The following is a 56,620-nucleotide window of genomic DNA, read 5'->3' as shown; positions in this document are numbered from 1 at the left end:
AGAATGACGGCGGCGGCAACCACATCGCCGATCAACGGCCCCCTGCCAACCTCATCCACCCCAATCACGTAGCCTGACAGCATTGCGGGATTGTCATCCGGTGTATCGGTAAAAAGCAGGCTGGTTTGTTGGCTGGCGTCCATGGGTTATGACTCTCCTGGCGATGGCAAAGCGGCCCATTCAACAATGGCGTCGCTGGCAAGTTCAGAAGCGTTCTGTTTCAGCGCGGTGTGCTGTTTTTCAAAGGCGCTTAATTGGCGCTGGCGAAGTTCCGGGTTATCGATGAGCTGATTGATTTCGCCGGCAATGTTCTTTGCGGTGGCATCGTGTTGAATCAACTCCGTAACCAGACTTTCCCCCGCTAAAATATTGGGTAAACCGATCCACGGGGTCGTAGCCAGACGCTTCATAATCCAATAAGAGATGGGATGGATTTTGATCGCCAACACCATGGGGCGTTTTAATAAAGCGCATTCCAGGGTGGCGGTGCCCGACGTTACGATGGCTTGGTCGCAGGCTTCCAGAACGGTCTGTGACTGTTGATCATAGAGGTGAATCTTAAGCGTTTTTCCGAAAGAGTGAATCGCCTCTTGAATACGCAGGCGGGCTTTCTGATGAATGCAGGGAACGATGAAAAGCATGTCGGGATGTTTTTGCTGAACCAATACCGCAGCCTGAATATAGACATCTGCCATGCGCTCAATTTCGCTCATGCGCGATCCAGGAAGGATGGCGGTGATGTTGGCATCATTCGACAACCCGAGCTGCTGGCGGGCAGCCTGTTGATCCGGATGCATGGGAAATCGGTGTGCCAGAGGATGACCGACGAATTTAACCGGAATGCCATAGCGATCATAATAAGGCGGTTCAAACGGAAAGAGCACCAAGACGCCATCTACGCTGCGTTTGATCTTCAACAGACGTTTCTCTCGCCATGCCCAAACGGAAGGACCGACGTAATGGATCGCCGTAATGCCGTGCTCTTTTAAGCGGGATTCAATTCTGAAATTAAAGTCGGGGGCATCGATCCCAATAAAGACATCGGGTTTCAGCTCAAGCAGATGTTGTATTGTTTGCTTACGCAGCTGCAACAGCTCCGGCAGATGTTTGAGCACTTCGAAAAACCCCATGACCGAGAGCTTTTCCATCGGCGCCCAGGTTTCAAAACCCTGTGCGATCATTTTAGGGCCACCGATGCCGATAAAACGTGCCTGAGGATAACGTTGTTTCAGAGCGGCCATTAAATCGGCGCCTAGAGTGTCGCCCGAGGCCTCACCAGCCACCATGGCAATAACAGGCGTAGCAGCGCGCTCTTTTGCAGACAGGGTAGAACTAGCGAACAATGCCACGCTCGGAATGCTTAAGGAAAGTAATTAAATCAGTCAGAGTGTCACTGCTGTCGTTCAGGGTTTCAAGTTGCACAATGGCATCCTGTAGTTTGAAACCGCTGCGATACAGCGTACGGTAGGCTTTTTTGACCAGAGCCATCTGATCGGAAGTGAATCCGCGGCGTTTTAAGCCCTCGAGGTTGATGCCGCGCGGTTGTGCCAAATTACCGGAAACCACCACAAAATTGGGAATGTCCTGATTGATGACACTTCCCATGCCGCAAAAACTATGAGCGCCGATTTTACAGAACTGGTGTACCAAGGTGTAGCCACCCAGAATCGCCCAGTCCGATACGGTAACATGGCCCGCCAGTGCAACCGCATTGGCAAAAATACATTGGTTGCCGATAACGCAATCATGAGCAATATGCACACCCGCCATCACCCAGTTATTGTTACCAATACGGGTTTCGCCGCGATCCTGCACAGTACCGCGATTGATGGTGACGTTCTCACGAAAGGTGTTATTGTCACCGATCACCAGAGTGGTGGCTTCACCGGCATACTTTTTGTCTTGTGGCGCGCCGCCAATACTGCCAAAAGAATAGAAATGGTTGTTTTTACCGATTTGGGTTGGTCCGCTAATGACGACATGCGCCTCCAGGATAGTACCTTCAGCAATAGATACCTCCCCTTCAATCACACAATAAGGGCCAATCTTGACGCCTTCGGCAATCCGTGCCTTGGGGTCAATAAGAGCGGTAGCGTGGATCAATTTTTATACCTTTCTTTCAGCACACAATAAATCAGCAGAGGCAATCACTTTGCCATCCACTTTCGTCACACATTCAAATTTCCAGATACCGCGTTTATTACCCAGCGCTTTAACTTCAAAGTCCAGGCGGTCACCCGGTACAGCCGGCTGTCTGAAACGGCAGTTGTCTACTGCGGCAAGATAATACATGGAAGTACCGTCCGGTTTTACGCCCTGACTGCGGAAGGCAAGGATTCCCGTACATTGCGCCATTGCCTCGATAATCATAACGCCCGGCATGATCGGATTATTAGGGAAATGTCCGGTAAATTGCGGTTCGTTAAAGGTTACGTTTTTGTAAGCTTTAAGCGATTCACCTTCCACATAATCCGTGACGCGATCCACGAGTAGAAATGGGTAGCGGTGCGGTAAATATTCAAAAATGTCTTTGACTTCCATCATGTCTTTTTTATCCAAATTATCAATGCAAGATTAGAGATTTGAGTTCGTTTCAGTTGATTGTTGCTGTTTAATCCGTTCAATCTCTTGTTCGAGAGCCTTTAACTGTCGCGCCATTTTCTCCAACTGGCGGGAACGGACATTGTTTTTCTGCCATTCTGAAACCGGTATCGCCGGGAAGCCACCATAGACCCCGGGTTCCTTGAGGTTATGGGTGACGCCGCCCTTGGCTAGAATATGCGAGTTGTCGGCGATATGGATGTGTCCGGCGAATCCGGCCTGTCCAGCTACGGTGCAATGTTTTCCTAGGGTTGTACTGCCTGCAAACCCTACCTGACCAGCTATCGCACACCCCTCACCGAGTTGCACGTTATGTGCAATATGCACCAAGTTGTCGATTATACAGCCATCTGCAATAATCGTGTTTTCTATTGCACCGCGGTCAATCGTACAATTATTGCCGATTGAGACCCCTTCTCCGATGATGACTTTACCAATTTGGGGCACCTTGATCCACTGGCCGCGATGGTTAGCCCAGCCAAAACCATCACCGCCAATCACGGTCCCGGCCTCAATGGTAGAATGGTTGCCTATTTCGCAATGATGCATCACAACTACGTTGTGACCAATCCTGCAGCCGGCGCCAACCACGACTTTATCTTCAAGAACGCAGCCCGCCATGATGATCGAATCGTCGCCGATAACGACATTCTCACCAATCGTGGCGTGCGCCATAATCGTCACATTATTGCCTATCTGTGCACTTAAAGCGACTACTGCCGTATGGTGAATGCCGGGAGAAGGTTGTGGCGCCGGATTCAATAGCTGCGCAACAACCGCGTAAGCATAATAAGGATTATCCACCACCAAAACAGCGCAAGGGCACTGTTCGCGGTGTTCGGCTCTCAATATGATGGCGGAAGCAGCACTGCCTTTCAATTGGGGGAGACGTTTTTTGTCAGACAAAAAGCTGATTTGCCCGGCCTGGGCTCGATCTAAACCTGCAATTTGATTGATCTCGATATCTGGATCGCCCTCCAATACGGCGACAATCCCATTCTCTGTTAGATGATTGACTATATCTTTTAAACGCATCGCAGATCTTGAATGTAATTAAGGCAGACGCTGTCTACTTATTAAAATTGGCTCGTTGTTTTTGACTGACTTCTTGCAGATGCTTAAGTACATCCTGAGTGACATCCAAACGGTTGTTGGTATAAGCAATGCCTTCATAAAGAATCAGATCGAATTCTTTTTCCTTGCCGATCGCTTTAATGGCGTCGTTTACCAGGGTTTGCAATTTTGCCAACTCTTCGTTGCGACGCAGATTCAACAATTCCTGAATATCATTGCGACGACGTTGAATTTCACGCGTCATCATCGAGATTTCGCGCTCTTTCGTCATTTGCTGACTTTCACTCATGACGGCCTTATCTTTTTGATAATCGCTCTGCTTCTTTTCTAACTTAGTTGCAAGCGCTTTGAGCTCTGCTTGCTGAGGCGCAAACTCCTTCTCAAGATTAGCCGTAGCGTCTTTGGCTTGTGGGGCTTGCTCAAGTAACAAGGCCACGTTAACAACACCAAGTTTAACAGGGGCATCCGCCATGGCTGCAAGTGGCATGCTGGCAAAAAAAACGGCTAAGACCCATTTACGAATATTAAGCATTTATTCTTCCTGATTTTTTTAAAAATTTAAGGCTATATAAAATTGCAATTACAGCGGCACGCCCAAATTGAATTGGAATGCCTGCAGTTTATCGTCTTTGGTATAACTTAAAGGTAGCGCATAACTAAACGAGAGTGGACCTACCGGCGTTATCCACGAGAATCCGATCCCCGTAGAGGTTCTGAGCTCACCTGCTTCGATGGACGAAAAATCATTAAAGACATTCCCCGCGTCAAAGAAAAGGCTGACACGCATATTACTGGAGTCTTCAACAAACGGCATCGGGAAGACAAGCTCGGCATTGGTGACTAACCGTGTATTGCCACCAATAGGACGGTCACTGCCTTGCGTGGCGAAGTCATAAGCCGGACCAAGGGTATTAGGCTCATAACCGCGTACCGAACCGATACCACCCGCATAGAAGTTTTCATAGAATGGCAGGCTTCGAGTGCCGCCCAATCCATCACCGTAGGCCAGGCCTAATTTTAATTTCATCGTAAAATTATCCGTCAAAGGATAATACCACTTTTCATCCATAAATAGCTTGTAAAAAGCGGTATCGGATGACAATGGCGCATTTACCTCCGCCGAGAGACTGAACGCCTGTCCGCTGCTTGGGAAATAAAAGGCATTCTTGGTATCGTAACTCCAGCCTGCACTCAAAATCGCCGCTGTTTCGTTTTCACCGTTATCCGCGATGTAGCCGTTACACACCGTAAAGCTATCCGCGCACACCAACGTTTGATGGTTCAATTTAACACCATAACTGATGCGGCTGTATTCGCTCAATGGATAGCCAAGGGACATACGTAAACCGTAGTTATTAGTCGTATAGTCGGAAATCCCCAATTCATTCGCATCGATTTCACTCAGATAGAAACCGGCGCCAAGACTGACCCCGTCTGCGGTGAAATAAGGATTGGTCATCCCGATATCTGCGGATTTGCGCGCACTTGAAGTGTTCACTTTAAAATCAAGCTGATTGCCGCTACCGATGAAGTTCCTCTCGGAAACGCCGACGTTAAAACTCACGCCATCTATCTGCGAATAGCCGATACCCGCGGTAAAGGAGCCGGTTGACTGCTCTTCCACTTTGACTATCAGATCGACCTGGTCGGCCGCCACGCGCTTGGTTTCAATATCTGCCTTGGTGAAATAGCCGAGGCGATTCAAGCGGGTGGTAGAACGTCTCACCTGTTTAAGGGAGTAAGGTGCGCTTTCCAGTTGACGCATTTCGCGGCGGATAACATAATCGCGCGTTCTGGTATTGCCTTCGATTTCAATGCGTCTGACATAGACACGGTCTTTGGGATCCACGTCAAATTTTAAGGCGACGGTTCGGGCCTCCTTATTGAGCACGGTGTCAGGCTTGACCTCTGCGTAAGCATAACCCTCTTCGCTTAAACGATCGCGAATGGCGTTCATTGTATTGATTACTTCGCTGCGAGAGAAAAGATCATTCGGCTTAATGGATTCAAGACCGCTCAACTCTTCCGATGACAGGCGCGTATCCCCCGTATAATCGATGCTGGCAATCGAGTATTGAGGCCCTTCGCTCATATTGATGGTAATGAACACCTTGGTTTTATCTACCGACAAACTCACTTGCGAAGAGCGAATTTCGAACTCAGCAAAACCTCTATCCATGTAATAGGATTTTATGGTTTCAATATCCGCTTGCAGCTTTGGTTTGGAGTATTTATCACCACCACCCAGCAACGTGCTGTCGGAAAGCGAAAGCAACCCCTTTAGGCGTTTATCGGAATAGGTGGTGTTACCTACCAGATGAATGCCGCCAATCGTTGCCGCTTCACCTTCCTCTACTTCAATTTTAAGGCTCACGCGGTTACGCGGCAGTTCTTCGCTGATGAATTTAACCTCGGCGGCATAATACCCTTGGTTCTGGTAACGACGTTTTAGATCAAGAATGACACGATCCAACTCTGTTTGATTGAAAATGCGACCCTGTTTGATCCCTAATGAATTCAAGGCCTGCATAAAGTCGTCAGTGGAGATCAGCGAGTTACCCTCAATCTTGATGTCGGTAATGGACGGGCGCTCAACCACTTTGACTACAAGGGTTCCCGTATCGCGCAAATAGAGAGACACATCTTTAAAGAAACCGGTTTTGTAAAGTTTCTGGATGCTTTCCTGAATCAGAGACTGATCAACCTCTTGACCGATTGAAATGGGTAAATAGGTGTTGATGGTTTCAAAACCAATGCGCTGAGAGCCTTCTACTTCGATCTTATCGACTGTAAAACCGTAACTGACCGTTGCATTTGCCATTAATCCCAAGAACAGACCGTAGGCGACATTATGTTTAGAGCGTTTCTGTTTCATATTAACCATTTGTTATGCGCAAAATATCATTTGTGAGAGCAAGAATTGTCAAACCGAGTATCAGAACCAACCCAATCTGCTGGCCAATTGCCATTGCCCGCTCATCCAGTGGAGAACCTTTAACCATTTCGATGACATAATAAAGTAAATGGCCACCGTCCAATACAGGTATCGGCAAAAGATTGAGTATACCTAAACTTAGACTCAAAAGCCCAAGCAACCCCAAAAAAGAGATTAAACCGGTCTGTAGGGCCTGGCCGGAGAATTGTGCGATACTAACCGGACCGGATAAATGTTCAAGGCCTACATCGCCCATTATCATCTTTTTGAGCATTTGCACCGTCATGTTTGTCAGATCGATACACTTGTCAAAACCTAATCGCATAGCAGACAGCAATGGGTAACGTACCTGAGCAATGAAAGGTGCCATCGCATCCTCATCTACTTTGACCCCTACCCCTAAGTAACCGACAGAGTCGTTGCCGTTTTTTTGTCCGGCAAGATTAACCTGCGTGGTCTGGGTTTGGCCATGGCGTGCTACCACTAACTCGACACTTTTATTGGCACGGCTGCGTACGGTGTTAACCACATCCTGCCACGTTGCAGTGGATACGCCGTCTATGGATAGGATCAGGTCGCCACTTTGTAGATCCGCTTGCGCCGCAGGCCCCTCCTCAGCAATATGGCCGATCACCGGCGCCACATCAATTTCGACAGGTTTAAATCCGAGAATGCTGAGCCAATTCTGCTTGTTATTGTTCATATCCAAGGAGGATAACGGCACGTCAATCTGTACCAACTCGGCGGTTTGCAAATCTTCAAGTTGCAAGCGCAAGTGCGTGGTGTCATCCACCAAAGCCGCCAGAACCGCCTGATTAAGTTCATGCCAAGTATGTACCGGCTGCTGGTTAGCCTGCAGCACCAACCAGGACTGTTGATTGTCGGGAAGCGCCTCGGACAAGACGGTATTGGCAATCGGCTGGTTAAAGATGGGCTTAAGCCCGGACACGCCGATTATGTAGACTGCCGTGAAGACCAACCACGCAAAAATGAGATTAATCAAAGGGCCGGCAGCGACTACGACAAAGCGTTTATAGACACTTTGGCGGTTAAAGGCTCTAGCTAAATCCGCCTGCTCGACAGGTCCTTCGGCTTCATCTACAAACTTAACGTAGCCCCCCAGCGGAATCAGTGCAATACGGTATTCGGTTTCCACGCCCTGTTTTCTCCACAGCGCAGGGCCGAATCCGATGGAAAAGCGCACTACCTTGATGTTGAAAAAACGCGCTGCCTGGAAGTGTCCCCATTCGTGAATGGTGACCAAGATACCTATGACAATGACAAAGCCTAGCAATGACCACAAAACCGTCATTGTAAGAGGACTCCAAGCGACCAAAGCAAATAAAACATCGGCATGGCGATTAACAGGCTGTCGATTCGATCCAGTATGCCGCCATGTCCGGGAAGCAGCTGTCCGCTATCTTTTAGATCCACCTGACGTTTGAGTACGCTTTCAAACAGATCGCCAAACACGGAAAACATCGCGATAAACGCACTTAACAGTACAAACGGCAATAGTGAAATCGGAGTGGGTTCAGAGATCAAAAACGTGCCTATAAGTGCAACTAGGCCAGCCAAAACTGCGCCACCCCAAACCCCTTCCCAGGTCTTTCCGGGGCTGACATGGGGTGCCAGTTTGTGCTTGCCAAAGCGGCGCCCGGTAAAATAAGCGCCAGTATCCATCGCCCAGATGGTGAATAAACTCAACAACAAGGCTGCCGGGCCGGCCGCAGCGCGAAACTGAATCATTGCAAACGCAAACAGCGCCAGGCCCAAAATGCCCGCCAGGAGAATGAATATGGGGGAATCGAGCCCCTGCTTGCCGGAACTTTTCTGGTAGCGTGTAACCACTAACATAAGTAGCAGCATTTCCATCACCAACCAACCGAGAGAGACCGGTAACGTCAATCCTTGAAGGGCAAGCAGTGTGATGCCAGCGGGGAGGACTGCATACAAGACTCGTTGCCAAGTCTTGGTAATACGAGCAAATCCGCCCCATTCCCAGGCACCGATTGTGGCGATGAGCAGGATAAGTCCGGACCACAACCAGTCCGGTGCGATAAACAAGGCCGCAATGGCCAGCAATGCCAACAAGCTAGCCGTCAAAATACGTTGCTTTAACATGCGGTAATCTGTTCCCCGGTTTTTCCAAATCGTCTCTGGCGCATAGAAAAAGATTGAATGGCTTTATCCAGTGCGGCTTCATCAAAGTCAGGCCACAAGACGTCGCTGAAATAGAATTCTGTGTAGGCCATTTGCCAGATCAAGAAATTGCTGATACGTTGCTCCCCGCCGGTGCGAATCAGTAAATCGGGTTCAGGCAGGCCGGCTAGGCAAAGGTAGTCATTCAGGGCGTATTCGTCCAGCTGTTCGATGCTGTTTTCCGGATGTGCTTTTTGCCACTTCTTGACCGCTTCTACAATATCCCAGCGTCCGCCGTAGTTGGCGGCAATGTTTAAAACCAAACCGCTGTTGCTCGATGTTTTGCTTTCGGCCAATGCGATGTTGGATTGAATCTCTTCACTGAACGCTGAACGGTCGCCGATAATCTGCAGGCGCACATTGTTTTCGTCCAGCTTACTGACCTCACGCTGCAGAGCCTTTAAAAACAAGCTCATGAGCTTGCTCACCTCTTCTTCGGGTCTGCGCCAGTTTTCGGTGCTAAACGCGAACAATGTCAGTGACTCCACGCCAATGGATGCGCAATGGGATACGACGCGCTTGACGGCATTAAGCCCTTTTTGGTGCCCAATAAAACGCGGCAAAAGACGTTTTTTTGCCCAGCGGCCATTGCCGTCCATAATAATGGCGATGTGTCTGGGTGCCTTAAGCTGTTGATATTGTTGTTTTTGCAAACCAAACCCCGAAATGCAGATAGAAAAAACGGCCAAAAACAATAGAAAGCTCTACTGTTTTACAGGCCGTTCTATAAGAAAAACGATTAAATTATGCCGTAAAACGGCGTAAATATCGACTTAAATTTCCAATAAGCTACTCTCTTTTTCCGCCAGGATTTTATCGACTTTTGCGATAAATTCATCTGTCAGTTTTTGAACCTGGTCCTCGCCTTGGCGCGATTCGTCCTCGGTGATCTCCTTGTCCTTCAACAAAGCCTTAATATCGCTGTTGGCATCACGGCGGATATTACGGATGGCCACGCGGGCCTGCTCGGCTTCGTTGCGCGCAACGCGGGTAAAGTCACGACGACGTTCCTCGGTTAGCGGAGGCATCGGAATACGCATCATATTGCCGGTTGTAACCGGGTTGATTCCCAGGTCAGACATCATAATCGCCTTTTCAACCACAGAAACCATGTTCTGCTCCCAAGGCTGTACGGTTAAGGTACGTGCGTCTTCGATATTGATATTGGCCACCTGACTAATCGGCACTTCAGAACCGTAATAGTTAACGCTGATCGCATCCAAAATACTTGGATGAGCCCGGCCTGTTCGGATTTTTGCAAAGTTCGCTTCTAGATTTTCGAACGATTTTTGCATTCTCTGTTTGGCATCTTCACGAATTTCTTTAATCATCTCTTCTCTCCTTAACTGACCAAGGTACCTTCGTCTTCACCTTGAACAATTCGAATTACCGCATTGTCTTTAAACATGTCAAAAACGCGAATGGGCATATTATGGTCACGGCACAGCACAAAAGCCGTCTGATCCATCACCTGCAGATTTTTCTGAATGACCTCTTCGTAACTCAAGCTTGAATAACGGGTCGCAGCCGGGTCTTTCTTGGGGTCGGCCGTATAGATACCGTCCACCTTGGTGGCTTTCAGCACGATGTCCGCATCGATTTCGATGCCGCGCAAGGCTGCGGCCGTGTCCGTTGTAAAGAAAGGACTTCCAGTCCCCGCTGCAAAAATCAGCACTTCGCCGTCACTCAACTGTTTTTTGACCTGATTGGCATTGAAACCGGAAGAAATCCCTTCAATCGTCATCGCGGACAAAACTTGCGCGCGAATCCCGACGCTTTCAATCACGTCGCGCAAAGCCAACGCATTGATGACCGTTGCCATCATGCCCATATGATCGCCAGTGGTACGTTGAATACCTGAACCCTGGATTTGTGCGCCGCGGAAGATATTACCGCCACCCACAACAATGCCGACCTCGACCCCAAGTTCGCGCAATGCGCTGACTTGTGCCACCACTTTTTTTAGCGTTGCCGCGTCAAGGCCGAAATCATTATCGCCCATCAGGGCTTCGCCGCTAAATTTTAATAGAATACGTTTGTATCGCAGAGCCATTGGCCACTCCATCTTAATTTTACAGACTGCTATTCCAGTCTTTTAAATTGCGCATACAAAAAAGCCACAGTCGCTCAAACCTTGGCTAAGCGACTGTGGCTCATACAGGCAGAAAGGTTAATTAGCCGCCCAACGCCGCTTTAGCTGCAGCCGCTACTTCATCAGCAAAGTTGGTTTCTTCGATTTCGATACCTTCGCCAACTTCCAGACGAATGAACTGAGCAACGCTGGCATTGTTGTCTTTCAACAACTTGTCAATGGTCACATCAGGGTTCTTAACGAATGACTGGCCAACCAGTGTGATGTCTTGCAGGAATTTACGCATACGCCCTTCAATCATCTTCTCAATGATTTCCATTGGCTTGCCGCTTTCTTGCGCCTGTTCAATCTGGAAACGACGCTCTTTTTCGATCACTTCCTGATCAACATTGTCAGCCGATACCGCAGTTGGTTTCAACGCAGCGATGTGCATTGCAACATCGCGTGAAAGCGCTTCGTCACCACCAGTCATATCAACCACAACACCGATCTTCTCACCGTGCTGATACTGACCAATCTGACCATTGGTTTCGATCAATTCCAAACGGCGTACCGCCATGTTCTCACCGATTTTAGCGATCAGTTCACGACGACGCTCATCGATTGTCTTGCCGTTCGCCATGGTTTCGCCGTAAAGCGCTTCAATGTCTGTAGAACCAGTTTTCAGTGCGATTTGTGCGATTTCGTTAGCGAAATCTTTGAATTCGTCGCCTTTGGCAACAAAGTCAGTTTCACAGTTTACTTCAGCAATCGCCGCTTTTTTCTTGTCGTCAGACACAGCAATCGCAATAACGCCTTCCGCTGCTACACGACCAGCTTTCTTGTCTGCACCAGCCATCCCTTTCTTACGCAGGAATTCAACCGCTGCATCCATGTCACCATTGGTTTCTGCAAGCGCTTTTTTGCAATCCATCATACCTGCGCCAGTCGTTTCACGCAGCTGTTTTACCATACCAGCAGTAATAGACATCTTTAATCCTTTTTCTGTTAATTCAATTCGTTGCAATGAAAAAGGCCCGGTTTTACCAGGCCTGTTTTATTATTCAGCTGCTTTTTCTTCAGCTTCTACGAAATCATCGCCTTCAACAGCGGTCGTGATGGTTGCTTTACCTTCATTGATCGCGTCAGCAACGGCAGACAGGTACAATTTGATTGCACGGATTGCATCGTCGTTACCAGGAATAACATAATCCACACCACGAGGATCGTTGTTGGTATCTACAACACCTACAACTGGGATACCCAGGTTTTGAGCTTCCTGGATAGCGATGTCTTCATTACCGGTATCGATAATGAAAATAGCGTCTGGCATGGCGCGCATATCTTTGATCCCGCCAAGAGACAGTTCCAACTTCTCTTTTTGGCGAGTCATGTTCAGGGCTTCTTTTTTGGTCATTTTCTCAAATGTACCGTCCTGTTCCATCGCTTCCAGTTCTTTCAAACGCTTGATAGATTGTTTGATGGTTTTGAAGTTAGTCAACATACCACCCAACCAGCGGTAGTTAACGTATGGCATACCACAACGTTTCGCTTCTTCTGCAACGATGTCACGCGCAGCGCGTTTGGTGCCAACGAAAAGTACTTTACCTTTGTTTGCAGCAACACCACCCAGCATGTTCAAAGCGTCGTTGAACATTGGTACAGTTTTCTCTAGGTTGATGATATGAATCTTGTTGCGTGCACCAAAGATGTATTGACCCATTTTAGGGTTCCAGTAACGTGTTTGGTGACCGAAATGAACGCCTGCTTCAAGCATTTGGCGCATGGTAACTTTTGCCATTTTATATACTCCATTTTGGGTTAAGCCTCCGTTCACCCATAAAACGAACCGAAATAACGATTTCGGCACCCCGTTTCATGTGTCGGTAAACGTGCGGATTTTCTGTTAAAATTGCCTCTCATTTCTGAGGCGCGGCATTTATATCATATTTGGCTAAAGGATACAAACTTAATCTCTTTAAATGAAAGATTTTGTGTCATTCAGCCCATGCAAGCCTTACAATTCGTACACTATTTAAAATGCAAGCAAATATAAAGAATCAAGATGGCCATTAAAATCAAAACTGCGGAAGAAATCGAAAAAATGCGCATCGCCGGACAACTGGCGGCAAATGTCCTCGACATGATTGCGCCCCATGTACAAGCCGGTGTTTCCACGGGTGAACTCAATCGTATCATGCACGATTACATGGTCAATGTACAAGGCACGGTTCCCGCAACCCTTAATTATCATGGCTTCCCTGCTTCAAGCTGTATTTCAATCAACCACGTGGTGTGCCACGGCATTCCCGACGATAACAAGAAACTGAAAAAAGGCGACATCGTCAATATCGATGTGACCGTCATTAAAGACGGCTACCACGGCGATACCAGTATGATGTTTGAGGTGGGCGAGGTGAAACCGTTTGCGCATCGCCTGTGCGATGTGGCCCGCGAATGTCTGTGGCTGGGTATCGAGCAGGTAAAACCGCAAGCCACCTTGTTTGATGTTGCCAGCGCCATTCAGAAACATGCCGAAGCCAACGGCTTTTCGGTTGTGCGCGAGTATTGCGGGCACGGCATCGGTGCCGATTTCCACGAGGAACCTCAGGTGCTGCATTATGCCGCGCAGGAATTGAAGAACATAGTGTTAAAACCCGGTATGGTGTTTACCGTTGAGCCCATGATCAATCTGGGCAAAGCGGATGTCAAACTGCTCGGTGATAACTGGACGGTCATCACCAAAGACCGCAAATTATCGGCACAATGGGAACACACTCTGGCTGTGACCGAAACGGGATATGAAATTTTCACCTTGCGCCAGGGTGAAATGCCTTTCCTTCCACGTTAAAGAAGTTTTGAATCCATCGCCAATGACCTGATATGACAGCCGAATCGCCTTCCGTTCCCAGTTTTGTTAAAGCGCTCGAAAACCGTGACCAGCCGTTACAGGCCATCAAAGCGGGACGGGAAGCCTTAAAACAGTTTATCGAGTATCAGTTCAAGCAATTTGACGAAGGTGCCGCCGTAGCGGAACTGGTCAAAGAGCGCGCCACCTACATCGACCAGATTCTCAAGCGCATCTGGCAGCATTTCATGCCCGAACCCAATACGGCCGCGCTGTTGGCCGTTGGCGGTTATGGGCGCGGCGAACTGCATCCCTACTCTGATATTGACCTGCTGATTCTAACCGCGCCAGACCAAGCCAATTCGGAAGTGTTTTCGCAATTTATCACTTTCTTATGGGATTTGGGCTTTGATGTCGGCCATGCCATCCGCACGGTGGAGGAATGCGTCATTGCCGGCCAGGAAGACCTTTCAACCGCCACCAACCTATTGGAGGCGCGTTGGATCACCGGCGACTATGAACTCTATCAAGCGCTTAAAAAAATATGGAACCGTCCCGACTTCTGGCCTAGCCAGGCATTTTTTCAGGCCAAATTCGAAGAGCAGGTCACACGCCATCGTCGCTTTCACGACACCACCTATCAGCTTGAACCCAACGTCAAGGAAAGCCCCGGCGGCCTGCGCGACCTGCAGACAATCTACTGGGTGGCCAAGCGCCATTTCAAAGCCTCCTCGATCAACCAGCTGGTACAACATCACTTTCTGACGATTGAAGAGTACAGGGAGCTGGAAGCTGCCTACAAGTATCTGAACCGCGTGCGTTTCTCGCTGCATCGCATGAAGCGCCGCCGCGAGGACCGCCTGCTGTTCGATCACCAGCAGCATCTGGCGGAAAGTTTCGGCTATCGTGATACGCCGGAGAAAATGGCGGTTGAGCAGTTTATGAACAGCTACTACCGCAATGTGCAAAATGTCGTGAAACTTAACGAGATTTTGCTGCAGCATTTCCGTGAAGAGATTTTTTGCACGAATACGCCGATTATTGAACAGCTTAATAGCCGCTTCAAACTGGTCGATCATTATCTCGATATTCAGCATCCGCAGGTGTTTGCGCAGTTTCCCACCGCCTTATTGGAAGTTTTTTTGATACTGCAACACCACCCTGAAATTCAGGGCATCCGCTCCAATACCATACGTTCAATCCGTGACAACCTGCATCTGATCGACAATGATTTCCGCAAGGACTCGATCAACAAGGCGTTGTTTATCGAAATTTTCCGCCAGCCCAACGGCGTCAACGCGGCGTTGCGACGTATGCACAGCTACGGTATTCTGGCGGCCTATCTGCCGGTATTCAAACAGATCACCGGCTTAATGCAGTTTAATATCTTTCATGCCTATACGGTTGATGAACATACCATTTTTGTCATCCGCAACCTCCGCCGATTTTTTGTTGAGGAGTTTGCGTACGAATTCCCCACCGCCCATCAGATTGCTAAAAACATCTGCAAACCCGAAGTGCTTTTTCTCGCCGGACTGTTTCACGATATTGCCAAGGGACGCGGCGGCGAACATGAAATCCTGGGTGCGGACGATGCACTGGCATTCGCGCAATCGCACAATTTGCCGCAGCAAGACTGCGCCCTGCTGAGCTGGCTGGTGCGTCATCATCTCGATTTCTCCGGGATTGCGCAGAAAAAGGATCTCAGCGATCCGGCCGTGATTCAGGCCTTTGCCGAACTGGTCAAGGATCACCAGCATCTGGATTATCTCTACCTGCTGACGGTCGCGGATGTCTGCGCCACGTCGGATGAAGTCTGGAATGAATGGAAAAACGCCCTGTTCCTCGAGCTTTATAACGAAACCTCCAATATGCTCGAAGCGCGCTCAAGCACACCGAAGAACCGGGCGAAGAAGGCGCTGCAAACCCAGGAACGCGCCAAAGACATCCTGCTTAAACGCGACCTTAAATCGACAGATTATCAGCCGCTATGGGACAGTTTGAGCAAAACGGAATTCTTCAGCCGTCAGAATCCAAATGATATTGCACGCATTACCCAGCTCATTTACCAGGCAGATTTGAGTTCCACCCATATTTACCTGCAAAATCAAGCACAACGCGGCGCAACCGAACTGCTGATTTACATGCCCGACCGCGATTTCCTGTTTGCGCATATCACCCATGCGCTGGACAAGCTGCATCTCAATATTATGGAAGCGCGCATCTATTCAACCGCGCTGAACATGACGCTGGTGATTTTATATATCCTCGATAACGATTTGCACCATGTCAGCGATCAGGCCATTCTGGATGCGATTATCGACAAGATCAAACACCAGCTGGCATTGCCGGAAATGGAACCGCAGGAACTCAAACCGATGGTGCACTCGCGCAGGATGAAATGCTTTAGCACGCCGACGGAAATTGTCTTCAACCAGATCAACCAGAAATTCACCGAACTGGTCATCATCACCAAAGACACCCCGGGACTGCTTTCGCGCATCGGTTATGCACTCAAGAGTTTCAATATCCGTCTGCACGATGCGAAAATCAACACGGTGGGTGAAAAAGCGGAAGATGTATTTTTGATCAGCAATACCGATAATCAAGCCATTACCGATAAAGCCGAACAGGAAAAACTCAGCGAAGCCCTGCTCTCACTGATTGAAAAAGCGACTCAGACTTAACAGACCCGGCCTGTTGAGTTTTTTGGAGCGCAAATTTTGCAAGTTCCTTGCAAAGTCTATTGCCGGTATTCAAACAACTCAAAGGCATTATTGTCCGGATCCTTGGCAAATAAGGCCTTTCTGCCGGAACGGCTGCGGGTAAAAGGCAACTGCCACTGCTGCAGTTTCTCCGCAAAGGTTTCGATCGAATCCACCCGTAATGCAAAATGGTAATCTCGCCCGCCATGTTCGGGACGCTGCGTATCGCTATTGGGATCGGGCAATTGCATGATATGCAGACTTTGACCATGATACAAATCCAGCCAATAACCGGGAAATCCCAACTCCGGCCTATCCAGTTTTTCCAACCCTAACAGCGTCTGGTAAAACTCTAGCGCCGCGTCAGCGTCCTTAACGATAATACTCACGTGATCCAAGCCAAGTACCTTAGCCATAAGACAGTCCCTCTAAAATGTTCTAAACAGATAAATCGGACAATTTTGAAAGTGCAGGATTGCAGAAGGGATAAGCGCCCCGGTCAGACAGGCCGGAGCGTAAAAATTCAGTCACGGCTGACCGCACGGCCAGCCTAATGTTCAAGCCGTCGGCTCAATTAGTCGTTGCTGTGCAGTACGCTGTTCAAGCCGCCCCACACCGAACCATCGGTCACGATCGCCTGAACCTGGCCGGTTTGGCTGTGGCGTCTAAACAAAAGTTTTGACTGACCGGATAGCTCGCGCGCAGAAACCACGGAACCGTCAGGCATCTGCACTTTAGTGCCCGCTGTCAGATACAGCCCCGATTCGACGATACAGTCGTCACCCAGAGAGATACCCAGGCCGGCATTGGCGCCCAACAGGTTGCGCTGCCCCATGGAGATAACTTGCTTGCCGCCGCCGGAAAGCGTACCCATAATCGACGCACCGCCACCGATATCGCTGTTTTCACCGACCACAACACCCGCGCTGATACGCCCTTCCACCATGGAGTTGCCCAGGGTGCCGGCATTAAAGTTTACAAAACCTTCGTGCATGATGGTCGTGCCCGGCGCCAAATGCGCACCCAGACGCACGCGGTCGGCATCGGCAATGCGCACGCCTTCGGGAATCACGTAATCGACCATACGCGGGAACTTATCGATGGCCGTCACCGTGAACTGAATCTGTTCACCGGCAATGACTTCACGCAAGGTTTCAACCTCTGAGGGCAAAACCGGGCCGGCATTGGTCCATGCCACATTCGTCAACAGGCCGAAAATGCCGTCCAGATTGATTTCATGCGGTTTGTAGGCGCATTCTGACAATAGATGCAGGCGAAGGTAAGCGTCTTCCGTCGATGTCGGCGCATCGTCAACAGAGGCGATTTCCACCGTCACAAAATCGCTTTTAATCACGCCGGCTTTCAACGCCAGACAGTTGCGGGCAATTTCTTTATTAGAACGCGGAAACCACACATCGAGGGTTACGCCGGTTTTAGCGTCGGTATAACGGTGTCCAATTCGCTTGATCGTCATAATTCCATTCTCTTTAAAAATTGTTAAGAATAAATAAACCGTGAAGTATACCCGCTTGGCAACGGAGATACAAAATTAGTGGCATGCAAATAAGCCGTTTGCGCCCTGTTCGCGGCAAACATCGGGTATTTATGCCATTTTAACTATATAATTAGCACACCTTGAATCAGCAGGAAAAGAACGATGAAAATGTACGGCATTCCCAATTGCGACACGGTTAAAAAGGCCCGGAAGTATTTAGAAACGCATCAGCTGGCATACGATTTTCACGATTTCAAAAAGCAAGGGCTGGATATTGCCCTGCTGGAATCCTGGCTACAGTTCCAGCCGCTGGAAAAACTCGTCAACAAGCGCAGCACCAGTTGGAAACAGCTTGACGATGCACAGAAAACAGCCCTGTTGAACGGCGACTTAAACGTACTGCTGACGACGCCTACCTTGATCAAACGCCCGGTTTTGGTGAGCGCAAATGATGTTATCATCGGTTTTGACGAAAAAGCCTATGAAGCCCTGCCTGGCTGAACGCACGGATGTTTTGATTAACATTTGCCCCGGCAAAGCCGTACAATAATTTGTTGGTGATTTTTAAATAACAGGAATTCCGCGTCCATGAGTGAAACCATTCAACTAGCCCAGCAACTGCTGCGGATCGACTCCGTCACGCCAAACGACAAGGGCTGCCAGCAGCTCATTGCCGATTATCTTGCACCGCTTGGCTTCCATATCGAGCCTATGCCGTTTGGCGAAGTCTCCAATCTCTGGGCCAGACGCGGCACCGACGGCCCGCTTTACGTGTTTGCCGGCCATACCGATGTGGTACCGACCGGTCCCGAAACCGCGTGGACCTACCCGCCGTTTTCGGCACAGATTGACGGCGACATGCTGTATGCACGCGGTGCCGCAGATATGAAAAGCAGCATCGCCTGTTTTATGGTGGCGACAAAGCGCTTTGTGGAGAAGCATCCGGCACACCAAGGCTCCATCGGTTTTTTAATTACCAGCGACGAAGAAGGCCCGGCGGTGGACGGCACCGTCAAGGTGATTGAAACCCTGGAAGCGCGCAATGAAAAAATCGATTACTGTCTGGTGGGCGAACCCTCCAGCGACAAACAACTGGGCGATTCGATTAAAAATGGACGCCGCGGCTCTTTGAGCGGCACGCTGACCGTTCATGGCGTGCAAGGCCACATCGCCTACCCCGAGCTGGCCGAAAACCCGATTCATGCGTTGGCGCCGGCGCTCGAGCAACTGGTGCATGTGCAATGGGACCACGGCAACGAATATTTCCCGCCGACCTCTTTTCAGGTCTCCAATATCAACGGCGGTACGGGGGCAACCAATGTGATTCCCGGCAATGTGGTGGTGCAGTTCAATTTCCGTTTCTCAACCGAACACACCCCTGAGACCTTGAAAGAAGGCGTGCATGCCATTCTCGATCACCACAACCTCAACTACAGCCTCGACTGGAACCTGTCCGGCTTGCCGTTTATCACCCCCGCGCAGGGCGAATTGATTCAGGCGGTTAAACAGGCGTGCCAAGAGGTGGTAGGCTATGAACCCAAATTATCCACCGGCGGCGGCACATCCGACGGGCGATTCATCGCGCCGACCGGCGCACAGGTGATCGAAATGGGGCCGCTTAACGCGACCATTCACAAGGTCAACGAATGTGTCAGCGTGTCCGATCTCGAGCAGTTGACGGAGATTTATTATCGGACCTTAGTCCATCTGCTGTCACACTAAAGTGGTGTTTGTATGATCGAAAAAGAGCTGCCATTTGCCATCCAATTCATGCTGATTGCCCTGCAGTTACTGGCGTTGGTGGTCTTTCTTTACTTTATCTGGCCGTTGCTCAGAAGCGAGCGCTGGAAAGAGAAATTCATCCACAATAAGCAGGCGCTTTCGTTGCTGATTGTGATGGGGCTGATACTGCTTTTCGTGCTGGGCATGAGCAGTTTTTTCGACGCGTTCTTTCCGGTTGAACGTCTTGATCTGCCTAAAGCGCCATCCGCGCCCTGAGACTCAAGCGCCATGCAAACTACCGCAATTGATGCCAGGACTGGTAATGAAGGCGCGAGCCCCATAGAATGATGATGTTATTAACCACTTACCAATAAGGGAATGCTATGACCGTTGCCAAAAAAATCGCCAATTCCGTTCTCGGCCAGGATGTCACCGCGCAGGGGTGCGAAATTCTCGGCCAAGTCGTCGAAAACCGCAAACTTGCTAAGGGTGAAGTTCTGTTTGAGGAAGGCTCCAAGGACGACATGCTCTATCTGTTGATCAGCGGAAAACTGGAAGTGCTGAAGATGATCAGCGGCGAGACCTCGGTTTCGATTGAAGTGTTAAAAGAAGGCTCGATGATCGGCGAATTGAGCTTCCTGGATGGCGTGCCCCACTCGCTTCGCGTTGTGGCCAAGCAGGATTCGGAGGTGTTGATGCTGCACCGCGACAAGTTTGAAGCGCTGGTCGAATCCCATCCGTTGGTGACCTTTCATGTAATGCGTTCGATTCTGCGTTACTCTCACACGCTGCAGCGCAAAATGACCGCCAAATATCTGGAAATGCAGCGCATGATCCAAAATCAATACACGGCGCAATATTGAATCGTTTTGTGCCACAGCAAAACGCTAATAAAAAAGGAGGCATTCGCCTCCTTTTTTTGTGTTGATTTTTTTGTGTTGATTTTTTTGTGTTGATTTTTTTGTGTTGATTTCAACCGGCTTTGCGCATCGCATTGAGCACATAGGCGGCATAGGCTGTCAAAGCAATCGCAACCATAAACCAGACACTCTCCGCCGCCACCAGATTCGTCGCAAAAACAATCAGAATCGCCACCGGTGCCAGCCAGCGCAAATCCAACAGATACCATTTCATCATACGGGGCGACAAACCGATCTGCTCGGCGCGCGTTGCATCATCAAACACCCAGGCCACAAAAATGGACATTAACAGACCGCCCAACGGCAACATGATATTGGCGGTAATGAAATCGACACTTTCAAAGAAATTGCGTTCGCCGAGGAAGTGAACGCCAGACCAATCGTTAAACGACAACACCGATCCTATGCCGATCAACCAGATCAGCCCCCCCAGAATCCAGGCGGCTTTCAAGCGTTGAATTCCCCAGTTCTGCTCAAACCAGCTTACAGCCGGTTCGATCAGCGAAATCGCCGAACTCAGCGCCGCCATGACCACCAGTGCGAAAAACAGCGAGCCGAAAAACCAGCCGCCGCCCATCTGCCCAAAGGCGATCGGCAGCGTCTGAAACAGCAGCCCCGGCCCAGCCCCCGGCTCCAAACCGTTGGCAAAAACGATCGAAAAAATCACCAACCCGGCCATCAACGCGACCAGCGTATCGGCAAAGGCAATCCACATGCCCGCTCTGACTATCGAATATTTTTGAGAAATGTATGAGCCGTAGACCATCATGGTTCCCAGACCGATGCTCAGCGTAAAGAACGCATGGCCCATCGCCGTCAAAACCGCCTGCCAGCTTAACTTGGAGAAATCGGGTGAAAACAGAAAGCTGAAACTTTGTGCAAAATAACCGGTGGTTGCCGCATAGCCCAATAAGACCAATAAAATTAAAAACAGTCCCGGCATCATCCAGCTGATGGCACGCTCGATGCCGCTTTTGACGCCCTTGGCCACTACCAGCACTGTGAAGATGCTGACCACGGTATGCCAGAAGAGCAGTTCGTACGGATTGGCCAGAAACGTCTTGAAGTGCGCCCCGACTTCATCCGGCGTCAGCGCCTGAAAAACCCCCTTAACACTTTCATAAAAGTAAGCCACGCCCCAGCCGGCAATCACCGTATAGAAAGAGAGAATCAAGGCACCGGCCAGCACGCCGTTCAAACCCAGCAAAAACCACAACGGATTGGCACGGTGTTCATGCGCCAGATTGGCCATGCCCTGCACGGGGTTGGCGCCGCCGGCGCGCCCCAAGGCAATTTCGGAAAGCAGGACGGGAATGCCGATCAACAGCACACAGGCCAAATACACCAGAACAAAGGCACCGCCGCCGTTTTCGCCGGTGATATAAGGAAATTTCCAGATATTACCCAAGCCGACCGCAGAACCCACCGCGGCAAGAATAAACACTGTCTGGTTAGACCATCCCTGTTTGGAAAGTTTTAATTGACTCATGAATCTTCCTTCTCTTGGCGCATGGCACGTGCAAAGTGCTCCGCTTCCTTTATAATGTTGTTTTTTCGTCATTATAACAAAGACCAAAATGCACATTCAGGCCAACTATTCGCTCAAAAAACACAATACGTTCAAGATCGATGTCAAAACGCAGTACTACGTTGAAATCAACCGCCAAAGCGATATCACCACGCTGCGTTCGGATTTGACGTTGGCTTCTCTTCCGTGGCGTATTATCGGCGGCGGCAGCAACATCCTCTTCACCCACGACATCGAAGGCGTCATGGTGCATTGCGGATACAAGCAGCTTAAAATCGTCAAGCAGGACGAAGACAGTGTCTGGCTGTCGGTCGGCGCCGGCATGAACTGGCACGACCTGGTCACCTATACCGTGGAACACAACTGGTGGGGCCTGGAAAACCTTGCGCTGATTCCCGGAACGGTCGGCGCGGCACCGGTACAGAATGTGGGCGCCTATGGCGCGGAAGCGCGTGATGCGATTACCCGGGTGCAAACCCTCAATCTCTACTCCGGCCATCGCCAGGAGTTCCGCAATTCGGAATGCAATTTCGGCTACCGCACCAGCATCTTCAAGCAGGAATATGCCGACAAAATCCTGGTGCACCGCGTCACCTTCCGTTTGCGTAAATTACACGCAGGCCACCCTAATCTGGTTTACGAGCCGCTTAAAGAGGCACTCAGCGAGATTCCCAAAACGGAACTGACGCCTAAAATCATTTACGACACCGTCATCAAATTGCGCAAAGAGCGCATTCCCGATCCAAACGTCTTCGGCAATGCCGGCAGTTTTTTCAAAAATCCGGTGGTGGGGCAATCCTATTTTGAGGAACTTCTGACGCGCTATCCCGATGTGCCGCATCATAAGACGCTGGAAGGCTTCTATAAAATCCCGGCGGCCTGGTTGATTGAGCAGGTGAACTGGAAAGGGCAACGCTGCGGAGCGGCCGGCGTTTCGGACAAACACGCGCTGGTTTTGGAAAACCGCGGTGGCGCCAAAGGTCAGGATATCGTCGAACTATCACAGATGGTTCAGGAGGCCGTTGACCATAAATTCGGCATTCACTTGGAACCGGAAGTCATTATTATCTAAGCATTTTTTGAATGTTATCAAAACTCAACAGGCCGGGTATGCACCATGACATACCCGGCCTGTTCGGTTTTAAAATGGCTGTTATTTAGCGCTGTTATTTAGCGTTAGGCGATAAAGACTGCTGCTCGGTTTCATTAAACAGATGCAATGTGCGCGTCGGGAAAGCGATTTCGGCGCCCTCTGCTTCGATGATCTCGGCGACTTTCAGCAACACATCCTCTTTGATCTCGTGAAAACGGATCCACTCGGTGGTCTTGGTAAAGGTATAGATAAAGAAATCCAGCGATGACGGCCCGAACTGGTTGAAATTGACGATCATGGTCTGGTTCACATCAATCTCCGGGTGCGCGCGCAGCATCTCCTTGACCGCCGTGGTAATGGCGTGCATCTTATGCACGTCGGCATAGCGGATGCCGATGGTCTCCTTGATGCGGCGATTGGTCATGCGTGACGGGTTCTCGATGGCAATATTCGAGAAGATACCGTTGGGAATGTAGAGCGGCCGCTTGTCGAAGGTTCTCACGGTGGTCATACGCCAGCCGATATGCTCCACCGTACCTTCGATCTCCTTGTCGGGCGAACGGATCCAGTCGCCGACCGTAAAAGGTTTATCCATATACAGCATCAGGCCGCCAAACAGATTGCCCAGCAAATCTTTGGCCGCAAAACCGACGGCAATGCCGCCTACCCCGCCAAATGCCAGCAAGCCGGTGAGGCTCACGCCAAACGCATTCAGGAAAAACAGAATGGTGACCACAAACGCCACCAGCTTGATGATTTTGGCAAAGGCTTCCACGGTCACCTGGTCGAGCCGCTCCGTTTCACGCGCATACTCCTTCAGATGCAACTCCAAACGCTGTACCAGACGGATTACAAACCAGCCGAACGATAACGTCAGAACCGTCGATTTGAGCGACTGAATCCAGGCAAGACTGTCCACAAAAAGCTGAAACTGCAGAATCACAGTCGTCAGCGCCAGGAAACTGCCGTTGAGCCAGATAAAAAACGAAAACGGCGCCCGTGCGGCATCCACAAAACTGTCAATCCAGACTTTATGCGCTTTGAGCAGATGGTAGTGCAAACGGCGCAGCACACTGCGTTGAACCACGTCGATTAACAGTGTCACCAACAAGATGCCGCAGACCATCAATATCCACGCCTGACTGCCAAACAGGCCGACCAGTTGCGCCCAGCTTTGCTCCATCCACGCCATCAAATCAGCTCCTGCTGTTCGTTGTGGCGATTGAGTTCATGCAATGCCGTCACCGCCGCCTGCCACAGCGGATGGTAAGGCAACTTGCGGAACTCGACGCGTTCATGCGCATGCAGGCGGATCAGGCGCGCGTGCGACAAAGCCCCGGCATGCCAATTCACGTGCGCCAGCACCTCGTCTGCGGCGATGGGATCGTTACACACCAGCACCAGATCGCAACCCGCCTCTAAGGCTTTAAGCACACGTTCCGAAGCCGAGCCGTAGGCCACGGCGGCGCGCATACTCATATCGTCGCTGATAATCGCCCCTTCAAAATGGCACTGCTTGCGCAGTACGGTCTGCAGCCAATAGTGCGAAAAACCGGCCGGCAGCGGATCGACTTTCGAATAGATGACATGCGCCGGCATAATCGCATCCACGCCGTTTTCGATCAGGCTCAGAAACGGCTGCATGTCCTTCTGCTGAATTTCCGCAAAAGGTCGTTCGTCCACGGCGACTTCGGTATGCGTATCGGCTTCGATATAGCCGTGACCCGGAAAATGTTTGGCCACCGAAGCCATGCCCGCCTTGCGCATCCCCGTCATCAAATGGAACGCCAACTTGGCCACCGTTTGCGGTTGCATCGCAAAGGCGCGGTCGCCAATCACCTTGCTGCCGCCATAATCCAAGTCGAGCACCGGCGCAAAACTGAAATCCACGCCCACCGCCAGCAATTCGGTCGCCAACAGCCAGCCGATTTTTTCGGCCGCATCGCAGGCAAACTGCGGATTCTGCGCATAGGCCTGCCCCAGGGTGCGCATCGGCGGGATGCGGCTGAAACCGTCACGGAAACGCTGCACGCGCCCGCCCTCGTGATCCACGCCGATCAGCAGGCGCGGATGGCGCAAGGCGTGAATCGACGCCGTCAGTTTTTGCAGCTGCTCGACCGATTCAAAATTGCGACTGAACAAAATCACACCGGCCACCAACGGATCCATCAGACGCTCGATTTCGTGCGGCTGCAAAACGGTGCCCTCAATATCAACCATGACCGAGCCTAACGACATGGCTTTACCGGCGCTTAAATTCATAGCGTTTCCTTATTGCTGTAGGATGGGATTGGCGTGATTCGCAGTGCGAAACGGACAAAATTTCCGCTATGATAACCAAAAAAAGCGGCGGGCTGAACCGCCGTTGTGTACGATCTTCAATTAAATGTCATATAACGGCTTTATAGTACGCCTGCAAAAACAAGGTATCAAAGGAATTGACGATGGCCAAACTCATCGGTATTGCCACCCATCAGGCATCCAAAGGACCGATTCAGACGCACGAACGCATTCATGTTTCTGTTGAATCGGGTCTGGAAAACGACTATCAAGGCGCCAAAAACCCGATTAAACAGGTGACCCTTCTCTCGCTGAAAAGCTGGCAGGCGGCCTGCGAAGAGGCCGGAAAAACCCTGCCCTGGACCGAAAGACGCGCCAATTTGCTCGTGGATGAGATGGATTTCGACGCATCCATGATCGGCATGCAGGTGCAGGTAGGTCAGGTATTGTTGGAAATCGTCTGCGAAACCGATCCTTGCTCGCGCATGGAGGCCTTGCAGCCGGGGTTGAAACAGGCGATGATGCCCGATTGGCGCGGCGGCGCTCGTTGTAAGGTGCTACGCGCCGGCGACATTCAACTGGGCGATCAGGTTCATCTGCTCAAACGCGTTTAATTCTTTTTATTGGATTCTTTTTACAGGCAGACGCCTACCCGGCCTGTTGAGTTTTTTCCGTCAAATTCTCAGGCGCGCTGCTGATGACGGTTCTTCACATCCAGATAATCACGCCAGCGGTCGCCCAACAGATTGACCGCCAGCACCACTAGCATCAAGGCGATACCCGGCGCCAACACCAGATGCGGCGCCACCAGTAAGTAGCGCGTGCCCTCTTTGATCATACTGCCCCAGGACGCATCGGGCGGCTGCACGCCCAGTCCCAGAAACGACAGACCTGCCTCGGAAATCACCGCGCCGGCCACGCCAAAAGTCGCCTCGACCCCCAAAGGCGCAAGCAACAGCGGTAGCAGATGACGCCATAGAATGCGCCAGGTGGGCACACCCAAAGCACGCGCCGCCAGAATATGTTCTCGATTACGCAAGCTCAAGGTCTGCGCGCGCGCCAGTCGGGCGTAACCGACCCAGCCGACCACCACCAGGGCAAACACCACGTTTTCAATCCCCGGCCCCAAAATGGCCGCCAACGCAATCGCCAGCAGCAATCCCGGAAATGCCAGAAACACATCGATGATTTTGGTGATCACACGATCTACCCAACCGCCACGATAACCGCTGTAAATGCCGATCGTCGTACCAATCAGCGCCGACAGCGTTACCACCCCCACAGCGACCAGTAGCGAGGTTTGCGCGCCCTGCACCAGACGTTCCAATACCGGACGACCGAGTTCATCGGTTCCCAACCACTGGCTCAAAGACGGCGGCGCCAGGAACTGCTGCAACACCACTTCATTCGCCTCGGCGCCAATCCACACCGCAGCCAATGCCATCAGGCACCACAGCGCAATCATCGCATAACTGAAGGTTTTCAGAATCATGCCCGGCCCCTCATTGCGCAATCCTGATGCGCGGATCGAGCCAGGCATAAACCAGTTCGGTGAGGCCGTTTACCGTGATATAAGCGACACTGATAATCAAAATGCATGCTTGCACCACCGGATAATCGCGGCGCTGAATCGACTCCACCAGCAACTGCCCCAGACCAGGCCAGTCGAATACCACCTCGGTGATGACCGCGCCACCCAACAGCGTACCGAGCTGCAGCCCCAAAATCGTCACAACCGGCAGCAGCGCATTGAACAGGGCATGCTGGCCATACACCCGCCAGCCGCTCAAGCCTTTGGCCTGTGCGGTGCGAATATAGTCTTCGTGCATCACTTCCAACAAGGAGGCGCGCAGCATACGCGCCAGTATCGCCGCCAAGGCCGTGCCCAGCGTGATAGCCGGCAAGACCCACGCCCAAGGCTGCTCTGCACCGCTCACCGGCAACCAGCCAAGCGCCAATGAAAACAGCAAAATCAGCATCGGCCCCAGCCAGAAATTGGGAATGGAAACCCCCAGCAACGACACCGTCATGGCCAGATGGTCGGGCCATTTTCCGGCGCGTAGCGCCGCCCAAAGCCCCAGCGGAAAGGCGATGAGTACGGCGATCGCCAGTGCCATCAATGCCAATTGTAGCGTCATCGGAAAGCTTTCGGCGATCAGCGATGTGACCGGCTGCTGGAAGAAAAGCGAGTTGCCCAAATCGAGTTGCGCCAGCCCCACAAGATAGTGCCAATATTGCAGATACAAGGGTTCATCCAACCCCAGCTGGCGGCGCAAGGCGCTTTCATCGGCCGGACTCGCCCAATCGCCGAGCATGACCGCCACTGGATCGCCCGGCACCAGATGAATCAACATAAACACCAAGGTGCCGACAATCCAGGAAACAAACACCACCGAAAGGCTCAGGCGCAACAGATAACCGATCATGCCACGATCTCCACGGGCACACCGCAGGCAACATGATCGAAAAGCTCGATAAGCTCCTCGTTACGCATGCGGATGCAGCCGTGCGAGCGTGGCACGCCCATCGGTTCGCTGTCCGGGGTGCCGTGTATATAGATATAACGCTGCATCGTATCGACCTTCCCCAAACGGTTGATGCCGATTTCGCGGCCGCACAGCCAGAGAATACGCGTCAGAATCCAATCGCGCTCGGGCTGGGCTTGCGCCAGCTGCGGCGAATAGACTTCACCTGTCGGACGGCGTCCCACAAACACGCTATTAACGGGCTGGTCTGCGCCAATTTTGGCGCGAATGTAATGCAATCCCAGAGGGGTTTGATAGGAGCCTTTGAGGTTACCGCTGCCTTTGAGCGCGGTACTGACGGAATAGGTTTTGACGAGCTCATTTTGGGAAAAGAGCCGCAACTGCTGATCTTGAATGGAGATGACAATAGTCTGGTTCAAAAGCGGGGTTACTCGTTCGTCAAATTCGGAAATCTAAATGAAGAAACTATTGTAACCCGCTTTGCCTCATGTGTTACAGGTATGTCAGCACTTTGAATCTGGCTGCGAAACGCCGCATCAAAATAGCGGGGATTTATGTGTTTATGTCATGCCAGTGGGCGCCGAACTTGAAGGTGGTGTAACGCTCGCAACGCATGGTTTCACTCCAAGCGGTCATTCCGCCTTTACGCAGCAGATAGTCGACAAACGCCTGCTTATCGGGGAGCTGTTCCCAAACTGACGGCAGGAAGGTTGAGCGTTTGTAGCCGTCCGTTAAGATCAAGCCATCTTCAAACGGACGTAATTGCTCTAATAGCGCCTCTTTACTGTCACAGTCATGCATAGGTTCCGGCTGGCTCAAGGCTGAAATCTCAACCTCCAAACTGGCTACCTCATGCGTCTGCAAGGGCGAAAATCGCGGATCCCGAAAGGCTGCATTGAAGGCGTTATAAACCACGTCTTTCGCCAAGGGGCGCATCGCCTGCAAGGTGCCGATGCAGCCGCGCAGCTGATTGTGCTTGTTCAAAGTGACAAAACTCGCACCGTGTTCCATTAGACCGTGTTCATTGAGTAATGTATCGGCCATCACTTCACCGTCCGACCAGGCCTGTTGAATACTGCTTTTAGCCGCTGAGAGCAAAACCTGCTGTTGCTGTTCATTCAATTGCATCACTTTCCTTCCTCGCGGTTTCGTCGTTTTCGTAAATCGCCCAGCTGCCGTAACCGACCACGCTGTCTTTGCTGCCGGCCGTATCGCCGGAATTCACGCACTCTATCGGTTGCACTTGCCAATGTTCAGCGCCATGCATCGCCAGTAAACCCTGTATGCCTTTGTAGCCGCAGGCATGTTCGCCATCCAGATAGCGCCACTGTTTAGCCTCGATCCACTGAGCCGTTTGTGCATCCATCTTTTGCGCTTCGGCATAAGGGTGGAAATGGCTCAGATCACTGCTAATCACCACATAGACCCCTTCCTGCTGTAATAGTGCTTCGAGTATGGATGCCACCTCTTGAGCGGAAATGGCGCCATTCAGAAGCGGCACTACCTTGGCCTGCGGTAACACGGTTTTAATAAACGGCAGCATCACTTCGAGACTGTGTTCGGGAGCGTGTGCCATATTGTGATAGCGTAAAAAATCGAACTTTTCTACCAGTGCATCCCGCAAATTCGTATCAACAGCGACCTCCCCTAAAGGTGTGTCCATAGCATCGTAGTCGATGGTTGTCATGCCATGAAACCCGACGCGATGTGCGGGCCCCATAATAACCACCGTTTTTATCTGTGCGGCGGCTTCCCATAATTTGAACGCCTTGGCCGCCGTTTGGCCCGAATAGATATAACCGGCGTGTGGAGCGATCAAGGCGCGGGGTACGGCTGTAATGCCAGCCTTTTTAGGTATATTGGTATCGCTTAAGGCGTCGTCCAACCAGCGCTGCAAAACAGATTGGTCTGCCGGATAAAACAGTCCGGCCACCGCGGTAGGTCTGCTAGTATGCATAAAGGCATTCTCTTGAATTTTAATAAGTTACCACTATATATGGATACAACGATTCAAGTTTTCAAGGTAATCAAAAATGAAAAATATTGACCTTTCACACCCGTCGGTCATTCCAGTCGAGCACTGGCACGCCCTCGACAACGGTCTGATTCAGTGTGACCTGTGTCCACGCGAATGCACCTTGCGTGAAGGCCAGCGCGGCTTCTGTTTTGTACGCGGTCGCAAGGACGACAAAATGTGGCTGACCTCCTACGGACGCTCCAGCGGCTTCTGTATCGACCCGATCGAGAAGAAGCCGCTCAACCACTTTCTGCCGGGCAGTTCGGTGCTCTCCTTTGGTACGGCAGGCTGCAATCTGGCCTGTAAATTCTGCCAGAACTGGGATATGTCGAAAGCACGCGATATGGATCGCCTGCTGGATCAGGCCAAACCCGAAGCGCTTGCCCAAGCCGCCAAGTATTACGGTTGCGCCTCCGTTGCCTATACCTACAACGATCCGGTGATTTTTTACGAATACGCCATCGACACCGCCAAAGCGTGCCGCGCGTTGGGAATCAAAAATGTCGCGGTCACTGCCGGCTACATCAGCGAAGCACCGCGCAAAGAGTTCTTTAAATGGATGGATGCCGCCAATATCGATTTGAAAGCGTTCAGCGACACCTTTTACGAGAAGCTGACCGGCGCGAAATTACAGCCCGTATTGGACACCATCGAATATGTGGCCAATGAGACCGATTGCTGGCTTGAACTCACCACCTTGCTGATTCCGGGCGAAAACGATTCCAAAGAAGAGATCGAAGCGATGTGCAAGTGGATTATCAACCACTGTGGCGCCGAAGTGCCGTTGCACTTCACCGCTTACCATCCCGATTACCGCATGATGAACAACCCGCCCACCCCGGCTTCAACGCTTGAAATGGCGCGCGAAATCGCCATGCAGGCCGGATTGAAATATGTCTATACCGGCAATGTCTTCAACCCGCAAGGTCAGGCCACCTATTGTCCGGAGTGTGCCCAAAAACTCATTGGCAGACAGCACTACGAAATTACCGATTGGCACCTGCATCTTAATGAAAACGGAAAGGGTTGCTGCGATGCCTGCGGCGCAGCGGTTGCCGGCGTATTTGCGGCCAGTCACGGCACCTGGGGCAACCGCCGCCTGCCGGTGCGCTTGAATACCTGAATGATTGCTAAGAATCACGCCAAAGTAGTGAAGATAACCCGTTAATAATGAAGAGCTTTAATAAAAAAATACTTTTAAAAAAGGATTATTTAAGAGTAAAATTCAACTAAGTCCATTAAATTAATGGGCTTATTATTTGTTGTGCCAAACTTGTTGTGAAGCAAGGACGGAAAGCCAAGGGTCTTAGACGGGAAACGGTGACGTTACTCTGCTAAGACAGCCGGTTGCCAAATAATCCCCGCGAAACATTCGGGTCGTGGGTTTATTCGTGTCACTTCTAACATTTTTGTGCCTTCAATTTTTCATTGTCATCACGCCGCTGCGTTGAATATCACGCTCGGTACGACTCTAAAAAAGGAAGGTTAAAATGAGACGTTCATCTTTTTTTCAGACGCTGTTTAAAGCGTCAGTACTCTCCATTGCCATTGTCAGTGTGAGTCCGGCAGAAGTCATTGCCAACTCCATCGCCACGGTAACGGATTTTATGCAACACAAACCGCTATCGCACCATCAGGACGAAGCACTTAATACATTAAAGCGGGAGTTCTAAGGGCGATAAAGGCAAACGGCTGCATATTTCACTGATATGCAGTTGTTTGCAATGGTTACCACCCGGCCTGTTCAGTTTTAAAATCACGTTTTAAAGCGTGACTTTCTTAACCTTTAATAACCCGTCCAAGCGTCCGTCGGCATAGAGTTGCATACCGTGCACGTTGTTGCGACTGACCGCATACTGATCCTCATACCATAACGGCATGGCAGCCAATGTCTGCTGCAGATGGCGTTGCAAAGCACGGTAAGTTTCCGCCTGCTCGGATAAGCTCTGCTGATTCGCTGCCAATGCAATCAAACGATCGGCATCGCTATCACGGTAACGCCCACGGTTTGCGCCGTTTGGCGGAATCGCATTACTGGCAAACACATACTGGAAAATATCCGGGCTTTTGATCCCCACCCACGCCAGACTGTAAAGCTGAAACCTTCCCTGCTTGATATCGCTGTAAAAGGTGCCCCAGTCGTAACTTTGGATGTTCAAATGAATGCCGATGCGGCGCAATTGCGACTGGTAGATGGTGGCCAAACGGATGCGTGTCGGGTCATTGGAGGTTTTGAAACTCAGTTCGATCAGCCCTTCCGCGTTACGCGATGTTTGCGGAATCTGCGCCTCTGTCAATTTGAGTTTCGCTAGTTCGGGGTCATATGCAAAGCCGTGGATATCCGGCACGCCTGCCCAATGTTCCGGTACCAACAGCCCGCCCGCCAGACGCGCGTGGCCGTTGAACAAGGCATCCACGATCGCCTGCCGGTCAATGCCGTAGGCAATCGCTTTGCGCACGGCGAGTTGCGACAGCAGCGCGTCGTCAAAGTTAAAGCCCAGATAGCCGAATCCGGTGCCATGCTGCCACTGCACCTGCAAACCGCTTTGCTGCTCGCAGTAATGGATCAGTTCGGGCGACAGATCATTCTGCAGCAGGTCGATCTCGCCCTTCTTCAACTTGAGCACGCGTACGGTCGGGTCTTTGACGTTAATGAATTCCAGAGTCACTTTGTCCGGCCGTTGCAGCACCAATTTCTGCTCATTCAGGCTGATAAAACGGCACGCACCAGACCCCACCGGGCGTTCATGAAACGGATGATTCGAGTCAATCAATGACTTGGGTAAAATCCCGATGACCAGGCGGCCGACAAACAGCGGATCAGGCGCATGAAGCCAAAAATCCACTTGTTTATCATCAACTTGAACCACTTGTTTAATGTTTTTAAGCGAGCCTTGGTGTGGTGAGCCAAAATCGGGATTCAACACGCTTTGATAGGTGGCGACCACATCGGCGGCAGTGAGCGACTCGCCGTTATGGAATTGACTGCTTTCAAGGAGGGTAAAACGATAGTGCTGCGGCGTGAGTTGTTGCCATTCTGCCAAATCGGCCACCGCTTCAAAGCGTTCGTTAAAATCCACCAACTGGCGGTAGAGCAAACGGTTGACGCGGCTCGACAAGGCATCGGTGGCCTTGCGCGGATCGAGCATACGCGGGCGCGCGTTGACGCCCATGCGAATGCTATGCGGGTTTTCGCTGCGGTTACAGGCCGTCAATCCCAGCCCCGCCAGGGGCAAAAGCGTTTTAATTAAACCGCGGCGACTAGGCATGAACAAAAATTACGAACCTTGTGCGGCGTTTTCAACCAACGTATGGTCTTGCATCATATTGGGCGCTTCGGGCGCGGTGAGCAAACGGTCATAGGTCTGCAAGTCGTCCGCCTGCAAATCGCCGGCTGTCGCTTCCAATTTCAGGCGATTGACCACCTGATTGTGCAGGGCTTCCACCAGATTGCGGCGTGCGCTGAAATAGTTGGAACGCGCCGTCAAGACTTCCAGCAGGCTCTTCAAGCCGACCTTGTAACTCTCTTCAGCGGCCTCCAAAAAGGCGCTGCCGGATTTGACCGCTTCACGCAAGGCGGCAACCAGACTCTGGCCGCGCTCCACAGTGCGCACCTGTACACGCGCATCCAAACGCGCCTGTTCACGGCTGTCACGCAGCGCCTGTTCGGCCGCCTGCAGCTGATAGCGCGCCTCACTCACTTTGGCGGTGGTTGCGCCGCCCGCATAAAGCGGCACGCTCACATTGATACCGACGCTGGTATTTTGCACATCTTCCTTACCGGTGATGGTGGACGGATAGCCGTTGTAGTCGGTATTGGAATAGTTGGCTTGCAGGTTGGCGGTTGGCCAATGTCCGGATTTCTGCGTTTCGATATTGTGCGTGGCGATATCGACCTGGCTTTGCAGATTTTTAACGGTCAGATTGTCGTTCTCGGCACGTGCCTCCCAATCCGACATCGCCAAATGCTCCTGCGGCAGCGCAACTTGCAGCGCCAATACTTTCAAGGAGGCAATGTTCTTACCGGTCAGCTTCAACAACGCTTCATTCGCGACATCCAACGCATTTTCGGCATTGATGCGGTTAGACTTGGACAGATCGTAACTCGATTTGGCTTGCAGCACATCCGTCAGACTCGCCAGGCCGACTTCGGCTGACGCCTCGGCGCGTTCCCATTGAATCTTATCGGCGGCTTCCTGTGCCAATGCCAGATTCAAATCCTCCTGCGCCAGCAAGACCTTGAAGTAAACGTCCGTGGTGCGCACGATCAAGTCCTGCTCAGCGCTCTTGAACGTGTAATCAGCCTGCTGCACCACGCTCTTGGCCTGTTCATAGCCCGACCAGGCGGCCCGGTTATAAAGGGGTTGCGTTAGGTTAACGCCCACATTGGTGCTGGTGCGGTCGGTATAGTCGATGTCGCCGATCGTATAGCTGCCGCTGGCGCTGATATTAGGCAACAAGGCCCCTTTTGCCTGCTGTAAAAGCTGCTGATTGGCGTCATATTGGGCACGCGCCTGAGCCAGTTTGGCATCTTGCAACAATGCCATCTGATAGACATCCAACAATCCGGATGCCCCCGGATTGGCGAGCACGCCCGAAGAACCCATTGCCAATGCCAGCGCCAGCGGTTTTAAAGTTGAACGCCATAACATGGTACTTTTAGACCGATTTTGCTTTTTCATCTTCGCTCCAATCTTTATACGGGTAGCTGCTTAAACTGACATTGTAAAAACGCGACTCATGCGTCACCTCGGGGCCTGCCCAAGATGGCATGACAATCACATCCTCTTCTGAATCCATTTCCACCTCGGCGATAATCAGGCCGGCATTGTCCCCCTGAAACTCATCAATCTCCCAGATATGATTGCCGTAACGCACCAGATAACGCACCTTTTCAATCACCGGCCCCACCGTCAGGGTTTTGAGGATTTTTTGCGCCTCCTGCATCGGGATCACAAACTCGTATTCATCGCGACTCAGGCCGATTTCCAAACTTTTGATGTTTAGGTTCGCCTTGTCGCCTTCAATGCGCACCCGCACCGAACTCTTGGAGGTCGCGTCATGGATGTCGTTAAGATACCCCTGTGCAAAATGCGTGCTTTTAAACGCCAAGGCCTTCCAATCCTGCCCTTTGACCAAAAACTTACGTTCTATTTCTCTTGCCATGTTCACTATCCGTCGCGTTTCAGCCGTAAACACCCGTTGATAAATAGCGGTCGCCACGATCGCACACGATCGTCACAATCACCGCATTCTCCACCTCTTGCGCCACCTGCAAAGCGGCCGCCATCGCCCCTCCGGATGAAACGCCGCCAAAAATACCTTCGATTTTGGCCAGTTCGCGCATCGTCTGTTCCGCACGCTGCTGCCCCATATCGATAATGCGATCCACCCGCGTCGATTCGTAAATTTTGGGCATATATTCCACCGGCCAGCGGCGGATACCCGGAATAGCCGCGCCCTCTTCGGGCTGCACGCCGACGATCTGCACATTGGGATTCTGTTCTTTCAGATACATCGAGGTGCCCATAATGGTGCCCGTCGTGCCCATCGCACTGACAAAATGGGTGATTTTGCCGTGGGTGTCACGCCAGATTTCCGGGCCGGTGGAGTGGTAGTGTGACAACGGATTATCGGGATTGGAGAACTGATCGAGCACGATGCCTTCGCCACTGGCCTGCATTGCCAGCGCCAGATCGCGTGCGCCTTCCATGCCCTGCTGCTGGGAAACGGTGATGAATTCCGCGCCGTAGGCCGCCATGGAGGCTTTGCGTTCCATGCTCATATTGTCGGGCATAATCAGTTTCATCTTATAGCCCATCAACGCCGCCGCCATCGCCAGCGCAATGCCGGTATTGCCGCTGGTGGCTTCAATCAAGGTATCGCCGGGCTTGATATCGCCGCGCTGTTCGGCCTGCTTGATCATGTTGATTGCCGGACGGTCCTTGACCGAACCGGCCGGGTTATTGCCCTCCAGCTTGGCCAGCACGACACTGTTGGTATCCGGGTTGACCATACGCTGCAATTTCACCAAAGGCGTATTGCCGACAAAGTCCATTAAGGTTGGAAAATTCATCATGTTGAAATCTGTTCTCGATTGTTTACCGTCCGCTTACCATCAACCTAGGTCCATCACCAGCAGCAAAGCCAGTGTCAGCGGCAACAGGAGGTTTATTATGACATTCATGCCCAAAGCCGGCGCAAGTTTCTGCGTGTTTTGTCTATGCTGGCTGACTATTTTCACCATTTTAAACGCCAACGGCAACCACAACAAAGCGGCCAGCAATGCCAAAGGCAAACCGGAAAACAAAGCCAGCGCCGTGACCAGCAAAAATGCCAGCACATAGAACAGTACAAACACGCCGGCCGCCGCATTCGGCCCCAAATGCAACAGCAGATTATGTCGTCCCACCTGCTTGTCGGCTTCCTGATCGGGAAACTGGTTCAATAACAGCAGGTTATTCACCAATAAAAACGGAATCAGCGACACCAATACCGCCAGCCAGCTCAGCTCGCCCAGCCAGACATAATAGGTTCCCAGCACCATCACCGGCCCAAATCCGAGTCCGGGGGCAATCAAACACAACCACGGCCAGCGCGTAATCAACGGTGTATAAGCAACCACCAGTAAAATCCCCACTATCCCCAGCGGCAACAGCAGCCAACCTTTCAGCCAAATCAGCAATGCGCCCAACAATACGCTGCCGCCCAAGGTAAGCCAGCCGGCGACGCCCACCCACTTTGCCATGTCGGGATTGGACGGCAAAGCGCCGCTGCCGCCGCTGAACGGCGTTTTGGCCGTCAGCAAATCCAGCCCCGATTTAAAATCGTGGTACTCGTTTAGCAGATTCACGCTGGCGTGCGCCAATAAAGCGGCTACCAGCAATACCGCCAGAAGCGCGCCGTCAAACACAAAGACCGCGTTCTCGCGTCCCTGATGATAGGCCAGCGCCGTGCCCAACAGCACCATCACCATGCTCAACAGCAGAAACGGCGGCCGGCTGCTGCGAATCAGGGTTTTCCAACAAAAAGAAGGCAAAGAAGAAGGCGTGAGTGTCTGTTCCATCAAGATCCTGTATTGTTAACAACGCGAAATTTACTCATTCAAATAGCCGTCCAATCGTTTAAACCAACCCGCCAACCAGCGTGATTCGGCTCTTTCCGCCGGCGCCAGATCAACCCGGGTTTGCAGGCGTTGCTTGGCACTTTCCACAAATCCTTGCAACAGCAAAACATTGTCCGGCTGGTTAAAGAGCGCGGCGGGCATCTGTTGCAATACCTCTATCAGCCCCCAGCCAACCCCTTGATACTGTTCTTTATCATTGCCACCTATCCCCTTGAAATTAAAGTAATCTACAATTGCAAAGGTGCCTGCTTTAAACTGCATGAGCCGGGATAGCTTTTGTTGGAGCGACTGCTGTTCGGCCTGCGCTTTAGTTTGCACGGTTTGCTGCCAGCGAGTGTGAAAACTTTGCACAACAAACTCGGCCTGTTCGCGGCGGGTTTGACTAAGCCAGTCACGCAATGCCGCCATTTCCGGGCTGGACCCGGCCTGTTCAAATTGTATTTTGCTTTGCCAAGGCGCATCAAAGCCCGCCGTCTGCGCCCCGTTTTGAGACCACAGCGATGCCAGCCATGACGGCGGTGCAGATGTTTGTGGTGTTGAGGTTTTCATTAAAAAATCAAACAGCGCAGGAAAGGTTTCCTCAAAAGGCGCGTCCACGCCTTTGGGAAACCAGATGAAATGCGCGATTCCAAACGACGGAAACGCCTCGCCTTTGCCCCAATGCGTCAAATAGCGGGTTTGGCCGGCACACTCGTTTTGGTAGATGCGCTCGCCAATCCACGCATAATCCTGTTCGGGCAGCCCAGTCAGTTTTGACCCGATTTGAGGCGTTTGCGGCTGTGCCTGCACGATTCCCAAAAACGTCAAACTCAACAGGCCGGCTTGCAAAGCGCGGGCTAAGGCGGGTTTAATCACGGGGTTTAAGCTTGCAGGCAAAATGGCCGTCGAGTTTTTTCAGCATCATCGCATACAGATTAACCAACCCTTCCACCACGGAATTCTGCACGCTGGGCAGCGCCAGCAATACACTCGACCAATGCGCCAGCTTGGGCGTGTCGGCCAGCAAATCCTCACCGGTCAGCTGCTTAATAAAATCCAAACGCATCAACATCGGCGCATAGGCCGCGTCAATCAGGTTAAAGTCGGCGCCGTTAAAATAATCGCCGCCACTGTGCGCCGCCTCCAAACGCGCCAACCTCTGCTGCACCGCAGCGCGCTTGTCATTGCAGGCCGCCTCCTCTTTGGCGCTGATCATGCCATGCATCGCGCCCAGAATTTCGCCGCCAAAACTGATCCACGCGCGGTTCTTGGCTTTAATCAACGCATCGGCCGGATGCAGGCTCGGCGGCGTAATCTCGTCCACATACTCCTGAATCACCGCAGACTCAAACAGCACTTCCGTGCCCGCAGAGGTCATCACCTTAAGCACCGGCACCTGCCCCAGCGGCGAAATGGCCTTGAACCACTCCGGCGGCTCGTTGAGGTCGATATAAGTGATGTCAAAATCGACGTTCTTGTGCTTCAACACCACCACGGCGCGCTGCACAAACGGGCAAAGTTTAAAGCTGATCAGTTCGAGTTTAGGCTGCGCGTTAGTCTGCATAGTTGACGGCATGGTTGACGACATAATCTGCTCCTTTAAAGAGTGAGATAAATACGAGTTTTTCATCTTACCCACTCAGCCAACAAGTGCAACGCCATAGCAACGTTTTTCACAAAAAATTGATTTCAAAAAACTCAACAGGCCGGGTAAGGTGCCTTTTACCCGGCCTGTTCGAAATTTAAAACGCTCAAAAAACCTAAACAATTAACAGCCTCTTGATACGTACTTAAGCTAGTTTGTTTAAGCGTTTTGAGGTAGGATTCGTGAAACTGCTTTTCATATCGGGTGAAGTCAACAAATAAAACTACCCTAACCTGATTATTACACCACAGCGGCTTTTCATGAAATAACAGGGTCTTATGGGAAATTTCGCATAACCTGTCAAACCAACAACTTTCCCGATACACGGAAAATTGGACATGAAAAGAGACTCAATACCCAATAGGTAGGCAATATTGCCTGATAATAAATGTTATACAACAGAAAATTATGGAACAAATAGCAAATAATCTTTCAAATATTGAATGGTGGTTTACTGGGATATTTTTTATCTTAGTGGCTAAAATAATCCAATGGTTATTTAAAGTTTTGCCTACGGTAACCAAAAAGTCATATCGTGCATATCAATACAAAAAATTAAAAACCATAAAAAACATACGCTGGAGTTCATCAGCAATAAATTACGAAATTGCAAAATCTCAGGCATGGTTTGTTGTTTTTTTTATAACTTGTATAACGTTTTTAGGTTGGTTGGCCTATAAACCAATCCAAGAATTTCTAAGCTTGGGTGTTCTGGCTGCATTAGTTTTGACTGCCCCAGTTTATTTATTTGAATTCATTTGGTTAAATCAAGACTTAAAAGTTAAAGACTTAATCAGATATCGCAGTAAATTACGTATAACAAAACACTTAAGCCGACTGCGCTAACGCGCAGCCGCTTAGTTCAAGCGTTATGTATCAGTTTGCAGAATGGAGTTAGTTACTTCTTCTACAACCGACCAGTCGGGTTGCTTCCACCTTAGTGACTGACAAAACCTAAATAGGAAGCAAAGTCTGAACTATCCTAGCCCGACTCAACATGAGACCTAGGGTAACGTTAGTTGGAGGATGCCTATGGCAAAATCAGCTTTAACGGGTTCAGATGCTTTATCTCTTCGTATACCAGCATTCGTAACATTATTTGTTACATTGCTTGTAAGCTTTGAACCTGTGACAGCACTAGCTATTAGCTTAGTTGTTACAAAGTTCTTGGCAGAGGTGTAAGGCAAACCGGTTTGTATTCAGTTAGGCTGGCAAACCACCTAATTTCATTGTGCAGAGTTTAGCTCTGTACATAACAAGGCACTCAAGCGGACTGCGCTAAAGCGCAGCTCGCTTAGTTTTATCGTTATGTATTAAAAATGGATTCATGTATCAAATGACAGACATAAATAAAAAAATGGAAAAGGATATTGCACAACTTGAAAAGAATATTGGTCTGTCATCAGGCTATTATTCAAGACTTTTACCTGAGGATGACTGGTCATTCGTTATTAAGTTAAGTGCATTATTTGAAGCTGTGGCAACTGAAGCTTTATCTATTAAATTCGGTAACTCAAAAATAACTGAATCAGTATCATATTTAGAATATGCAAATCCAAAGTCTGGAAAAATAGTTTTTTTAGAAAAACTCGAAGTAATCAATAAAGAACAATTTACGTTTTTAAAAAAACTGGCCGAGCTTAGAAATCAATTGGTTCATACAATCTCTTCAACAAATTTTTCTTTTACAGAATACATTGATGGCTTGGATAAACAGCAGAAGAAAAACTTTGTATCTACTTTTGGACATGGAATAAAAGAAAATTTCACAATAAAAGGTATGTCATTAACTCGTAGAGACTGTACGTTAGATAACCCTAAAATAGCAATTTGGGTAACTGCGCATGAAATATTGGCTTGTATTCATGCTGACTATTCTACCCATGCAAAAGTTGAACAGATAAAAACCAAATATTGGAATGCTTTAGTTGAAAGGTATCAGTAAGAAATGCATAACAATTCACTCAACCCGACCGCGCTAAAGCGCGGCTGGTTAGCTTAAACGTTAGCTGAATAGGAAAACGGATGTATAACCTGATTATTGGATACATAGGTCCAAATGACCCAGAAAATGAAATCACGGTTTCTGCTTCAAGATTCCTTGAATATACCGATTCAGAAACACAGATGAGATTTAGAAATCTGAGTGCTGAAAATGTCGGAGAGATTAAAGGGTTTCCTGCCCTATTGATGCAAGAACAATATGAAGATGGCGCCTTTGTCGCGACAATCACAAATATAACTAGATCAAATTATGATTACCGTATTAGGTTTGAAAGAGATACTGATGTTGAGGTGCTTACACCTCAAGAAATCGAAGATTTAACATTAGAACTTTGTATCGAAAGTTTTGAATTTCACCGCACCCATTGGGCTGTCAAAAGAGCTGATTTACGTAAGCTCTTAGCCTCTAGACAAACTCCTGTAGTTCCCGAAGCTGAAGCCGAGTTTGCTTTTGAAAACAAACCAGCAGAGGCTGGCGAGCAATTCAATAAGAATCAGGTCTTTATAGTTCATGGTCATGATGAGTACGCCAAAAATGACGTTAAGGCTTATGTTGAATCAAAAGGTCTAGAACCAATTATTCTTCATTTGCAAGCCAGTGGTGGGCGGACAATTATAGAGAAAATTGATCACTACAGTAATGTGGGTTTTGGGATTGTTCTTTATACGGAATGTGATGTAGGAGCAAAGAGAGACTCATTAAGTTACAAATGGAGAGCTAGGCAAAACGTAGTATTCGAACACGGATATTTGATTGCAAAGCTTTCGCGCCAGCGTGTCGCTGCGTTGGTTAAGGGTAGCGTTGAAACTCCGAATGACATTAGTGGAGTTGTTTATGTATCAATGGATGCAGCTGGCAGCTGGAAAGACGAGCTAGATACAGAGCTTCGTAGTGCAGGCTATGCCATTTGAAAAATCAGCTAACAAGTCAAAGCAGCAACGCCACTTCGTGGCTGGACGCGCTAAAGCGCGCCGCTGTTTGAAGCGTTAGCTACCATGAATCAACGGGGTCAGACTCCATTGATTGTTTCTATTTCAAAAACTCAACAGGCCGGGTCTGCGAGGTATAAAAAAAGCGCCAAAGGGCGCTTTCTAGTTTATGCAAAAATTCAAATCTTATCGGCTTTAACGAGTTCTTTGAACTTTTCGTAGAGGGTTTCGTGATCCTCTACCCGCTCGGGATCGGTGATAATGCAATCCAGTGGGCAGACGCTGATGCAGGTTGGGGTGTCGTAAAACCCGACGCATTCCGTGCAGAGGTCGGGGTTGATCTCGTAGATTTTGTCACCCATCGAGATCGCCTTGTTGGGACACTCCGGCTCGCACATGTCGCAGTTAATGCAGCCCTTAATGATTTTTAACGCCATAACCCAATCCTAAAATCAGGCCGTTGCCTTGGCTTTGGCGCGGTTGGCCGCGTCCATTTCATCCTGCTTGGCTTTGGCTTCACGCGCTGCGGCATCGCGTTTGACGTCGCCGCCCCACGCTTCGTTACGCATAATCAGACCGAACAGCAGCGTTTCTTTATCCAAATCTTTGAACGGATTCGGAATACGCACGCGCCAGCCGGAACCCAATGCACAATCGACCACTTCATCGTGATGGGTCTGCATGTGATCCAGCACCAGCGACACATTGCCCGCCGGGGTCATAATCTCCAGCGAATCGCCCACGCAGAATTTGTTTTTAACGTCGATTTCCAGCAGCGAACGCCCGTCGCGCTCGACCACATCCACCACCTCGCCCACAAAACGCTGGCGCTCGGATTTAGACACGCCGTATTCGTAGTTTTGGTATTCGGAATGCACGTGGCGACGCAGGAAGCCTTCGGTATAACCACGGCTTGCCAGGCTTTCCAGGTCATCCAGCAATGAACGGTCAAACGGTTTGCCGGCCAACGCATCGTCAATCGCCTTGCGATAGACCTGCGCGGTACGCGCCACATAATAATGCGACTTGGTACGCCCTTCGATCTTCAAGGAGTGAACGCCCATATCGACCAGTTCCGGAATCAGCTCGACGGCACGCAAATCCTTGGAGTTCATGATGTAAGTGCCGTGCTCGTCTTCAAACGCCGGCATCAGTTCGCCCGGACGCCCCTCTTCTTCCAACAGCATCATCTGGTCGGTGGTTTCACCTTCACCCAATGTTGGATTGTAAATATTCTGTTCGGGAGCATTGCGACCGGTCGTGCCGGTCAGATCGGTAATGTTTTCGACTCTGACGCCGACCACATCGCCGGATTCGTCCTCTTTGGCTTCGTAGGTGTTGTAGTTCCAGCGGCAGGCGTTGGTGCAGGTGCCTTGGTTGGCGTCGCGCTTGTTGATGTAACCCGACAGCAGACAACGGCCTGAATAGGCGATACACAGCGCGCCGTGCACGAAAACTTCCAATTCCATTTCCGGTACTTTTTCGCGGATTTCGCGGATTTCGGCAATCGACAGTTCGCGCGACAGCACCACGCGGCGCACGCCGTTGTTGTACCAGAATTTGACTGTGGCCCAGTTGACCGCATTGGACTGCACCGACAGATGGATTTCCTGCTCCGGATATTCGGCATGCACCATCGCAATCAGGCCGGGATCGGACATAATCAATGCGTCCGGTTTCATGGCGATAATCGGCGCGATGTCCTTCATGTAGGTGTTGACCTTGGAGTTGTGCGCGGCGATGTTCGACACCACATAGAACTTTTTGCCGAGTTCATGGGCGCGCTTGATGCCCTTTTCCAGATTTTCTTCATCAAACTCGTTATTGCGCACGCGCAGGCTGTAACGCGGCTGGCCGGCGTAAACCGCATCGGCGCCGTAAGCGAAGGCGTATTCCATGTTTTTGAGGGTGCCCGCGGGGGACAAGAGTTCTGAGACAACTGGTCTCTTCAGGCTTTCTGCTTCCAAGGCAAATCTCCTAAAGTTATGAATTGGTAAGGATTTAAAGAACTTCTAAAAAACGTCACATAACGAGTTTGAAAGTGTGGCGCGTATTCTACAACAATTCGGCCAGTTTTTCTTGCCATAACAAGTATTTATCTTCAAAACTTAAACGTGCGTTAGCCGGGCTGGTGGAGGGCAAGGTAAAAAACTGCAAATCGTGCGGCAAGGTTTGCGCTTTGAGCACATGGCGTTTGAAGAGCGTTTCGGCGGCTTTACCGTTGAATATCACGGTTTTTAAATGGGGATGTTTGGCAAAAATCCAAGTGAAGTCATTGGCTTGCGGTTGTTGAATGGCACTGTCCAGACTGCCCTGGCGATGACAGGCTTCGAGCACATCCCATAAAAAAATGCCGGCTTCTTGCAAAGAGGCGGTTTTTTCTTCAACGGACGACAAAGCACGACCCAGCAGCTTTTGCATAATCGGCCAGAAGGCGTTGCGCGGGTGGGCATAATAAAAGGCTTGATTGAGCGATTCGACACTCGGCATGGTGCCCAGAATCAAGACCTTGGCTGAAAGCGGTTCAATCGGCCGAAAGCCGTTGCATTGACTCATAGCGGCAATAACCTGAAACAACTCAACCCGGCCTGTTCAAAACTCAACAGGCCGGGTTGACTGCTTTTATTTGATGAGTTTGATAAAGTTCAGCACGGCCTGCTCGGAATCGAGCGTGTGAACTTCCTCTATCTGTAACCCTTTCAGCTTGTAGACGCTGACTTTATCGGCCTGTTTAGGCCAGTTGGCGGTCACCTCGCCCTCTTTTTCGAGCGCAATCGCAAAGGTGTAATCCTGCATTTTAGGAATGGCGACAAAACGCGTGATCAGGCTCGGCATAGCGGAAATATCGGCCACATAAAGCCAGTTTTTGGCAGCCAGATCCTGAATCTTCAGATCGCTCAAGGCTTTCTTGACCCATTCACCACCCGCTTTATGAGTCGACAAAATCAGCCACTCGGTCTGCTCATTCAGCGTTTGCGGTTTATCCCATTGATCCATAAAAGTGTGCGCTTGTAGGCTTTTGAGTTCGGCGGCCTGTGCGCTGAATGCCAACAGTAACAGCAGTGGAAGCAGTATTTTTTTGATCATAACCAATACCCTATAAAATAGATTGACGAAATGAAGCTATAAAAAAAGCCATTATAACAATGGCTTTTTCGCTAAAAGCAACTATCGGTTGAATAGAATTAGATAGACTTTTTGCAGAAGTAGAAGTCAACACACTCATACTCGCCGGACGCCATGCGCGCTTTGGCTTCTTCAACCGTTGCCGCAGGAGGAACGATGACTTTGTCACCTGGCTGCCAGGCTTCTGGCGTGGCACAAGCGTGTGCGTCGGATGTTTGCATCGCTTTAACCAGACGCACGAACTCGTCCATTGAACGGCCGTTGCTCATCGGGTAGTACATCATCGCGCGCAATACACCTTTGTCGTCGATAATGAAGGTAGCACGTACCGCAGAGGTATCTGCCGCACCTGGGTGAACCATGCCGTAAGTCGTCGCCACTTTCATGTCCAAATCGGCGATAATCGGGAATTCGATATCTACACCAAATTTCTCTTTGATGTTCAGCACCCAAGCGTTGTGCGAGTGGTGAGAGTCGATAGACAGACCCAAAAGTTCGCAGTTAAGTGCGTCGAACTGTGGTTTGCGAGCCTGGAACGCCATGAATTCAGTGGTACAAACAGGCGTGAAGTCGGCTGGATGGGAGAACAGGATCAGCCACTTGCCTTTGTAGTCCGCCAATGTTTTGCGGCCGTGAGTGGTAACTGCATCAAATGCTGGAGCTGCTTCATTCAAACGTGGTAAAGAGATAACTTGTGATTCCATCTTATTTCTCCTAATGAGTAACGATAAATTATTCTAGTTCAAGCACAAGATTATTTAATGCTTGAGTGCAACTATACGCCCACCCTACTTATCGCTCAAGTCAATTATTTAAATGAAATTGATAGTTTTAAACTATTAGATGAAATTCAAACACCGCAAACAAAAAAACCGCGAAGCATCGCAGGGATACTTCGCGGTTAATTGGGAACCAAACATTCAGAGCGGGTTAACCCAGTTCTACATAAGCCGTTTCCTGCTCAACGAACTCCTCAACCGGTCTGGCCCACAGGTCGTATTCGTCGGCGGCGACAATCTCCACCTTGACGAACTGGCCGGGCTGCAGATGGAAGCCGTCTTCAATAAACACCAAACCGTCGATCTCCGGCGCATCCGCCATGGAACGGGCAATCGCGCCTTCATCGTCGATTTCATCCACCAGCACCGTCATAATCTGGCCAACCTTGGCCTGCATCTTGTCGGCACTGATGCGCTGCTGGGTTTCCATAAAACGCTCCCAACGCTCCTGCTTGACGTCATCCGGCACCGGCGGCGCCAGATCATTGGCCACCGCGCCTTCAACCGGCGAGTATTGGAAACAGCCGACGCGATCCAACTGCGCTTCCTCAAGGAAATCCAACAAATCCTGGAATTCTTCTTCGGTTTCGCCCGGGAAGCCGACGATAAACGTCGAGCGGATCGTCAAATTAGGCACCTGCTCACGCCATTTCTTGATACGCTCCAGCGTCTTTTCGACATTGCCAGGGCGCTTCATCGCTTTCAAAATACGCGGATTGGCGTGCTGCAACGGCATATCCAGATAAGGCAGGATTTTACCGGCGGCCATTAATGGAATGACTTCTTCAACGTTGGGATACGGATAAACATAATGCAGACGCACCCAGAATTCGTCCACGCCGCCCAGTTCGCCCAACGCTTCGCACAGACCGACCATCGAGGTTTTGGTGGGACGTCCGTCCGCGAACTCGGTTTTGTATTTAACGTCCACGCCATAAGCGGCGGTGTCTTGCGACACCACCAACAGCTCCTTGACGCCGGCCGCTTTCAACTTTTTGGCTTCTGTCAACACATCGGAAACCGGACGGCTCACCAAGTCGCCGCGCATGGACGGGATAATGCAGAAGGTGCAACGGTGGTTGCAGCCTTCTGAAATTTTCAGATAGGCGTAATGCTTGGGCGTCAGCTTGATGCCTTGCGGCGGCACCAGATCCACAAACGGATTGTGAGCCGGCGGCGCAATCACGTCATGTACCGCTTGCACGACCTGCTCGTAAGCCGCAGGGCCGGTGACAGACAGCACCTTTGGATGCACTTTCAGAATCTCTTCTTCGCGCGCGCCCAGGCAGCCGGTCACGATGACCTTGCCGTTTTCCTCCAGCGCTTCGCCGATGGTATCCAACGACTCCTGCACGGCGCTGTCGATAAACCCGCAGGTATTGACGATGACCGTATCGGCATCTTCATAGGAGTTGGTTAGCTGATAGCCTTCGCTACGCAGTTGCGTCAGGATGCGTTCTGTATCCACCGTTGCTTTGGGGCAACCCAAACTAATCACGCCAACGGTCGGCTGCTGCTTTGACATAATCGTGTTCTCACCTTAATAAAACCAAATCCGGCTATTGTAACTGATTATGTCGATTCACCTCTAAAAAACCGCTTAAATAAAAGGCCGCCGATCGGCTTTGATATTGCCTGAAAACTAGCGCGGCAAAGCCACCTCCACACGGCTTAACGGTTTGCTTGTTCCCGCACTGACGCCGCACAAATGATGGTTTTCACAGGCATGGCAAGACTTGGGCTGGCACATTCTCAAGCAGAGCTTTTTGACAATGTCGCGTGAGGCGCTGTCCAAGCATTTCAATTCGCTGGGATGCAACACCCCGGCCGCAAATATGGCGGCCAACTGTTTTTCGTCCAAACTGATATTGACACTCATTTTCCATCCCTCCTGCAGGCTTATATTTCTGACGACCGATCTGATTCAAAAATTTCAATAAAACAAAGTGCTTAAGTTTATTTTATCAAAATCGAAAAGAATTATTAATAGAAATCATTATCAGTTGCATTGACATTGGCTTTGTTTTGATTAATATATGCAAACACGAATCGTTATTATTTGTAATTTTAGGAAGAAAACATGATATTCACCGCCCGTCGCACTTTAATCGCTGCTGCTATAGCATCAGTGTCAGCCTCCCCTGTTATGGCGGCACAGGAAGTCGAGCGCTTAAGCACCATTGACGTTTCCGCTCAAAGCTCTGCCAAGTCCGACAACCGACTGCTGCAAGTCAAAGATGACATCATTCAAACCGACGTCATCAATCAGAAAAAAATCGAAAAGAAACAAGCCGCCAATCTAGCACAGGCGATTGAAGACGAGCCCGGCGTTAAAGTCAGCACCGAATGCTCAATGTGCGGTGTGAAGCGCGTTATGCTCAATGGTTTAAAAGGCGAACACACCACACTCTTGATGAACGGCGTACCCAACAGTTCGATTGTGGAAGGGTTCTACGGTTTTGACGCCATTCCGATGGCGGGTGTGAGTGCGATTGAGATCTCGCGCGGCGCGGGCGCCTCCCTGATCGCTTCCGAAGCAATCGGCGGCGTAATCAATGTGGTCACTTCCAAGCCGCGCAAGGATGCCTTGACCATCGATCTGTCCAAAGGTAACCAGGGCTATCACAAATATCAACTGGCCGGCACCAAAGTCAGCCAGGACAACAAAACCGCGCTGGCGGTATCCGCCCAATCTGACAATCTGGATCAGTATGATCAGGACAATAACAACGTCAACGAATCCCCGGCGTTGAGCAACGAAAGCATGACCGCGCACATTTGGCACGAGCTCTCCAATGCCGACAAAGTCGAACTGCGCATTGAAAACCAAACCTCGGAAATTTTCGGCGGTCCGATGATCGGCAGTGACCTGGCCAGCTCAAAGTCGGATGCCCGCACCCAAGACACCGGTACCAGCCCCGGATTTATTGATGACAATGTCAACAACCGTCCATCGGCCACCACTACCGCCAAGGACTTCCTCGAAAACATCGAGTCCAAAAAGCAGGCATATACAGCCAAGTGGTATCACAACGTCAACAGCGACCTGCAAACGCGCGCCACCCTCTCGGTTGTGGACTCGGAAATGGATGCTATTTATGAAGGCACCACTTACCGCGCCGAACAGGACATCTACTACGTTGACCTGCGCGGCGATTATTTTCTCAACGACAAAAACGCCCTGACCTTCGGCGCGGACTTCAAAACCGATAAAATGCGTTCCGAATCCGCAGGTGGTTCCCATCCCGCCGACGACTCCTACGACATGACCACCACCGGCGTCTACCTGCGCGACATCTGGACACCGGCTTCCAATCTTGAGATTTCGGCGGCGCTGCGTGCGGATAAAATCGAAGTCGATTTTGTGGATCAGAACAAATCGTTTGACGAAACTGTTCTGGCCCCGCGTCTGCATATTAAATACGACCACAACTTCAACTGGACGTCACGCCTTTCGGCCGGCCAGGGTTACCGGGTTCCGCTGCAGTTCTTCGAAGCCGATCACGGCATTCTCGACGATGGCTTCGGTGTTGATGTCGATAAACTGGAAAAATCCAACTCGGCACGCTACTCACTGACCTATAACGGTGCGCAAACTTTCTTTGAAACCAGCTATTCGTGGACGTCGGTTGAAAACCTGACCTTTATCGACATGGACAACTATGCCCGCCCGACACTGGTCAACTCCGACAGCACCGGCACCGTGCAACACGCCGATATCATGATGACCCATCAACTCACCGGCCACTGGTCTATCGGTGCGAGTCTGGAAGGATTTATTTACGACAAACCCTATCGTGAAACCTTCGGTGTCATTCCCGTTGAAGAACGCCTGAAGCTTATGGCCGATTACACCGGCCACGGTTGGGAAGCCAATCTGACGGTGACTGCGATTGGCGAACGTGATTACCGCGATTATGCGGGCGCCGCCTACAACGAGCACTACAATGCCGCAAATGGTGTGGACAGCAAGGGTGATCACTCGCCGGCCTATTTCACCGCCGACCTGCGTCTGGCGAAAACCATTGATAAAAACTGGGAAATCTATGGCGGCGTCAACAACCTGTTTGACTATACGCAAACGGCTGAGGGCGATTCCCCATTGTTCTTTGACGGCGACTCTGCCGGTTCGGAAGACTGGGACGTGGGTCACATCTGGGGACCGCTGCGCGGCCGCTTGGTGTATGCCGGCGTGAAAGCTACCTTCTAATCAAGGTTTAAAAGCGATGGTTAAAAGCGATAGTTTATGGGCAATGAATTAAGTGCAATGGTAAAGCAACGCTTTAAAAAACGTTGCTTTAATGACGTTAACCATCACTTTAACCCGTCTTACCTGCAAACCGCCCATTCATCGGGCGGTTTGTGTTTTTAAAGGTTTGGGCTTTTTAAAACGGATAACCGCATTTTATGATTGATTTATTGAACCACAGAGTACACGAAGAGCATGAAGAATTTGAACGTTAATCAGTCGTTGGTGTTATTTTTGTGTTTTAAAGCGGTTTTAACAACATTTAAAATCAATAAGATTGGTTGAGAATATATATCAATTACTTAGAAAAACTTCGTACTCTTAGTGCTCTTCGTGTTCTTCGTGGTTTAAATCTTCATCAACTTATCAATCACAAAATATGGATACCTTTTAAAACTCAACAGGCCGGCTACAACAGCCTTACTGCCCCCGCTTGCCGCGCTTAAGGCTCTTACGCACACTAAAATTAGTCACTTACGGCATTTAACGGTATAATCCGCGTTTTTGTGTGAGAGCTGTTTTGTTATGCTTGCAAAAGGCATTGCTGCGATTTTAGTGTTATTAATCAGTCTGTTAACCGCTGAAGTGCTGTCCGCACAACCCGCTCCCGATAGCGAATACCTCTCCTTATCGAGCATTCAATCCGCTGCCAGACCGGCATCGCTGCAGCCGATATCGCCGCCCAACTTTACCGAAATCCCCAATGTATCGGAACGGAAACAGGCATTTTTTGCCTTTATGCGTCCGCTGATTAAACATGCCAATGAGGCGATTCTCAAGGAACGCCGCTGGATCGCTTCCCTGAATTTTGAACAACTCAGCGACACACAGCGCGCTAAAGTCAGCGAGCTGGTGCAGAAATACCGTTTGAAATACACGGAAATCACGCCGCAGACCCAGAAAACCCTACTCAAAAAGATTGATGTGATCCCGCAATCTCTGGCGCTGGCGCAGGCGGCCAACGAGTCGTCCTGGGGTACATCGCGTTTTGCCCGCCAGGCCAATAACTTCTTCGGCCAGTGGTGTTTCACCCCCGGTTGCGGTCTGGTACCCAAACAGCGCCGCCCGGGCGATAACCATGAAGTGAAAAAATTCGCGAATGCGCTCGAATCGGTTAAAAGCTATATGCTGATGCTCAACAGTCATCCGGCCTTTAAACCGTTGCGTGACGTCAGACTGACGGCGCGCAAGCAAAAGCAGCCCTTTAACGGCCTGACTCTGGTGCAGGGTCTGGAGCCCTATTCGGCGCTAAAACAAACCTATATCGAATCCATCAGCCAGATTATTGAGCACAATGAACTGACAGAGTACGATTTGTAACCCGGTTTTTTTACGCCGGCAGAAACTCAACAGGCCGGGTCATTACAGCGACGGAATATCATCCGTCGGGTAAGGCAGAATCGACTCGTCCAACATCTCCTCGTGAAACTCCTCGACCTTGCCCAGCGCGATATCGGTACGCGCAAACTTGGCAATGTGAAACAGCGCCTCGCCCTCATTCACCAACGGCATCTTCATCTGGCCGATCACCAGACCGCTGTACGGTGAATAGACCTCCACCTCGGTTTCGCCAAACGGATCGGAAACCACGCCAATCAAGGTTTTATTGGCCTGTACGCGCTGGCCGTCGCCGACCAGTGAACGGAAAATACCGCTGTGCGGCGCTCTGACCCAGAAACTGGAGCGCGCCACCACCGGTTGCATCTGTTTTATGTGTTTGCGGCGCGACGGCGCCAACATCTGCAGCTCACGCATAACGTTCAAAATGCCGTGAACGCCGGCGCGAATCGACACCTCATCAAACCGCAAGGCTTCGCCCGCCTCATACAACAAAATCGGTATGCCGCGCTTGACCGCCGCCGCACGCAAAGAACCGTCACGCAAGTTGGAATTGAGCATCAAAGGCGCACCAAACGCCTGCGCCATACGGCGTGTGCAGTCGTCGTCCAGATCGGCGCGGATTTGCGGCAGATTGCTGCGGTTGATTGCGCCGGTGTGTAAATCGATGCCGTGAGTGGACTTGCTGACAATTTCATTCAGGAAGATATTCGCCAAGCGTCCAGCAATGGAACCAGAACTTGAGCCGGGAAAGCTGCGGTTTAAATCGCGTCTGTCGGGCAGATAGCGGCTGTGGTTGATAAAACCGTGCAAATTGACAATCGGCACGGTAATCAAGGTGCCTTTCAAGCGCTCCAGCGCCTTCACTTTCAACAAGCGGCGGATGATCTCCACCCCGTTGAGTTCGTCGCCGTGAATGGCGGCACTGATAAACAGCACCGGGCCGGATTGTTTGCCGCACCACACCTGCACCGGCATGGTCAGCTCACTATGCGTGTAGAGTTTGCCGATGGTCAGATCAATGGTGCGGCGCGTGCCGGGGGTGACCGTGACCCCGCCGATGGTGATGGGCGCATTGCGCTTAGGCATCAGCCATGCCCTTTGGTGCGCGTGCGGTTGCGCTGGTGTTTCTGTGCATTCTTCTCGATGAACTCGATAATCATGCCGGCAATATCCTTGCCGGTGGCGCCTTCAATGCCTTCCAATCCGGGGGAGGAGTTCACTTCCATGACCACCGGCCCGTGATTGGAGCGCAGCAGATCCACTCCGCAGACGTTCAATCCCATGATCTTCGCCGCATTGACGGCAGTGGCGCGCTCCGCCGCCGTGATTTTCACCAGATGCGCACTGCCGCCCTGATGCAGGTTAGAGCGGAACTCGCCCTCCTTGCCCTGGCGTTTCATGGCCGCAATCACCTTGCCGCCGACCACAAACGCGCGAATATCCGCGCCGCCCGCTTCCTTAATGAATTCCTGCACCAGAATATTGGCCTTCAGGCCGTTAAACGCCTGAATAACGCTGGTCGCCGCCGAATGGGTGTCCGCCAATACCACCCCCACGCCCTGCGTGCCTTCCAACAATTTGATAACCACCGGCGCGCCGCCGACCGTTTTAAGCAGATCATCGACATCATCCGGCGAGTGTGCAAACCCTGTCACCGGCAGGCCAACGCCTTTGCGCGACAGCAGCTGCAGGCTGCGCAGCTTGTCGCGCGAGCGGGTGATCGCCACCGATTCGTTCAACGGAAAGACATTCATCATTTCAAACTGGCGCAATACCGCGGTACCGTAAAACGTTACCGAAGCACCGATTCGCGGAATCACGGCGTCAAACCCTTCCAGCACCTTACCTTTGTAATGAATCTCCGGATTGACCGAGTTGATATTCATATAACAACGTAACACATCAATCACCTGCACCTCATGGCCGCGCAATTCCGCCGCCTCCACCAAACGCCGGGTGGAATAGAGTTTCGGCCCTCTTGAAAGAATGGCGATTTTCATTATTTTTTTCCTTGTAAAAAAGATTGGTGAGGTGCAACGACAAAGTGTCCTTCACGCAACGCGGTTCGTCCCAAAAGCATCTTAAACGCCATGGTGTCGCGACTGGTCAAGGAGATGGCAATTTTAAAACATTGTTCACCGATCTGAACATCACTCTCGATAAAATATCTTTCGCTGACATTGCCGCTGGAATCGGTCACGGCACGCACATCCTGCACCTTGGCTTCACAGACCTGCACTTTGCTTAGGTCGTCCTCATCGATGTGAATGTAAAAACGCACCCAGCGCTCACCGTCGCGTTGAAACTCATCCACCTCAAAGGCATGCAGAGCTGAATTTTTGGCGCCGGTATCGACCTTGCACTGCAGCCTTTCTATCCCCAGCTCCGGCAAAGCCACCCATTCGCGCCAACCCACCATCTGTGTCACCTTTCTCTCCTCTCAAGCTTCTCTTTAAATAAAATTTATGCGTTTAGCCGTATTTTACTATCAATGCCGTCAAAGACGGAGTCTGCGTCCATATCCCATGCGGCTAAATCGTAAGCGGATAACTTTAAAAAGCCGCCCGCTATCCCCATAATAGGCAAATCGTTCTTCACTTTAAACCCGGCATTCTTTTTATTATGAATAAATTTTTGTTTAGCAAACCCGGCCTGCTGATTATTTTCGGCGCGGTTTTCAGCTGGTCGATCTGGTTCTACCTGGATACCTATCGGGCCTCCAACGCCCTATCCGACAAGGCCGCCGTGTCTCCGGCATCATCGCAAACCGCACCATCAACACCCGCCCTTGGCAGTAAACCGAGCGGGACGGACGCAACGCCAACCGATTTGCCAAATGCAACCAAACCCGCTTCACAGCCGCTTAACCTGCAACTCGAGCATCTGTCAGCACCCTTAGGCAGCCAGCAGCCGGAAAAAGCGCGCAGCATACCGCTGCATGAAGGCCCTAAGCGCCCCGAAACAGCAAAACTTCCAGATTCACCAAGCGAAAACTCCCTGTTGCCGGACCGCTCCAAACCTTCGGAAAACGGCGTCATTTACGGCTACGAAGGCAAAGAAGAAGAGAGCCACAAGGTGACAATCGGCATTCATCAGGATGATGTCACCGTCAAAACGCAAATCAAGGCAGGCGAGAAGGACAGCGAAGTGCAAGGCATCGAGATTGAAGTCAAATTGCCAAAATAACCCGTTCCACTCTGCCGATGCGGCAACACCACCATGCGGGGCGTTATCCGCGTTATTTTCCGAGAATGGCGCTCTCGGCAATCTCCAGTTTCAACTGGCTTTGCATGGTGGTAATCCATAACTTGCCGGGTTCGACCTCACACACATAGGGATAACTGAGCCAGGCTTTATCGCATTGCGCAATCACAACCGGACAAGACCAACTCAGCCCCTCATCTTCCGAATAGCAAATCGCCAGCTCCTCCCTGAACCAGGAGGCGGCCACCTCCGAGAAGAGACCGCCTCGCCGGAATTTTTCGGCTCTGCGTGTTTCATCCAGCAGCGATTGCAACGGATTGTAGGTCAACAGCAAACGCCCCGATTTGAGGCATGTAAGCATCCCCGGCGAACTCGAGGCGGCCAGTCCGGGATGAATTTCCGTCCAGGTCAAACCGCTGTCCGCCGAATAGGCATGCCAGAACCAGTCCTGATTGGTGCGAATGCAATACCAAACCCGGCCATCAGCCAACTGCGCCAGGGTTCCCTCATAACACCCGCCGTGATGGCCGCGCCCGCCGATATCCAGGCGGTTACTGGCCTGCCAGGTTTGCCCCTCATCCTTGGACAGCAGTGTCAACGCATAATGCCGCCCGTTGTCATAATCCAGGTTCTGGCTGGAAAGCAGCACCGTGCCGTCGTGCAACTGAATTGCGCTGGTCATGGCAGCGGCATAACCGCGCAGCACCCGTTGCGGCGCCTCCCAGCTACGCCCGCCATCCAAACTGCGTGTGATCCAGTGGTGCAGAAAGGTGTTTTTGGTCGGCAGATTGGTTTTGCGATGCCAATTGAAGTGGCTTTGCGCCATATTGGCAAACGACAGAATCAAGACCCCCGATCGCAGACAAAGCAATGAACGCGAATTGCTGCACTCAAACCCGGCCTGTTGAAAAATCGGATAGCGCCGCCAGCTTTTGCCTGAATCGGCTGAAATACACGCCTCATTTTGATCCAAACCGACCAGTTCGCCCTTGGCATTGCGCACAAAAGGCCCGAGCGGCGCACCGACTAGAGGAACAGCCTGGTCATGAAGATAGACCGGGGCATCGGTTTTCGGCGCCAGACTGAAATCAAGTTGCAGAGATACGCAGATCCGCATTATCTATTCCCAGCCATTAAAAGGGTTTAACCACCACCAGAATCAGAATCACGATGGTCAGCAACAGCGGAATCTCGTTGGCCCAGCGGTAATAAACGCCGCTGTGATCCAGATGCCCTTCCTGCATCTCCTGCATGCGGCGCTTGGTCCACAGGTGGTAAGCCAGCATCAGTCCCACAAACACCAGCTTGGCATGCAACCAACCCATGCCCGCCGCCAACGGGAAATACGCCAGCCACAACCACAAACCGCTGCCGATCGCCAGCATCATCATTATCGTCATGAAACCGTAGAGTTTCTTGGCCATAATGGCCAGGCGCGCCACATCCTGCCCCGCCTCCTTGCCTTCCACAAAATGCACGAAGATACGCGGCAGATAAAAAATGCCCGCCATCCACGACATCATAAACAGAATATGAAACGTTTTTAACCACAACATAAACAAGCTCTCCCTTCGAGTCACTCTAAGCCAAAAATTCGCAGTTTACCAATACAAGCTGTATGATAACGGCTTTATTATTTTTAATACAATCAGAGAGCCTTGCACGAGGTGGTTGCGCGAATAAAAATGGTTAAAAATCGCCTGATTTTTGTTGAAAAACTTGCCAATAGCTCGCTATTAGCTGCGTTTTTCGCCTCAATCAGACAATTTTTTCCTCATTTTTCTTTTGCGCCCCACTCGTGCAAAGCTCTCATGCAAACTAGGATAGATTATGACTATTGCAAACGACAAGGTCGCATTGATCGAATACACCCTTACCAACGAAGCCGGTGAAACTCTGGATGCTTCGGAAGGCCAACCATTGGCTTATCTGCACGGCTACGGCAATTTGATTCCTGGTTTGGAAAAAGAACTGGAAGGCAAAAAAGTCGGTGATAAATTCACTGCGACCATTCCTGCCGCCGAAGCCTACGGCGAGCGTCACCCTGAGTTGGTGCAAACCGTTCCAAGCACCATGTTCCAAGGGGTGGACGAACTGGAAGTGGGAATGCGTTTTCAAGCCCAGTCTGAGCAAGGCATGCATTCGGTAGAAATCACCGCAATCGACGGCGACCAGATCACGGTTGACGGCAACCACCCTCTGGCGGGCATGCCGCTAACGTTTGAAGTGGAAGTGGTTGGCGTGCGCGATGCCACTGAAG

61 protein-coding genes and 1 riboswitch (2 of these 62 only partly in view) are annotated in these 56,620 nt (G+C 50.8%); of the genes, 18 read left to right on the top strand and 43 right to left on the bottom strand.

The window, feature by feature from the left end:
• The 14 genes from rnhB to rpsB all read right to left on the bottom strand — a co-directional run.
• On the bottom strand, positions 1-83 hold the beginning of the coding sequence (rnhB, locus tag HZ297_RS07440; RefSeq protein ID WP_246261751.1) for a ribonuclease HII. It extends 508 nt beyond the left edge of the window; the window shows 83 of its 591 coding nt (coding positions 1-83); the start codon lies at positions 81-83; its stop codon lies off the left edge, out of view.
• Positions 84-146: 63 nt separating this feature from the next.
• Positions 147-1,349 (bottom strand): lipid-A-disaccharide synthase, encoded by a 1,203-nt coding sequence (lpxB, locus tag HZ297_RS07435; RefSeq protein ID WP_343034780.1) that lies wholly within the window; start codon positions 1,347-1,349, stop codon positions 147-149.
• Positions 1,333-2,103, bottom strand: coding sequence for an acyl-ACP--UDP-N-acetylglucosamine O-acyltransferase (gene lpxA / locus HZ297_RS07430; protein WP_178862366.1), 771 nt, complete (start codon positions 2,101-2,103; stop codon positions 1,333-1,335). The genes lpxB and lpxA overlap by 17 nt, the downstream gene beginning before the upstream one ends.
• Before the next feature lie 3 nt (positions 2,104-2,106).
• On the bottom strand, positions 2,107-2,544 hold the full coding sequence (gene fabZ, locus HZ297_RS07425) for a 3-hydroxyacyl-ACP dehydratase FabZ (protein ID WP_178862365.1): 438 nt from the start codon (positions 2,542-2,544) through the stop codon (positions 2,107-2,109).
• A 30-nt stretch (positions 2,545-2,574) separates the two neighbouring features.
• Entirely contained in the window at positions 2,575-3,636 is a 1,062-nt protein-coding gene (lpxD, locus tag HZ297_RS07420; RefSeq protein ID WP_178862364.1) for a UDP-3-O-(3-hydroxymyristoyl)glucosamine N-acyltransferase, read from the bottom strand.
• A 34-nt stretch (positions 3,637-3,670) separates the two neighbouring features.
• A complete protein-coding gene (locus tag HZ297_RS07415) occupies positions 3,671-4,207 on the bottom strand; it encodes an OmpH/Skp family outer membrane protein (protein WP_178862363.1) in 537 nt (178 codons plus the stop codon).
• 48 nt (positions 4,208-4,255) lie between these two features.
• On the bottom strand, positions 4,256-6,559 hold the full coding sequence (bamA, locus tag HZ297_RS07410) for an outer membrane protein assembly factor BamA (protein ID WP_178862362.1): 2,304 nt from the start codon (positions 6,557-6,559) through the stop codon (positions 4,256-4,258).
• Positions 6,552-7,922, bottom strand: coding sequence for an RIP metalloprotease RseP (rseP, locus tag HZ297_RS07405; RefSeq protein ID WP_178862361.1), 1,371 nt, complete (start codon positions 7,920-7,922; stop codon positions 6,552-6,554). The genes bamA and rseP overlap by 8 nt, the downstream gene beginning before the upstream one ends.
• Positions 7,919-8,734 carry a phosphatidate cytidylyltransferase gene (locus HZ297_RS07400; RefSeq protein WP_178862360.1) on the bottom strand — a complete coding sequence of 272 codons (816 nt, stop codon included), beginning with the start codon at positions 8,732-8,734 and terminating at the stop codon, positions 7,919-7,921. The genes rseP and HZ297_RS07400 overlap by 4 nt, the downstream gene beginning before the upstream one ends.
• Positions 8,728-9,411, bottom strand: coding sequence for an undecaprenyl pyrophosphate synthase (gene uppS, locus HZ297_RS07395; RefSeq protein ID WP_246261747.1), 684 nt, complete (start codon positions 9,409-9,411; stop codon positions 8,728-8,730). Before uppS ends, HZ297_RS07400 begins: the two co-directional genes overlap by 7 nt.
• A 174-nt stretch (positions 9,412-9,585) precedes the next feature.
• On the bottom strand, positions 9,586-10,143 hold the full coding sequence (gene frr, locus HZ297_RS07390; RefSeq protein WP_178862358.1) for a ribosome recycling factor: 558 nt from the start codon (positions 10,141-10,143) through the stop codon (positions 9,586-9,588).
• Between the two features lie 11 nt (positions 10,144-10,154).
• Complete coding sequence (pyrH, locus tag HZ297_RS07385) at positions 10,155-10,865, bottom strand: UMP kinase (RefSeq protein WP_178862357.1); 711 nt, start codon at positions 10,863-10,865, stop codon at positions 10,155-10,157.
• 121 nt (positions 10,866-10,986) lie between these two features.
• Positions 10,987-11,874: a translation elongation factor Ts gene (gene tsf / locus HZ297_RS07380; protein ID WP_178862356.1), complete on the bottom strand. Its 888-nt coding sequence runs from the start codon at positions 11,872-11,874 to the stop codon at positions 10,987-10,989.
• 69 nt (positions 11,875-11,943) lie between these two features.
• Entirely contained in the window at positions 11,944-12,684 is a 741-nt protein-coding gene (rpsB, locus tag HZ297_RS07375) for a 30S ribosomal protein S2 (protein ID WP_178862355.1), read from the bottom strand.
• Between the two features lie 264 nt (positions 12,685-12,948).
• Here rpsB and map point away from each other — a divergent pair, with 264 nt between their 5' ends.
• Together map and glnD are read left to right on the top strand one after the other, a co-directional pair.
• Entirely contained in the window at positions 12,949-13,734 is a 786-nt protein-coding gene (gene map / locus HZ297_RS07370; RefSeq protein WP_178862354.1) for a type I methionyl aminopeptidase, read from the top strand.
• A 32-nt stretch (positions 13,735-13,766) separates the two neighbouring features.
• Entirely contained in the window at positions 13,767-16,418 is a 2,652-nt protein-coding gene (gene glnD, locus HZ297_RS07365) for a [protein-PII] uridylyltransferase (RefSeq protein ID WP_178862353.1), read from the top strand.
• Positions 16,419-16,474: 56 nt separating this feature from the next.
• On the opposite strand, the gene HZ297_RS07360 is transcribed toward glnD, so the two are convergent.
• On the bottom strand, positions 16,475-16,852 hold the full coding sequence (locus HZ297_RS07360; RefSeq protein WP_178862352.1) for a VOC family protein: 378 nt from the start codon (positions 16,850-16,852) through the stop codon (positions 16,475-16,477).
• A gap of 158 nt (positions 16,853-17,010) precedes the next feature.
• The gene (locus HZ297_RS07355; protein WP_178862351.1) at positions 17,011-17,910 is read right to left on the bottom strand and encodes a DapH/DapD/GlmU-related protein; all 900 of its coding nucleotides are present in this window, start codon (positions 17,908-17,910) and stop codon (positions 17,011-17,013) included.
• A gap of 183 nt (positions 17,911-18,093) precedes the next feature.
• On the opposite strand from HZ297_RS07355, the gene HZ297_RS07350 reads away from it, so the two are divergent.
• The 4 genes from HZ297_RS07350 to HZ297_RS07335 all read left to right on the top strand — a co-directional run bounded on the left by HZ297_RS07350 (position 18,094) and on the right by HZ297_RS07335 (position 20,516).
• Complete coding sequence (locus HZ297_RS07350) at positions 18,094-18,432, top strand: Spx/MgsR family RNA polymerase-binding regulatory protein (RefSeq protein ID WP_178862350.1); 339 nt, start codon at positions 18,094-18,096, stop codon at positions 18,430-18,432.
• An 87-nt stretch (positions 18,433-18,519) separates the two neighbouring features.
• Positions 18,520-19,653, top strand: coding sequence for a succinyl-diaminopimelate desuccinylase (gene dapE, locus HZ297_RS07345; protein ID WP_178862349.1), 1,134 nt, complete (start codon positions 18,520-18,522; stop codon positions 19,651-19,653).
• 12 nt (positions 19,654-19,665) lie between these two features.
• Positions 19,666-19,929 (top strand): hypothetical protein, encoded by a 264-nt coding sequence (locus tag HZ297_RS07340; RefSeq protein WP_178862348.1) that lies wholly within the window; start codon positions 19,666-19,668, stop codon positions 19,927-19,929.
• A gap of 107 nt (positions 19,930-20,036) precedes the next feature.
• Positions 20,037-20,516, top strand: a complete 480-nt coding sequence (locus HZ297_RS07335) for a Crp/Fnr family transcriptional regulator (protein ID WP_178862347.1) — start codon at positions 20,037-20,039, stop codon at positions 20,514-20,516.
• 109 nt (positions 20,517-20,625) lie between these two features.
• Here HZ297_RS07335 and HZ297_RS07330 read toward each other — a convergent pair whose 3' ends face one another.
• A complete protein-coding gene (locus HZ297_RS07330) occupies positions 20,626-22,062 on the bottom strand; it encodes a sodium-dependent transporter (RefSeq protein ID WP_178862346.1) in 1,437 nt (478 codons plus the stop codon).
• Between the two features lie 88 nt (positions 22,063-22,150).
• On the opposite strand from HZ297_RS07330, the gene murB reads away from it, so the two are divergent.
• Positions 22,151-23,173 carry a UDP-N-acetylmuramate dehydrogenase gene (gene murB, locus HZ297_RS07325; protein WP_178862345.1) on the top strand — a complete coding sequence of 341 codons (1,023 nt, stop codon included), beginning with the start codon at positions 22,151-22,153 and terminating at the stop codon, positions 23,171-23,173.
• A gap of 94 nt (positions 23,174-23,267) precedes the next feature.
• Here the strand turns inward: murB and HZ297_RS07320 are convergent, their stop codons facing one another.
• A complete protein-coding gene (locus tag HZ297_RS07320) occupies positions 23,268-24,386 on the bottom strand; it encodes a mechanosensitive ion channel family protein (RefSeq protein ID WP_218644573.1) in 1,119 nt (372 codons plus the stop codon).
• Positions 24,386-25,456: a beta-N-acetylhexosaminidase gene (nagZ, locus tag HZ297_RS07315; protein WP_178862344.1), complete on the bottom strand. Its 1,071-nt coding sequence runs from the start codon at positions 25,454-25,456 to the stop codon at positions 24,386-24,388. Before nagZ ends, HZ297_RS07320 begins: the two co-directional genes overlap by 1 nt.
• Positions 25,457-25,638: 182 nt before the next feature.
• Here nagZ and HZ297_RS07310 point away from each other — a divergent pair, with 182 nt between their 5' ends.
• The gene (locus HZ297_RS07310; protein ID WP_178862343.1) at positions 25,639-26,088 is read left to right on the top strand and encodes an MOSC domain-containing protein; all 450 of its coding nucleotides are present in this window, start codon (positions 25,639-25,641) and stop codon (positions 26,086-26,088) included.
• A 68-nt stretch (positions 26,089-26,156) separates the two neighbouring features.
• Here the strand turns inward: HZ297_RS07310 and HZ297_RS07305 are convergent, their stop codons facing one another.
• The 5 genes from HZ297_RS07305 to amrB all read right to left on the bottom strand — a co-directional run bounded on the left by HZ297_RS07305 (position 26,157) and on the right by amrB (position 29,917).
• Positions 26,157-26,966, bottom strand: a complete 810-nt coding sequence (locus tag HZ297_RS07305; protein ID WP_178862342.1) for an ABC transporter permease — start codon at positions 26,964-26,966, stop codon at positions 26,157-26,159.
• 10 nt (positions 26,967-26,976) lie between these two features.
• Entirely contained in the window at positions 26,977-27,900 is a 924-nt protein-coding gene (gene nikB / locus HZ297_RS07300; RefSeq protein ID WP_178862341.1) for a nickel ABC transporter permease, read from the bottom strand.
• The gene (locus HZ297_RS07295) at positions 27,897-28,379 is read right to left on the bottom strand and encodes a L,D-transpeptidase (protein WP_178862340.1); all 483 of its coding nucleotides are present in this window, start codon (positions 28,377-28,379) and stop codon (positions 27,897-27,899) included. The genes nikB and HZ297_RS07295 overlap by 4 nt, the downstream gene beginning before the upstream one ends.
• Before the next feature lie 133 nt (positions 28,380-28,512).
• The gene (amrA, locus tag HZ297_RS07290) at positions 28,513-29,088 is read right to left on the bottom strand and encodes an AmmeMemoRadiSam system protein A (RefSeq protein WP_178862339.1); all 576 of its coding nucleotides are present in this window, start codon (positions 29,086-29,088) and stop codon (positions 28,513-28,515) included.
• Positions 29,075-29,917, bottom strand: a complete 843-nt coding sequence (gene amrB, locus HZ297_RS07285) for an AmmeMemoRadiSam system protein B (RefSeq protein WP_178862338.1) — start codon at positions 29,915-29,917, stop codon at positions 29,075-29,077. The genes amrA and amrB overlap by 14 nt, the downstream gene beginning before the upstream one ends.
• A 76-nt stretch (positions 29,918-29,993) precedes the next feature.
• Here amrB and amrS point away from each other — a divergent pair, with 76 nt between their 5' ends.
• Both amrS and HZ297_RS07275 read left to right on the top strand, forming a co-directional pair.
• Positions 29,994-31,100 carry an AmmeMemoRadiSam system radical SAM enzyme gene (gene amrS / locus HZ297_RS07280; RefSeq protein WP_178862337.1) on the top strand — a complete coding sequence of 369 codons (1,107 nt, stop codon included), beginning with the start codon at positions 29,994-29,996 and terminating at the stop codon, positions 31,098-31,100.
• Between the two features lie 133 nt (positions 31,101-31,233).
• Positions 31,234-31,332: riboswitch (cyclic di-GMP riboswitch) on the top strand.
• A gap of 135 nt (positions 31,333-31,467) precedes the next feature.
• A complete protein-coding gene (locus HZ297_RS07275; RefSeq protein ID WP_178862336.1) occupies positions 31,468-31,650 on the top strand; it encodes a hypothetical protein in 183 nt (60 codons plus the stop codon).
• Positions 31,651-31,740: 90 nt separating this feature from the next.
• On the opposite strand, the gene HZ297_RS07270 is transcribed toward HZ297_RS07275, so the two are convergent.
• The 7 genes from HZ297_RS07270 to HZ297_RS07240 are packed head-to-tail and all read right to left on the bottom strand — an operon-like array spanning position 31,741 to position 38,670.
• Positions 31,741-33,246, bottom strand: a complete 1,506-nt coding sequence (locus tag HZ297_RS07270) for an ABC transporter substrate-binding protein (RefSeq protein WP_178862462.1) — start codon at positions 33,244-33,246, stop codon at positions 31,741-31,743.
• A gap of 9 nt (positions 33,247-33,255) precedes the next feature.
• Positions 33,256-34,659, bottom strand: a complete 1,404-nt coding sequence (locus tag HZ297_RS07265; RefSeq protein ID WP_246261732.1) for a TolC family outer membrane protein — start codon at positions 34,657-34,659, stop codon at positions 33,256-33,258.
• Positions 34,637-35,143 carry a CYTH domain-containing protein gene (locus tag HZ297_RS07260; RefSeq protein WP_178862335.1) on the bottom strand — a complete coding sequence of 169 codons (507 nt, stop codon included), beginning with the start codon at positions 35,141-35,143 and terminating at the stop codon, positions 34,637-34,639. The genes HZ297_RS07265 and HZ297_RS07260 overlap by 23 nt, the downstream gene beginning before the upstream one ends.
• A 19-nt stretch (positions 35,144-35,162) precedes the next feature.
• Positions 35,163-36,053 carry a cysteine synthase CysM gene (gene cysM / locus HZ297_RS07255; protein ID WP_178862458.1) on the bottom strand — a complete coding sequence of 297 codons (891 nt, stop codon included), beginning with the start codon at positions 36,051-36,053 and terminating at the stop codon, positions 35,163-35,165.
• A gap of 42 nt (positions 36,054-36,095) precedes the next feature.
• Positions 36,096-37,043: a prenyltransferase gene (locus tag HZ297_RS07250; RefSeq protein WP_178862334.1), complete on the bottom strand. Its 948-nt coding sequence runs from the start codon at positions 37,041-37,043 to the stop codon at positions 36,096-36,098.
• A gap of 30 nt (positions 37,044-37,073) precedes the next feature.
• Entirely contained in the window at positions 37,074-37,958 is an 885-nt protein-coding gene (locus HZ297_RS07245; RefSeq protein WP_178862333.1) for a hypothetical protein, read from the bottom strand.
• Positions 37,951-38,670 carry a glutathione S-transferase family protein gene (locus tag HZ297_RS07240; protein WP_246261730.1) on the bottom strand — a complete coding sequence of 240 codons (720 nt, stop codon included), beginning with the start codon at positions 38,668-38,670 and terminating at the stop codon, positions 37,951-37,953. The genes HZ297_RS07245 and HZ297_RS07240 overlap by 8 nt, the downstream gene beginning before the upstream one ends.
• A 465-nt stretch (positions 38,671-39,135) precedes the next feature.
• On the opposite strand from HZ297_RS07240, the gene HZ297_RS07235 reads away from it, so the two are divergent.
• The 4 genes from HZ297_RS07235 (at position 39,136) to HZ297_RS07220 (ending at position 41,643) form a co-directional block, all read left to right on the top strand.
• On the top strand, positions 39,136-39,573 hold the full coding sequence (locus HZ297_RS07235) for a hypothetical protein (protein WP_178862332.1): 438 nt from the start codon (positions 39,136-39,138) through the stop codon (positions 39,571-39,573).
• Positions 39,574-39,759: 186 nt separating this feature from the next.
• On the top strand, positions 39,760-39,909 hold the full coding sequence (locus tag HZ297_RS07230) for a hypothetical protein (protein ID WP_178862331.1): 150 nt from the start codon (positions 39,760-39,762) through the stop codon (positions 39,907-39,909).
• A gap of 145 nt (positions 39,910-40,054) precedes the next feature.
• Positions 40,055-40,672 carry a hypothetical protein gene (locus HZ297_RS07225; RefSeq protein ID WP_178862330.1) on the top strand — a complete coding sequence of 206 codons (618 nt, stop codon included), beginning with the start codon at positions 40,055-40,057 and terminating at the stop codon, positions 40,670-40,672.
• A gap of 80 nt (positions 40,673-40,752) precedes the next feature.
• Complete coding sequence (locus HZ297_RS07220; protein WP_218644572.1) at positions 40,753-41,643, top strand: TIR domain-containing protein; 891 nt, start codon at positions 40,753-40,755, stop codon at positions 41,641-41,643.
• A 197-nt stretch (positions 41,644-41,840) separates the two neighbouring features.
• Here the strand turns inward: HZ297_RS07220 and HZ297_RS07215 are convergent, their stop codons facing one another.
• From HZ297_RS07215 to HZ297_RS07185, 7 genes are all read right to left on the bottom strand, one after another.
• Complete coding sequence (locus tag HZ297_RS07215; RefSeq protein WP_178862329.1) at positions 41,841-42,098, bottom strand: YfhL family 4Fe-4S dicluster ferredoxin; 258 nt, start codon at positions 42,096-42,098, stop codon at positions 41,841-41,843.
• Between the two features lie 15 nt (positions 42,099-42,113).
• A complete protein-coding gene (trhP, locus tag HZ297_RS07210) occupies positions 42,114-43,613 on the bottom strand; it encodes a prephenate-dependent tRNA uridine(34) hydroxylase TrhP (RefSeq protein WP_218644579.1) in 1,500 nt (499 codons plus the stop codon).
• A 103-nt stretch (positions 43,614-43,716) separates the two neighbouring features.
• On the bottom strand, positions 43,717-44,217 hold the full coding sequence (locus tag HZ297_RS07205; RefSeq protein WP_178862327.1) for a DNA-deoxyinosine glycosylase: 501 nt from the start codon (positions 44,215-44,217) through the stop codon (positions 43,717-43,719).
• 66 nt (positions 44,218-44,283) lie between these two features.
• Positions 44,284-44,748 (bottom strand): hypothetical protein, encoded by a 465-nt coding sequence (locus HZ297_RS07200; protein WP_178862326.1) that lies wholly within the window; start codon positions 44,746-44,748, stop codon positions 44,284-44,286.
• Between the two features lie 98 nt (positions 44,749-44,846).
• Positions 44,847-45,491, bottom strand: coding sequence for a peroxiredoxin (locus tag HZ297_RS07195; protein WP_178862325.1), 645 nt, complete (start codon positions 45,489-45,491; stop codon positions 44,847-44,849).
• Between the two features lie 226 nt (positions 45,492-45,717).
• Positions 45,718-47,091: a 30S ribosomal protein S12 methylthiotransferase RimO gene (gene rimO, locus HZ297_RS07190; protein WP_178862324.1), complete on the bottom strand. Its 1,374-nt coding sequence runs from the start codon at positions 47,089-47,091 to the stop codon at positions 45,718-45,720.
• Between the two features lie 117 nt (positions 47,092-47,208).
• Positions 47,209-47,445, bottom strand: a complete 237-nt coding sequence (locus HZ297_RS07185; RefSeq protein WP_178862323.1) for a hypothetical protein — start codon at positions 47,443-47,445, stop codon at positions 47,209-47,211.
• A 267-nt stretch (positions 47,446-47,712) separates the two neighbouring features.
• On the opposite strand from HZ297_RS07185, the gene HZ297_RS07180 reads away from it, so the two are divergent.
• On the top strand, positions 47,713-49,776 hold the full coding sequence (locus HZ297_RS07180; protein WP_178862322.1) for a TonB-dependent receptor plug domain-containing protein: 2,064 nt from the start codon (positions 47,713-47,715) through the stop codon (positions 49,774-49,776).
• Positions 49,777-50,340: 564 nt separating this feature from the next.
• Positions 50,341-51,135 carry a glucosaminidase domain-containing protein gene (locus HZ297_RS07175; protein ID WP_178862321.1) on the top strand — a complete coding sequence of 265 codons (795 nt, stop codon included), beginning with the start codon at positions 50,341-50,343 and terminating at the stop codon, positions 51,133-51,135.
• 42 nt (positions 51,136-51,177) lie between these two features.
• On the opposite strand, the gene HZ297_RS07170 is transcribed toward HZ297_RS07175, so the two are convergent.
• From HZ297_RS07170 to HZ297_RS07160, 3 genes are read right to left on the bottom strand one after another with little or no spacing between them, the layout of a single operon-like run.
• Positions 51,178-52,242, bottom strand: a complete 1,065-nt coding sequence (locus tag HZ297_RS07170; protein ID WP_178862320.1) for a succinylglutamate desuccinylase/aspartoacylase family protein — start codon at positions 52,240-52,242, stop codon at positions 51,178-51,180.
• A complete protein-coding gene (rimK, locus tag HZ297_RS07165; RefSeq protein ID WP_178862319.1) occupies positions 52,242-53,156 on the bottom strand; it encodes a 30S ribosomal protein S6--L-glutamate ligase in 915 nt (304 codons plus the stop codon). Before rimK ends, HZ297_RS07170 begins: the two co-directional genes overlap by 1 nt.
• Positions 53,156-53,575, bottom strand: coding sequence for an ATP-dependent zinc protease family protein (locus HZ297_RS07160; protein ID WP_178862452.1), 420 nt, complete (start codon positions 53,573-53,575; stop codon positions 53,156-53,158). Before HZ297_RS07160 ends, rimK begins: the two co-directional genes overlap by 1 nt.
• Positions 53,576-53,778: 203 nt before the next feature.
• Here HZ297_RS07160 and HZ297_RS07155 point away from each other — a divergent pair, with 203 nt between their 5' ends.
• Complete coding sequence (locus HZ297_RS07155; protein WP_178862318.1) at positions 53,779-54,342, top strand: hypothetical protein; 564 nt, start codon at positions 53,779-53,781, stop codon at positions 54,340-54,342.
• A 52-nt stretch (positions 54,343-54,394) separates the two neighbouring features.
• On the opposite strand, the gene HZ297_RS07150 is transcribed toward HZ297_RS07155, so the two are convergent.
• The gene (locus tag HZ297_RS07150) at positions 54,395-55,477 is read right to left on the bottom strand and encodes a sialidase family protein (RefSeq protein ID WP_178862317.1); all 1,083 of its coding nucleotides are present in this window, start codon (positions 55,475-55,477) and stop codon (positions 54,395-54,397) included.
• Between the two features lie 16 nt (positions 55,478-55,493).
• On the bottom strand, positions 55,494-55,916 hold the full coding sequence (locus HZ297_RS07145) for a CopD family protein (protein WP_178862316.1): 423 nt from the start codon (positions 55,914-55,916) through the stop codon (positions 55,494-55,496).
• A 274-nt stretch (positions 55,917-56,190) separates the two neighbouring features.
• Here HZ297_RS07145 and slyD point away from each other — a divergent pair, with 274 nt between their 5' ends.
• Positions 56,191-56,620, top strand: the 5' portion of a protein-coding gene (gene slyD, locus HZ297_RS07140) for a peptidylprolyl isomerase (RefSeq protein WP_218644571.1). The gene runs 50 nt beyond the window's last position; 430 of the gene's 480 nt are visible here — the first part of the coding sequence; the start codon lies at positions 56,191-56,193; its stop codon lies beyond the right edge, outside the window.

Source organism: Thiomicrorhabdus cannonii (assembly GCF_013391695.1).
Taxonomy (GTDB): domain Bacteria; phylum Pseudomonadota; class Gammaproteobacteria; order Thiomicrospirales; family Thiomicrospiraceae; genus Thiomicrorhabdus; species Thiomicrorhabdus cannonii.
The sequence above is the reverse complement of the archived record's forward strand: the minus strand, read 5'-3'. Positions and strand labels throughout refer to the sequence as shown.

Bases quoted from the DNA above. Each gene is read 5' to 3' on its own strand.
- HZ297_RS07265 (WP_246261732.1), bottom strand. From the start codon at position 34,659: ATGAAAAAGCAAAATCGGTCTAAAAGTACCATGTTATGGCGTTCAACT.
- rimO (WP_178862324.1), bottom strand. From the start codon at position 47,091: ATGTCAAAGCAGCAGCCGACCGTTGGCGTGATTAGTTTGGGTTGCCCC.
- amrA (WP_178862339.1), bottom strand. From the start codon at position 29,088: ATGCAATTGAATGAACAGCAACAGCAGGTTTTGCTCTCAGCGGCTAAA.
- amrS (WP_178862337.1), top strand. From the start codon at position 29,994: ATGAAAAATATTGACCTTTCACACCCGTCGGTCATTCCAGTCGAGCAC.
- lpxD (WP_178862364.1), bottom strand. From the start codon at position 3,636: ATGCGTTTAAAAGATATAGTCAATCATCTAACAGAGAATGGGATTGTC.
- HZ297_RS07205 (WP_178862327.1), bottom strand. From the start codon at position 44,217: ATGAGTCAATGCAACGGCTTTCGGCCGATTGAACCGCTTTCAGCCAAG.
- HZ297_RS07275 (WP_178862336.1), top strand. From the start codon at position 31,468: ATGAGACGTTCATCTTTTTTTCAGACGCTGTTTAAAGCGTCAGTACTC.
- HZ297_RS07195 (WP_178862325.1), bottom strand. From the start codon at position 45,491: ATGGAATCACAAGTTATCTCTTTACCACGTTTGAATGAAGCAGCTCCA.
- HZ297_RS07310 (WP_178862343.1), top strand. From the start codon at position 25,639: ATGGCCAAACTCATCGGTATTGCCACCCATCAGGCATCCAAAGGACCG.
- HZ297_RS07260 (WP_178862335.1), bottom strand. From the start codon at position 35,143: ATGGCAAGAGAAATAGAACGTAAGTTTTTGGTCAAAGGGCAGGATTGG.
- HZ297_RS07175 (WP_178862321.1), top strand. From the start codon at position 50,341: ATGCTTGCAAAAGGCATTGCTGCGATTTTAGTGTTATTAATCAGTCTG.
- HZ297_RS07335 (WP_178862347.1), top strand. From the start codon at position 20,037: ATGACCGTTGCCAAAAAAATCGCCAATTCCGTTCTCGGCCAGGATGTC.
- HZ297_RS07230 (WP_178862331.1), top strand. From the start codon at position 39,760: ATGGCAAAATCAGCTTTAACGGGTTCAGATGCTTTATCTCTTCGTATA.
- HZ297_RS07185 (WP_178862323.1), bottom strand. From the start codon at position 47,445: ATGAGTGTCAATATCAGTTTGGACGAAAAACAGTTGGCCGCCATATTT.
- HZ297_RS07225 (WP_178862330.1), top strand. From the start codon at position 40,055: ATGTATCAAATGACAGACATAAATAAAAAAATGGAAAAGGATATTGCA.
- amrB (WP_178862338.1), bottom strand. From the start codon at position 29,917: ATGCATACTAGCAGACCTACCGCGGTGGCCGGACTGTTTTATCCGGCA.
- HZ297_RS07350 (WP_178862350.1), top strand. From the start codon at position 18,094: ATGAAAATGTACGGCATTCCCAATTGCGACACGGTTAAAAAGGCCCGG.
- HZ297_RS07400 (WP_178862360.1), bottom strand. From the start codon at position 8,734: ATGTTAAAGCAACGTATTTTGACGGCTAGCTTGTTGGCATTGCTGGCC.
- HZ297_RS07180 (WP_178862322.1), top strand. From the start codon at position 47,713: ATGGCGGCACAGGAAGTCGAGCGCTTAAGCACCATTGACGTTTCCGCT.
- HZ297_RS07155 (WP_178862318.1), top strand. From the start codon at position 53,779: ATGAATAAATTTTTGTTTAGCAAACCCGGCCTGCTGATTATTTTCGGC.
- HZ297_RS07305 (WP_178862342.1), bottom strand. From the start codon at position 26,966: ATGATTCTGAAAACCTTCAGTTATGCGATGATTGCGCTGTGGTGCCTG.
- HZ297_RS07270 (WP_178862462.1), bottom strand. From the start codon at position 33,246: ATGCCTAGTCGCCGCGGTTTAATTAAAACGCTTTTGCCCCTGGCGGGG.
- rseP (WP_178862361.1), bottom strand. From the start codon at position 7,922: ATGACGGTTTTGTGGTCATTGCTAGGCTTTGTCATTGTCATAGGTATC.
- HZ297_RS07170 (WP_178862320.1), bottom strand. From the start codon at position 52,242: ATGCCTAAGCGCAATGCGCCCATCACCATCGGCGGGGTCACGGTCACC.
- bamA (WP_178862362.1), bottom strand. From the start codon at position 6,559: ATGGTTAATATGAAACAGAAACGCTCTAAACATAATGTCGCCTACGGT.
- frr (WP_178862358.1), bottom strand. From the start codon at position 10,143: ATGATTAAAGAAATTCGTGAAGATGCCAAACAGAGAATGCAAAAATCG.
- fabZ (WP_178862365.1), bottom strand. From the start codon at position 2,544: ATGATGGAAGTCAAAGACATTTTTGAATATTTACCGCACCGCTACCCA.
- HZ297_RS07250 (WP_178862334.1), bottom strand. From the start codon at position 37,043: ATGGAACAGACACTCACGCCTTCTTCTTTGCCTTCTTTTTGTTGGAAA.
- HZ297_RS07355 (WP_178862351.1), bottom strand. From the start codon at position 17,910: ATGACGATCAAGCGAATTGGACACCGTTATACCGACGCTAAAACCGGC.
- HZ297_RS07150 (WP_178862317.1), bottom strand. From the start codon at position 55,477: ATGCGGATCTGCGTATCTCTGCAACTTGATTTCAGTCTGGCGCCGAAA.
- HZ297_RS07145 (WP_178862316.1), bottom strand. From the start codon at position 55,916: ATGTTGTGGTTAAAAACGTTTCATATTCTGTTTATGATGTCGTGGATG.
- glnD (WP_178862353.1), top strand. From the start codon at position 13,767: ATGACAGCCGAATCGCCTTCCGTTCCCAGTTTTGTTAAAGCGCTCGAA.
- cysM (WP_178862458.1), bottom strand. From the start codon at position 36,053: ATGAATTTTCCAACCTTAATGGACTTTGTCGGCAATACGCCTTTGGTG.
- tsf (WP_178862356.1), bottom strand. From the start codon at position 11,874: ATGTCTATTACTGCTGGTATGGTAAAACAGCTGCGTGAAACGACTGGC.
- HZ297_RS07160 (WP_178862452.1), bottom strand. From the start codon at position 53,575: ATGGTGGGTTGGCGCGAATGGGTGGCTTTGCCGGAGCTGGGGATAGAA.
- HZ297_RS07415 (WP_178862363.1), bottom strand. From the start codon at position 4,207: ATGCTTAATATTCGTAAATGGGTCTTAGCCGTTTTTTTTGCCAGCATG.
- HZ297_RS07320 (WP_218644573.1), bottom strand. From the start codon at position 24,386: ATGGCGTGGATGGAGCAAAGCTGGGCGCAACTGGTCGGCCTGTTTGGC.
- HZ297_RS07220 (WP_218644572.1), top strand. From the start codon at position 40,753: ATGTATAACCTGATTATTGGATACATAGGTCCAAATGACCCAGAAAAT.
- HZ297_RS07200 (WP_178862326.1), bottom strand. From the start codon at position 44,748: ATGATCAAAAAAATACTGCTTCCACTGCTGTTACTGTTGGCATTCAGC.
- HZ297_RS07240 (WP_246261730.1), bottom strand. From the start codon at position 38,670: ATGTCGTCAACCATGCCGTCAACTATGCAGACTAACGCGCAGCCTAAA.
- uppS (WP_246261747.1), bottom strand. From the start codon at position 9,411: ATGGACGGCAATGGCCGCTGGGCAAAAAAACGTCTTTTGCCGCGTTTT.
- nagZ (WP_178862344.1), bottom strand. From the start codon at position 25,456: ATGAATTTAAGCGCCGGTAAAGCCATGTCGTTAGGCTCGGTCATGGTT.
- HZ297_RS07340 (WP_178862348.1), top strand. From the start codon at position 19,666: ATGATCGAAAAAGAGCTGCCATTTGCCATCCAATTCATGCTGATTGCC.
- murB (WP_178862345.1), top strand. From the start codon at position 22,151: ATGCACATTCAGGCCAACTATTCGCTCAAAAAACACAATACGTTCAAG.
- rpsB (WP_178862355.1), bottom strand. From the start codon at position 12,684: ATGGCAAAAGTTACCATGCGCCAAATGCTTGAAGCAGGCGTTCATTTC.
- rimK (WP_178862319.1), bottom strand. From the start codon at position 53,156: ATGAAAATCGCCATTCTTTCAAGAGGGCCGAAACTCTATTCCACCCGG.
- map (WP_178862354.1), top strand. From the start codon at position 12,949: ATGGCCATTAAAATCAAAACTGCGGAAGAAATCGAAAAAATGCGCATC.
- dapE (WP_178862349.1), top strand. From the start codon at position 18,520: ATGAGTGAAACCATTCAACTAGCCCAGCAACTGCTGCGGATCGACTCC.
- pyrH (WP_178862357.1), bottom strand. From the start codon at position 10,865: ATGGCTCTGCGATACAAACGTATTCTATTAAAATTTAGCGGCGAAGCC.
- HZ297_RS07215 (WP_178862329.1), bottom strand. From the start codon at position 42,098: ATGGCGTTAAAAATCATTAAGGGCTGCATTAACTGCGACATGTGCGAG.
- nikB (WP_178862341.1), bottom strand. From the start codon at position 27,900: ATGATCGGTTATCTGTTGCGCCTGAGCCTTTCGGTGGTGTTTGTTTCC.
- HZ297_RS07360 (WP_178862352.1), bottom strand. From the start codon at position 16,852: ATGGCTAAGGTACTTGGCTTGGATCACGTGAGTATTATCGTTAAGGAC.
- HZ297_RS07330 (WP_178862346.1), bottom strand. From the start codon at position 22,062: ATGAGTCAATTAAAACTTTCCAAACAGGGATGGTCTAACCAGACAGTG.
- HZ297_RS07235 (WP_178862332.1), top strand. From the start codon at position 39,136: ATGGAACAAATAGCAAATAATCTTTCAAATATTGAATGGTGGTTTACT.